Origin of the sequence: Cytobacillus sp. T106 (assembly GCF_040492155.1) — a bacterium.
In the GTDB taxonomy this organism is placed as follows: Bacteria; Bacillota; Bacilli; order Bacillales; family Cytobacillaceae; genus Bacillus_AB; species Bacillus_AB infantis.
In genome coordinates, this window is the sequence record NZ_JBEUMK010000007.1 from 55,973 (window position 1) to 111,213 (window position 55,241).

Consider the following 55,241-nt stretch of genomic DNA (forward strand, 5'->3'; position numbering starts at 1 on the left):
GGAAAACAGATCACATATTAATGAATAGAGGGAAGGGACTATATATGTCAGAAAGTATTCTAATACCCTGGAAGGATAAGCACTTGTGCGGATCGCTGGATTTTCCTGCAGGATTCAGCAAGAACCGCCGCTATCCCCTGGTCATCATCTGCCATGGGTTTACAGGAAGCCGTATTGGTGTCGACAGGCTATTTGTTAAAACTTCCAACCGTCTTACTGCAGAGGGGTATCTTGTCCTCCGCTTTGATTATGAGGGCTGCGGGGAGAGTCCGGGTGAGTACGGAGAAACAGGTCTTCCCGATTTGCTGGAGCAGACTTTATCTGCTATCGATTTTGCAGTGAAGCTTGATTATGCAAATCCTCATTCAATTTCTCTCATCGGCCATAGCCTCGGCGGAGCCGTTGCCGTGCTGGCTGCTGCAAAAGATGTCCGCATCCGGAAGCTTATCATATGGTCGGCTTCTGCAAGACCATATCAGGATATCGTCTGCATTGTCGGCAGTGAAAAGGTAAAGGCACTGGACAAGGGAGCTTCACTTGATTATTTGGGCTATCAGCTAACGGACAATTACTTTTCTTCGCTGAAGAGATATGAACCTTTGGAAGAGCTTGCGGCATACAGGGGCGATGTCCTGATTGTACATGGAACAGCAGACCAGGATATTCCGGTATCCCACTCAGGAAGATATGCGGAAGAATTCAGGAAGCGGAAGGAAGGATCATGTTCCTTGCATTATGTTACAGGAGCCTGCCATACCTATTCAGCCGGCCGCTGCTTTGCGGAGCTGATCGAATGCACATCAGAATGGCTCAAAGCTTTCAGGGAGCAGCAGTCATATGCATCTTCATGAACTGAATCAATGCTGAAAATGACCGGATTTTAAAAGATCCGGTCATCTGTGGTCATTTTAGGATTCTATCCAGGTAGCGGCGGAGAGTTTTTTCTATTCTGTCCGGTTTCAGACGTTCAGGCTCGAGCATACTGTGCAGGGCCAGCCCGTCAATGAAACTGTATAACATTTCAGTCTCAAGATCATGATCCTGGCCATCCTTCAGCTCTCCATGGGACTTTAGAAAATCCATCATCTGAACAATCCCCGTATATATTCCCTGCTTCAGGATTCGAAATTCTTCCTTTTGCCTGCTGTATGCAACAAACGCAAACCACACCTCCATTTCTGCCATTTTCTCATCAGTGGTTGGAACAATTTCAAGCAGGACTTGATAAACCTTTTCCCTTGGGGGCAAATCCTTCAATGCAATCTCCGAAACCCTGTTTATCACATTTTCATTTACCAGTTTCATTGCATAGACAAGCAGTTCATCTTGTGTGGAGAAATAGTGGCGCAGGGCGCCAAGAGAAACACCGGCTTCCGCTGCAATATTGCGGACAGACGCACCTTCCACCCCTTTATCCAAAATAACCTGCCAGGTGGCCTGGACGATTCTTTTTTTCCTTTGTTCATGATCAACTATTTTAGGCATAGTCTCAGTGTAGCAGACCGTAAAACAGGTTTCAATTTTTAATAATACACTTGTATCACTAAAAGTGTGGTGTTATGATGAGTTTAAACAACAATAGTACTGGAAGGGGAAAGTATGAACTGGATATTGTGGGTTATCATAGGGTGTGAAGTCGGCTTTTGGGTTTTAATCCTGGCCGGTCTTTGTATGCGTTATCTTTTCGGAAAAAAGAAAACCGGTCTCATCCTGCTCGCGATGACTCCTGTTGTAGATCTGATCCTGCTGGCAGCAGCGGGTGCGGACTTATACAGAGGCTCAGAAGCAACACAGGCACATGCATTGGCTGCCGTATATATCGGTGTGTCGATAGCCTTTGGAAAAAGTATGATCCAGTGGGCGGATGAAAGATTTTTATATTACATCGCCAAAAAGGGGAAACGGCCGGAAAAAAGATATGGTATGGATCATGCAAGGCATAATATAAAAGGCTTTGCGAGGCATGGGGCCGCATATCTTATCGGAGCTGCCTTGCTGATGGGAACCGTGCTAATCATAGATGATCCTGGGAGAACGGAAGCACTATCCGGTGTCGTGAAAATATGGTCGATTGTTCTAGCAGCAGATTTGATTTATTGCATTAGTTATTTTATCTGGCCAAAGGCCCCTAAAAAAAGCAAAGAGATGAATATATGAAAAGAATATCCCGCCTCAATCAGAGAGGAGGGATATTCTTTTATATGTTTTCTTTTTCCAGTTCTTCCTCAACAACCAGAATCGGTATTTCCCTTTTCTCCAGCTCTTCAATGAATTCCTTCCGTTGTTTAAGGGAATTCATACTAATATTAAAAGGTGGAAAACCGGTTCCTTGATTGATCTTCACCAATCTTTTCTTTCTCGCTGGAAGCCTTTCAATGTATTTTTCTTCATCCTTCACGATAACCCCAAGGAAAGCATTGCCTTGAACCTCATATGGAAAGATACCCTCAAAATCTTCCCAGACGATGAGCCCGGGGCCGCCTGGACCATTGACTTCCAGACCTTCTGTGCTGAAAGAAACCAAGGGGGCTTTGTCATAAATCATTCCTGCAAAAAGCAGGGCACATCCAAACAATAAAACAGCAAACAGTATATAGATAATCAGCATAAAAGTTTCCCTGTTTTCTTCATGTAAAACCATATCTGCAGCCAGCCAGGCAAAAAATACACCTGCAGCCAATACAACCAGCATAAACAGAAAGAATTTTCCTTTCGCGGCATAAAATTGTTTTTCCATCTTGTCCTCCTTATTGATTGTTTAGTAGATACCAAATGGAAAATTCCCCCTTATACCGAAATATAAACCAAAAAATTCCATGGTGAAGCAATAATCCGATATTCGAAACGTTTGAGTAGAATTTATACATAAAAAGAGAAATAATAGAAGCAATCATTATTGAAGGTGTGGTTTTTATGTCCCAGCAAGACTTTACACAAGGGAATATTCTGAAGCAGATGTTTATTTTTTCTACTCCCATCATGCTGACGAACTTGCTGCAGGTTTCTTACCAGTTTGTTGACAGCCTCTGGGTGGGGAATCTGCTTGGAGCCGCGTCACTCGGCAGCATTGCTGTTTCAAGCACCGTCATATTTACGGTGCTGTCATTTATTATCGGTATCAATAATGCAGCTTTGACAATCTTGTCGCAGCAAAAAGGAGGAGATGATGAGAAAGGTCTGAGGCAATATCTAAACAGTTTTGTGATTATCCTCACACTGCTTTCCCTTGCGCTGGGAGCGGCAGGCTATTTTGCTTCAAAGCCTATTCTCCAGTGGCTTGATACCCCAGAGGCGATGATTGCTGAAGCAGACTCGTATTTAAAGATTAATTTCCTCGGCATCCTTTTTTTGTTCGGCTACAATTTTATCGGGACGATTCTTCGTTCTCTGGGGGACAGCAGGACGCCGCTGATTTTTGTACTGGTCGCGGTGGTCCTAAACAGCATATTGGACCCTGTGTTCATTTCTATCCTGGGATGGGGGATCGATGGAGCTGCCTATGCCACTCTTGCCGCCCAGGGGATCGCATTCATATCTGGCATGTATATTGTTTTAAAAAGAAAACTCGCACCTTTTTCGATACCGTTCATGCCCGGTAAAGATGAAGTGTGGACGATACTAAAATTAGGCATACCATCAGGACTCCAGATGATGGTGATCTCAGCGGGTGTAATGGCCATTATGAGTGTGGTGAATTCCTTCGGGGCGGACACGGTTGCAGGCTTTGGGGCAGCCCAGAGGATTGACAGCCTGATCATGCTGCCGGCTTCGGCGCTCGGCACAGCCGTCAACAGCATGGCAGGACAGAATATTGGGGCAGGCCGGTGGAAAAGGGTCCATAAGATTGCGCTCTATGGTTCACTCTACAATTTAGGCATAATGCTCTTGTTTGCCGGAGCGGCTGTGCTATTAGCAAAAGCGGGAATATCCCTGTTCATTACCGAGCCTGGAGCCGTTGAGTTTGGTACAGGCTATCTTGTATCAATTGCTTTCTTTTATCCGTTCCTCGGGCTTAATTTTGTATTAAATGGCATAGTAAGGGCTGCAGGTGCCATGTTCCAGGTGCTTGTGCTCAATATCATCTCCTTTTGGGTGCTGAGATACCCTTTGACCTGGCTGTTCTCACAATGGATGGGGGAAGAGGGGATCGCATACGGAATGGGAACAAGCTTTATGATCAGCAGCGTGATTGCTTTTTCGTACTATAAATACGGCAGATGGGACAAGAAAAAGCTGTTTTCAACTGAAAAATGACACGCCAAAAGACACTCCCTGTGCGGAGTGTCTTTTGGCGTGCGGAAAAAAGGAAAGTCATATATCGATCAGGCTCCTGGAATACATGAGTGGGGAGAAAAAAAGGAGAGTCATGTATCCCATCAGGCTCCTGAGATACATGAGTAGGGAGAAAAAAAGAAAGTCATGTTTCCCATCAGGCTCCTGGGATACATGAGCATGGAGAAAAAAGGATGGTCATGTATCCCATCATGCTCCTGAGATACATGAGTAGTGAGAAAAAAAGAAAGTCATGTATCCCATCAGGTTCCCGGAATACATGAGTAGGGAGAAAAAAGGATGGTCATGTATCCCATCAGGTTCCCGGAATACATGAGTAGGGAGAAAAAAGGATGGTCATGTATCTCATCAGGTTCCCGGAATACATGAGTAGGGAGAAAAAAGGATGGTCATGTATCCCATCAGGCTCCTGGGATACATGAGCATGGAGAAAAAAGGATGGTCATGTATCTCATCAGGTTCCCGGAATACATGAGTAGGGAGAAAAAAAGATAGTCATGTATCCCATCAGGCTCCTGGGATACATGAGTGGGGAGAAAAAAGGATGGTCATGTATCCCATCAGGCACCTGGGATACATGAGTAGGGAGAAAAAAGGATGGTCATGTATCCCATCAGGTTCCCGGAATACATGAGTAGGGAGAAAAAAGGATGGTCATGTATCCCATCAGGCTCCTGGGATACATGAGTGGGGAGAAAAAAGGAGAGTCATATATCCCATCAGGTTCCCGGAATACATGAGTAGGGAGAAAAAAGGATGGTCATGTATCCCATCAGGTTCCTGGGATACATGAGTGGGGAGAAAAAAGGATGGTCATGTATCCCATCAGGTTCCCGGAATACATGAGTAGGGAGAAAAAAGGATGGTCATGTATCCCATCAGGCTCCTGGGATACATGAGTGGGGAGAAAAAAGGAGAGTCATGTATCCCATCAGGTTCCCGGAATACATGAGTAGGGAGAAAAAAGGAGAGTCATGTATCCCATCAGGTTCCCGGAATACATGAGTAGGGAGAAAAAAGGAGAGTCATGTATCCCATCAGGTTCCCGGAATACATGAGTAGGGAGAAAAAAGGATGGTCATGTATCCCATCAGGTTCCCGGAATACATGAGTAGGGAGAAAAAAAGAAAGTCATGTATCCCATCAGGCTTCTGGGATACATGAGTGGGGAGAAAAAAAAGGATGGTCATGTATCCCATCAGGCTCCTGGGATACATGAGCAGGGAGAAAAAAGGATGGTCATGTATCCCATCATGCTCCTGAGATACATGAGTAGGGAGAAAAAAAGATAGTCATGTATCCCATCAGGCTCCTGGGATACATGAGTGGGGAGAAAAAAAGGAAGTCATGTATCCCATCAGGTTCCCGGAATACATGAGTAGGGAGAAAAAAGGATGGTCATGTATCCCATCAGGCTCCTGGGATACATGAGTGGGGAGAAAAAAAGAAAGTCATGTATCCCATCAGGCTCCTGCGATACATGACTAGGAAGAATAAAAGAAATCATGTATCCATCGTGGGGATACATGACTTGGCTGCACGTTGATGTGTCATTAACTTTTTTCAAGCCTTACCGTTTTTAGAAAGTCCTCTTCACTTTTTCCCAGAACGAGTTTTCCCCTTAAATTCCCAGTTTTAATTTTGCCGCTCAGTTTGGCTTCATTTTTTTTAGATTCTGAGACACTCCACCAAAGAGTGTCTTTTTTCAGCTCTCCGGTCTCTTCTCTCTCTCCCGCAAACTATACAAATATCGCTCCAGCTTTTCTTTAATCTCTTCGTTCTTAAGCGCAAACTCGATTGAAGCCTGAAGAAAACCGAATTTATCCCCGGTATCATAGCGATTGCCTTCTATCAGACATGAATACATGGGCCCTTTTTTCAGAAGCTGCGAAAGAGCTTCAGTCAGCTGGATTTCTCCAGAAAAGTCAGGCTGAAGGGACTCCAGTACAGTAAATATCTCTGGTGTAAGAACATAGCGCCCGATGATAGCCTGATTGGTCGGAGCAGAGTCCTTCGAAGGCTTTTCGACCAGCTGCTCGATTTTACAAAGATTGCCTGCTTTGAAGGAATAGTCGATGATCCCGTATTTGGAAACGTCCTCCCAGGGAACTTCCTTTGCACCGATCATGCACGTTCCAGTTTCTTTAAATTGGCTGATCATCTGCAAGAGAGCAGGGGTACCGGAATCAACCAGGTCATCACCGAGGAGGACAGCAAAAGGCTCATTCCCGATAAATTGTTTTGCACAAAGAACTGCGTGCCCGAGTCCCAATGGTTCCTTTTGCCTTACATAATGGATTGAAGCAAGATTCGAAGCTGCTTCCACTTTTTCTAAGAGTTCGGTTTTGCCGGTTTTCTTCAGTATCAGTTCAAGTTCGATAGACTTATCGAAATGGTCTTCAATTGCACGTTTGTTTCTTCCCGTAATGATGATAATATCCTCAATGCCGGAAAGAATGGCTTCCTCCACGATGTATTGGATGGCAGGCTTGTCGGCAACCGGCAGCATTTCCTTTGGCTGGGCTTTGGTGGCGGGCAGAAAACGGGTGCCAAGACCGGCCGCCGGAATGACCGCTTTTCTGATCATGCTTGATACCTCCCAGCAGAATTTCAGCTGAATTAAGTGCACTCAACTGAACATATGAACAGGGACAAACGGGATATGCACCTTTTAATCAGGAAAAAAAGGAATAGTTCTCCTGATGCCCGCACAATTTAATACCAATGCAAGAGTTGGCGGGGTGTATGAATTGACCGGAAATCTATTCCTGAAAGACCGAAAAAATATCATCATGGCGCTTGCTGCCATTGCCTTGTATGTAAGTCCCTTATTCATTCTCGGGGAAGCTGCGCATATACGAGTCCATGACAACCTGGATTCTAACCTGGCATGGTATAAAGTCCTCAGAGAAAGCGGGCAGACTTATGGAACGGCAGAGGCTGTCATCCCGCAGGTCATCAACGGCCTGCCGCGCAATGCCTTTGGCACTGAACTCAGCGGCATCGTTTGGCTGTTTTCTATTTTTCCGACCATGACAGCCTATGCCCTTAATCAGCTCCTTACAAGATGTGCTGCATTCATGGGCATGTATCTTTTGCTGAAAACTCATTTTATCAGATCACCTGAATGGTCAGCCATCAGGGTGGGGGCAGCACTTGCATTCGCGCTGACTCCATTTTGGCCATCCGGAATGCTGAGCACTCTCGGTATGCCCCTCGCCTTATGGGCATTTTTGAATATACGGAAGGGGAAGTCAGACTGGAAAAGCTATCTGGCGCTCACCCTGCTTCCTTTTTACTCCAGCTTTGTTCTCGGATTTTTCTTCTTCCTTGCAGCAATGGGAGGATTATGGCTGGTTGACCTTTTCAGGGGAAAAGGCACAAATCTGCGATTTCTTGCGGCTATTGCAGGCATGACATTTTTATATCTGCTGGTTGAATACCGCCTTGTCCACTCATTTCTTTTTCTGGAAGAAGACAACAGCCGTGATGAATATTTTCATGCTCGGCTTACGTTCGCCCATTGCGTAAGGCTTGCCTTTAAAAACTTTGTTCTGGGCCATACCCATGTCATGACAGTTCACGGGCTCATTATCCTGCCTGTCACCCTTTATGCTTTATTCCTTGTCTGGAAGAATAAAAGCTGGAGGCAGGAGCGAATTTACGTATGTTTGTTTGCCTTTAATTTTCTTCTGTCCTTCTGGTACGCTTTCTGGTTTTATAAAGGATGGCTTCCATTGACAGAGCGGTTTCATTTTATGGACACCTTCAATTTTGCCAGGTTTCACTTTTTGCGGCCGCTTGTCATATATATAGGATTTGCGCTCGCTTTAAGGATCGTCTGGACATCGTCGAAAAGCAGAAAAAGCATCCTTGCCGTCATTATCGCTCAGATTCTTTTGCTTGGAGCTTTCAATGACGAAATTATTTACAGCAGAAAGCCCTCGGTGAAAGAATTCTACGCAGAAAGTTTATTCGAAGAAATAGGAAATTACATAGACAGGCCAAAGGAGGATTACCGGGTTGCAAGCATAGGCATCCATCCGGCAATTGCCCAGTATAACGGCTTTTATACGCTGGACACGTATAATAATTTCTACCCGCTCACCTATAAGCACCAGTTCAGGAAAATAATTGCGGAGGAATTGGCAAAAAATAAGACCATTCGCCGCTATTTTGATGAATGGGGAGGGAGATGCTATATCTTTACAGCAGAACTGGGGAAGCATTATATGTTCAAAAAAACTTCTGATAAAAAGCTCAAAAATCTCAAATTGGATACTGCTGTTTTCAAAGAAATGGGAGGTGAATATTTTTTTTCTGCCGTGCCGATTATGAACAGCATGGAAAACGGTCTGGAGCTGGAGAGAGAATTCACATCCGGGGATGCTGCCTGGAAGATTTATTTGTATAAGGCAATATAGACATCTAGGAGGAAGCAGAATGACTGAAACTATATTAACTATCGTTGTACCCTGCTATAACGAAGAAGAGATGCTGGCATATACGATGGCGGAACTTGGCAGGCTTCTGGAGGACCTTGAAACTGAAGGACTGATTTCCAGCTCGAGCAAGCTTCTGTTTGTTGATGACGGGAGCAGGGATAGGACATGGAATCTCATCCATAAAGAAAGCCTGAAATCTGAACGGGTGACAGGGCTTAAGCTGTCCAGGAACTCAGGGCACCAAAATGCCCTTTTAGCAGGAATTTTCACCAGCATGAAATCTTCGGACTGCATTGTCACGATCGATGCAGACCTTCAGGATGATCCCTGTGCCATCAGGGAATTTCTGGTTAAATATCATGAAGGCTGTGATATAGTCTACGGAGTTAGGAGTAAAAGGGAAAAGGATACTTTTTTCAAACGGGCGACTGCCCAGGGTTTTTATAAACTGATGGCAAAGCTTGGCGCCAGCCTGGTCTATAATCATGCTGATTTCCGCCTCTTAAGCAGGCGCGCTGCCGAGGAGCTGGCACATTTTGGGGAGGCAAATATGTTCCTGAGAGGCATTATACCCCTGATCGGCTTCCGCTCAGACCAGGTCATGTATGAGCGGAAAGAGCGGATGGCCGGGGAGACGAAGTATCCGCTGAAAAAAATGCTATCCTTTGCCCTTGATGGATTGACTTCCTTTTCGGTGACACCGATCCGGCTCGTTTTAATGGCAGGTCTTGTATCTTCTGTAATCAGCATCCTTTTTGGGACTTATTTTCTTTTTCTAAAGTTTACCGGCAGCACTGAAGCCGGCTGGACATCTCTCATTTCATCCATCTGGCTCATAGGCGGAGTGCAGCTTACCGCAATAGGAATGATCGGGGAATATATAGGGAAGATCTACAAAGAAACTAAAAGGCGGCCAAAATTCATAGTCGAAATTGATACCTACACACTGCCTGCGTCACTTCAGCTGAAAAACAGGGAGATGGAGCAGGATGAAGGATTCAGCATCAAGTATCGCCAGCTTCCTGAAACCAACTGATACACTTGTCCGGTTCCTCCTTGTCGGCCTAATCAATACACTGATCGGGCTAGGCAGCATTTATATTCTCCTGTTGGCAGGGACAGGGTACTGGTTCTCCACGCTCCTCGGAAATGCTGCTGGTGCTGTGACAAGCTATTTTCTTAATAAAGCTTATACATTTAAAAGCTCACAGCCTTTTATAAAAAGCGGTCTTCTCTTTGCGAGCCTTGCGGCAAGCTGCTATTTTATTTCCTACAGCCTATCAAAGAAGCTGGTATTGATTTTGGACAATCATCTGGCATTCTATCCAGAAACGGCGGCAGTCCTGTTGGGAACTGTATTATATACAGTGTTGAATTATTTGGGACAGAAATATATTGTATTTAAAAGGTAGGCAGCTTCCATTAATAAGCTGTCTATTTTTTTCCCTTATATAACTCCCTGAATGTTTTGATAATTATGGTAATATTAAGTGAGGGAAAGGAGGAATACATGAAACCATATTCGCTTATTATTTTTGACCTTGATGGGACCCTTTCAGATCCATATCCGGGAATAGCACGCTCGATCAGGTATGCTTTAGAAAAGATGGGGCGGCCTGTTCCGCCCGTGGAGATTCTCAAACTTTTCATCGGCCCGCCTCTTCACCATTCCTTTCAGGAACATTGCCTTTTCAGCAGAGAGGAAGCAGACGAAGCGGTGCAGTTTTACAGGGAGAGATACACAGAAAAAGGATTATATGAAAACGAATTATATCCCGGAATATCAGAATTGCTTTTATCATTAAAAGAAAAAGACTGCAAACTGTGCGTCGCCACCTCAAAGCCTATAGCGTTTGCTGAAAGAATTTTATCTCATTTTCAAATCTCACATATTTTTGATTACATAGAAGGTGCTTCGCTTGATGGCAGCTATTCGGATAAAAAGGATATCATATCATCCGTGCTTCTGCATTTCAGGGAATATGAAAAGAAAAATATTTTAATGATTGGTGACCGGAAATATGATGTGATCGGCGCAAATCACTCAGGCATTGATTCAGCTGCTGTCCTTTACGGATATGGTACCGAGGATGAATTCTTTCAATCTGCTGATGCATCGCCGACTTATTTGATTCGGACGGTTGAAGAACTATATAGCAGCTTCGGTGTTGAAAGAAAATTTAACATAAAGCAGAGGTGTGAAAGTGACGTTCATAGTAAATGTTGAAGGAGCAGTCCACAGAGGAGGTAAATGGCTGATCGGAAAAAGAAGCAGCCAGGAAAGCCATGCCGGGGGAATGCTGGCTCTGATCGGAGGCAAGGCGGAGAAGGAAGGTCATTCCACAGATGTTTTGGAAAGAACAGTAAAAAGAGAAATCCTGGAGGAAACAGGTGTACTGATTAAAGATGGAATGGAGTATGTATGCAGCAGTTCTTTCATTACGGATGACGGATATCATGTGATTGACATTGTTTTTCTGTGTGAATACAAAAGCGGTGAAGCCAGTCCAGTTTGTCCTGATGAAAACGAGGAAGTGATGTGGATGAGCATCAGAGAAATCCTTGAACAGCCGGATGCACCTGAATGGCTGACGCGGAGCCTTACGGCTGCAGAAGATTTATTGCGGAAAAAAGAAATGTCTAAAAGAGGCAGGCGGATTTAGCAGTGAAAGAGAGCTATTCTCATATCAAAGGAGGTGGACCTGATGGAATTTAAAGTAAATGGTGAGAGTATTTTTGAAAGCATCAGTGAGGCGGCAAGAATCGCAGGGGGAAGCCATAGTGCCGCTGGCAAACTCGTTATGATAGAAGCACACAGCGGAGGCCTTTCTGTCTCTTCCGGAAACGGGGACCGCTCTGTGATCTTTGAGCACCCATTAATAAACTGCAGGGATTCTGGCCTGGATATATTGGAATATGGAAAGCTGGCAGCTGATGGAAGAATGCTTTCTGAAGTCATCAGGAAAATACCTGGCCGTTTAAGCATCAAAGCTTCCACTTCACATAAAATCCTGATTAATTCAATGGACAAGCAGATTTCCGCAGCGATTGCGGGTTTCCCGTTAGACCAGTCTGCTGATAGAGCAGATGCAGAGTTTCCTTATATATATACTTTGAAAGCATCTGATCTTGCAGCAGGATTGAGGAATACAGCTGCATCTGCGGCCAAAACAAGCTCAAGGCCAATCCTGGAAGGCATCAATCTGGCATTTGATGAAAACGGGCTGACATTCACGGCGACAGATTCAAGCCGGCTTGCCATGTGGAAAGCTGACGGCTCTGCTGGGTTCAGCCAGTCATTTACTCTCCCGGCAAGAAATGCAGCAGAATTGCTCAAATTGATAGGCAAGTCACCAAGTGGAGAAGCAGCCATTTATATATCTGATTCACAGGCCGTATTCGCCACATCAACATTCCGTTTCTGCTCTTCGCTTTTGACCGGCAGATTTCCCTCTTCTGAGAAACTGAAGCCGGAAGGGTGCAAAACAGAGTTAGTCATCAATAGGAAGCACCTTCTTCAAGGTGTCAAGCGGACAATGATATTTGCTGGAGAAAAAAGAAGCTCTCTTGTTTCCATCCAAGCCAAGGATGAAAACTCCATCACTATATCTTCCCCAGTGTCTGAAATGGGCATGATCGAGGAGGTGCAGGAATTGCAGAGCATCAGAGGAGAAACAGAAGCTTCAGCAGTAATAAATGGGAGTTATCTGGCGGATGCGCTGATAGGAACAGAGTCAGAATATATTAAAATAAGGCTTTATGGGACAATGAAGCCAATCCTAATCTCTTCCCCTGGGGAGGCAAACTATTTTCACCTTATTTCTCCTGTCAGGACTGCATCAGGGATGTTCCTTGGCAAGGGACAGGTTCAGAATCAAGATTAAAACTGAAAGGTGAGAAAATCAAATCTGAAGGGGATCTGAATACTAGTAGAATATTATTAAAAGAGGGAAATCTGTTGCGCTGTATCAAGTAATCCAGCTGGAAAACGGCCAAAGCGGGGAGGGCTAAGCAGAGGTATTTCCTCCCATCCAGGCTTTTTAGCTGAAAGGAGGCATACCGCGGCCGATTTCCTTAATGATGCTGGTAATGGATTCAATATCCTGCGCTTCAAGTCCGAACGCATTTTTAATCTTTTTTTCTATATTGTCTGAAACATTGCGTTTCCCGATTTCAATCAAAGCAACCAGTGAAAAGCTGCAATTAATCATTTTGGCGAATTCACGCTGTGAAAGATTATAATTCTTTCTGATAAACTTAATGATTTCTTTATCCAAGGTTAAATCTCCTTTTTTCTTTTATTTTCATATTATAAAAGAAAGTGAAGAACATCACTAGTGAAATATAAAAATAAAAGAAGGAAGGAGAAGAAAAAAGCGGCTTTTGAGTTAAAGCGGCTGCTTGGCTGGCTGATCTGCGCGTGGTATCCGGCTATAAACAAACCACATGTTCAGAAACTCGACTTTAAGCTTCTCGCCGGGCTTCAATTTTTCAGTTTCATTGACCACAACAAGCTTCTGACCTTCCAATTCCACTGTTTTTTCATCCACTGCGTCAGCGATATAAACCTTGAAAATAACTTTATTGAACCAATATGGATTCAGCCTGCCTTTTATATCAAGGATATTCTTCATCTTAAAGCCTCCTTCCTGTATGCATGTAAAATCTGATTATTTGAAAATTTAAACAGTTACCAGAATACTTCATATATTAATTGAATACCCGATTAGATCATATAAAAACCAGTAAAACTGATGAATTGAATAGAACATACGTTCTGTAATATACTAAAGTATGGACGGGAAACAACTTTTCCTGCCTGGAGCTTAATCTGTACTTAGAGGAAGGATCATATGAAAAAATGCCTTTATTGCCAGGCAGCGGGGGACCTGATCCCCCTCAAGGAGTGGAACAGGGACCGGACGATTTATTATTGCAGCAAGCATTATGAACAGGTGCTTAAGTTCCAGGAGAGAGAACAAAGGGAATTTGTCGACTATTTCAGACAGCACCCTAAGCTGCTGGAGTATCTCAGCAGCAAAAGTCTTGAACTTTATGAAAAGCTCGAAAAAGAGAAAGGAGGACCGGCATGACAAAACGATTTTTCAGAATATGCTCTTTTCCTGCCTGATGGAATGAGATATAATGCATTATAGTATTAATTACATAACGTAACCACAAGGGGAGCTTAATGCTGAGAGTGAACTTTTGTTCTGACCCTTTGAACCTGTTAGATAATTCTAGCGCAGGGATGTGGATGGATGGGTGAAGGTATGCCCGCTTCCTGATCAGTTCTCCCTTGAGGTTTGCGTTAATTCGGACAAAAGGGGAGAATTTTTTATGAAAAAATTAGGGCTGGTTGCCTTGATTGAAGCATCTTTTTTTGCAGCATTCGCTGTTATTCTTGATCTGCTTCCTTCTATTAAACTAACGCCTGCAATATCCATTTCCATTGCAATGGTGCCCATCTTCATACTTTCATTGCGATGGGGCTGGAAAGCGGGCTTCATTTCCGGATTCTTATGGGGGATTCTCCAGATTGTCATGGGCGACGCCTGGATAGTGACGCCCCTGCAGACTTTCATTGAATACTTCGTTGCTTTCGCCTTTATTGGCTGTGCCGGCTTCTTAGCTCTTGCCCTCCAAAAAAGCCTTGCTGAAGGCAGGAAGGGTAAGGCTCTGGGATGGGCAGCTGCAGCCATTTTCCTTGGCAGTGCGGGCAGATATTTCTGGCACTTTCTTGCAGGTATGATTTTCTTTGGAAGCTATGCACCTGAAGGGATGTCTCCTTTTGTATATTCTCTCATGATTAATGGGATAACGATGCTCGGGTCAGCTGTCTTATGTACAGCCGTATTGTGGCTCCTCCTTTCTGCAGCGCCGCGCCTGGTACAGAGGAAACAGGTATATTCCGCTGCGGAAGAGCATAAATTGGCGAACTGATAACCATGTGCACAAAGCAGTCCCTTCTGGCGAATCGGCCAGAAGCGACTGCTTTTGTTTTTAAAAAAGGGAAATTGAAGAGAATTGCTGAAAAATGCTTTCATTCGACAAATTTTGGTATATAATAAGTTACGCTATTATACTAAAGTGATAAACTGGCCTACAAGGCTTAACTTCTAGAGGTACATCGACTATTAATATAGTAAAGGAGATTGAAATGACAGATAAGTTTATTATCCGCTTTGAAGATGTTACAAAACAATATGACAATGACAGTCCGGTTCTGGACGCCGTCAGCTTTGATATAGAAAGGGGAAAGTTCTACACGCTCCTTGGTCCTTCAGGCTGCGGAAAAACGACGATCCTGCGCCTGATTGCGGGTTTTATCGAACCGACAGAAGGATCCATTTTCTTCAATGGACAAAAAATCAATAAAGTGCCTGCCAACAGGAGGCAGGTCAATACCGTGTTCCAGGACTATGCACTTTTCCCGCATTTGAATGTATTTGAAAACGTGGCATTCGGATTGCGCATCAAAAAAATGAAAAACCAGGAAATCAATGAGCAGGTGAAAGAGGCGCTCAAGTTTGTCAACCTGGAAGGATATGAACAGAGGGAAATCAAAGAGATGTCAGGAGGGCAGAGGCAGCGTGTCGCGATTGCGAGGGCGATTGTCAATAAACCGGAAGTCATCCTGCTGGATGAGCCCCTTTCTGCACTGGACCTGAAGCTGCGTACAGAAATGCAGTACGAGCTGCGGGAGCTTCAGAGAAGGCTTGGCATTACGTTTATATTTGTCACCCATGACCAGGAAGAGGCGCTTGCTCTTTCTGATGAAATCTTTGTGCTGAACAAAGGCCGGATTGAGCAGAGCGGAACGCCAACTGATATTTATGATGAGCCTGTCAACCGGTTTGTGGCCGACTTCATCGGTGAGTCCAACATCGTCGAAGGGACCATGCTAACCGATTATCAGGTTGAATTTGCAGGCAGGAAATTTGAATGTGTAGACGCCGGCTTCGATTTGAATGAAAGGGTTGAAGTGGTCATCAGGCCGGAGGATATGGAAATTACTCCGAGCGAGCAGGGCAAACTTCAGGTACGTGTAGATTCACAGCTATTCAGGGGAGTTCATTATGAAATTTCCTGCTTTGATAAAGATGGGAATGAATGGCTTGTCCATTCTACACGAAAGGCAAAAGTAGGGGATGAAATAGGCCTTCATTTTGATCCGGAAGCCATCCATGTCATGAGGCCGGGAGAATCTGAGGAAGAATTTGACCGCAGGCTGGAGGCTTATCAAGAGGAAAGCCATGAGAACTAATCAGACACGCAACCTGTATCTGATCCCATATTTGCTGTGGATCGTTTTATTTGTCGTGACCCCTTTGTTTTTGGTGCTGTATTATTCATTTTTTGATATAGAAGGGCAGTTCACATTCGGGAACTACCAGAAATTTTTCACGCCCGTTTACCTGAAAATGACTTTGAGCTCTTTCTGGTATGCGTTCCTGATCACTGCCTTTTCTTTACTGATTGCCTATCCGACTGCCTACCTGCTTACGAAGACCAGGCATAAGCAGCTCTGGCTTCTGATGATCATCATTCCTTCCTGGATCAATCTGCTGCTCAAGGCTTATGCTTTTCTCGGCATTTTTGGAACTTACGGGGCAGCCAACAGCTTCCTTGAGGTGATTGGAATAGGTTCAAGGCAGATTCTGTTTACCGATTTCAGTTTTGTTTTTGTATCGGTATACATCTTCCTGCCTTTTATGATTTTGCCGATTTTCAATTCGCTTAACGAATTGAATTCATCGCTCATCGATGCATCCAATGATTTGGGGGCATCACCCTGGACTACTTTTACACGGGTTATTTTCCCGCTGACGCTGGATGGCGTCAAATCCGGCTGCCAGGTTGTATTCATCCCTGCACTTTCCCTCTTCATGCTTACCCGCCTGATTGCAGGGAACAGGGTCATCACCCTGGGCACGGCCATAGAACAGCATTTCCTTGTCACTCAGGATTGGGGGATGGGCTCCACCATTGCCGTATTCCTGATCCTTACGATGGTGATCATCATGCTGCTGACCGGAAATCGCAGGAGGGGGGCATAGCATGGGGAAATTATCTAAATGGTCATCACTTTATCTGATCCTTGTATTTTTTGTTCTTTATGCGCCAATATTTTATCTAATGTTTTATTCTTTTAACAGCGGCGGGACAATGTCACATTTCGAAGGGTTCACGCTGGACTGGTATAAAGAGCTTTTTGCTGATGCAAGGCTATTGATAATTGTGCTGAACACCATCATCATTGCCCTGTTGTCGGCTGCCATATCAACGATCATCGGAGTGGCCGGTGCACTTGCCATTTTTTATGTAAGAAAGCGGCAGGTCAAGAGCACACTCTTATCTTTGAACAATATTCTGATCGTCAGCCCCGATGTTATCATCGGTGCTTCCTTCCTGATTTTGTTTACGATGATCGGAATCAAGCTCGGATTTACATCGGTCCTGCTCTCTCACATTGCTTTCTGCGTTCCGATTGTAGTTATAATGGTGCTGCCTAAAATCCAGGAAATGAGCCCTACACTTGTGGACGCTGCGAGGGATCTAGGGGCAAGCCGCTTTGATGTTCTGTCCAAGGTCGTTCTGCCATATATCACACCAGGCATTTTTGCGGGCTTTTTTATGGCCCTAACCTATTCACTTGATGATTTTGCAGTTACTTTCTTTGTAACAGGGAATGGCTTCACCACTTTATCGGTTGAAATCTACTCTCTGGCCCGGCGCGGGGTTTCGCTGAACATCAATGCACTTTCCACGCTGCTGTTCCTGTTCACACTTATACTGGTGATCGGCTATTATTTTATCACCCAGAAAAATGCGAAGCCGACTGGAATGGGGGTCAAAAAATGAAACAGCTCGGTAAAGCCCTGCTGGTCATTGCTGTCATTTCTGCACTTCTGCTGTATGCAGTCTCCCGGCTTAATTCCTCACAAGGCTATTCCAGCGGAAATACGCTGACGGTCTTTAACTGGGGAGACTATATCGATGCAGAACTCGTGGACCGCTTTGAAAAAGAAACAGGCATCAAGGTGATTTATGAAACCTTTGACAGCAATGAAGCCATGATGACCAAGATTGAACAGGGCGGGACAGCCTACGATATAGCGGTTCCGTCTGAATATGCAATTGAAAAAATGAAAGAAGAAGATTTGCTTTTACCGGTAGACCATTCAAAAATTCCAAACTTGAAATATATCGACCCGAGGTTCATGGACTTGGCATTCGATCCAAAAAATGAATACTCTATCCCTTATTTCTGGGGGACGGTCGGCATAGCCTATAACACAGATCTGCTTGGGGACAAAGAAATTACAAGCTGGAATGACCTTTGGGATGAAGATCTGCGAAACCAGATTCTCCTAATTGATGGTGCAAGGGAAGTTATGGGAATGGGCTTGAATTCCCTCAATTATTCCCTTAATGATCAAAATAAGAAGCATCTGAGGGAAGCGAAGGAAAAGCTTGATACCCTTACTCCGAATATCAAAGCCATTGTCGGGGATGAAATCCGGATGCTGCTTGAAAACGATGAAGCAGCCATAGGTGTTGTCTGGTCAGGAACTGCTTCAGAGCTGATGTGGAAAAAGGACAATATTGAGTATGTTCTCCCTGAGGAAGGGACGAACCTGTGGTTTGATAATATGGTCATTCCAAAAACGGCAAAAAACGTGGATGCCGCCCACCAGTTCATGAACTTCATGCTTGATCCGGAAGTCGCTGCCCAGAATACCGAATATGTAGGCTATTCGACGCCGAATAAAGAGGCGCTGAATTACCTGCCGGAGGAAATTGTCAGTGACAAGCGCTTCTATCCGGACCCGGAAATGACCGAAAAGCTGGAAGTGTACGAGAACCTTGGGAAAAAAATGCTCGCACATTATAATGAACTGTTTTTGGAATTCAAAATGCATAGTAAATAATAGCAGCGGCTGGAGGAGTCTCCGGCCGCTTTTTTGCATTCTAGCATGATTTCCGTCCTGTCAGGGGATCCTAGTCTTAAAAACAGGAGGAGGCAGTCATGTATTATATCAGCGGAAACATCATTTCAGGGGAATATGATGATCAGGCAGAACATTTTTCCATCAGCATGATCAAACACTTTAAGACTCAGTCCATTTTGACCAAGGATCAGGCTATCCAGCTTCTTGACTACCTCTACAGGCATAGGGACGAAGAGGGAGGCCAGGTCATCACCTTGAATGACCAGATGCCGCTGCGCATCTCTTCCGAGGAGATCAATTCCCTGATACTTGATCTTGAAAAGATTGAATCCCATTTTTAATGTTCTCCGAAATCTATATCCGATAATGATAGAATATGATATGATTTCTTTAATTGAATAAATGCTTTATGGTGCTTTGCAGCATGCTGCAAACTTAAAAGGGAAGCCGGTTGAATTCCGGCGCGGTCCCGCCACTGTAATGCGGAGGCTCCTCCCTCGATGCCACTGTTCCTTAGCGGACGGGAAGGCGGAAGGAGTCTGTGATGCTGAGCCAGGAGACCTGCCATAAAGAAGTACACAACCGTCCTACGGGTGATAGGAGAGTGATGCGCTTTTAATATGGTAAAGTTTTGTTATTTGTTAAATTTTTTATGTGCAGGCATCCTCTATGAAGGATGCCTTTTATTTTTTTCATACAATAAGCCCGAGGAGTGAAACCTATGAAAAAAGCTTATCCAGCAGACCGTTCCCGCACCATTCAGACCAGGCTGGTGCTTCCGCCGGATACAAACCATCTTCAGACAATTTTCGGCGGCAAAGTGCTATCCTATATTGATGAAATTGCTGCCATTACTGCAATGAAGCATTCCGGCAGCATGGTAGTAACAGCTTCGATCGACTCTGTGGATTTCCTGTCTTCAGCTTCAGTCGGTGACGCCCTTACTCTTGAAGCCTTTGTTGCCTCAACAGGGAGAACCTCCATGGAAGTCTATGTGAAAGTGCATGCAGCCAATCTTTTAACAGGGATTCGAACGCTGACGACCGAATCCTTTTTAACCATGGTTGCCGTGGATGAAAACGGCAAGCCCATTCCAGTATCCGGGGTGCTGCCTCATTCTGAGGAAGAAATCAGGCTGTTTGCTTCAGCAGGGGCACGAAAGGAGCATAGAAAAAACAGAATGCTTATACGATAAAAGGTGGCTTTCAGCCACCTCTGTATTCATGAAATAAGGCACCTTCTTCAGCAGCTATTTCCTACGGGCTGCTTCCAGCCTATCCAGCTCCTCTGGGATCCTTCCTTCTTCTAAGCGGCTGAAAAGGGGGGCGATAGTGCCGAGCCTTTTCTCTGCAGCCCGAACCTCTTTCCATTCCAGCGTATGCGCATTCACCTGCAGCATGTTATTTATCTTCCTGCTGGAGAAAGGGAGGAAGGGGTTCAGAAGCCTTGCCAGATTTTTGATGATGTACACACAGGTCTGCAATGCATCTGCACATTTTTGCGGGTCGCTTTTAATCGTTTTCCAAGGCTGTTCACTGTCAAAATATTTATTGGCCGAGCGTACAAAGGCGAAAATATCCTCAAGCGCTTCTTTTAGCTTTGCGCCTTCGATCTTTTCTCCGGTTTTCTCATATAAATGCTTAATATCCTCCTGTACAGCTTCACTTAATTTTCCATCCGGTATCATGCTGTCATAATATTTTTCGATAAACTTAAAAGTTCTGTTGACCAGATTGCCATATGCCCCAAGCAGCTCACTGTTATGGCTGTAAACGAATTCCCGCCAGGAAAAGTCAGCATCCCTGTTCTCAGGAGCATTGACAGCAAGGAAATACCGGATTGAATCCGGTTCATATCTTTCAAGTATGTCAGGGACCCAGACTGCATAATTCCTGCTTGTTGAAAGCTTCTTTTTCTCTAGTGTAAGATATTCGCCGGAAACCATCCGCGCTGGTTCCCCAGGCAGCCCTATCCCCATTTGAATAGCTGGCCAGATGATGGTATGGAAAGGGATATTGTCTTTCCCATGCACATAATAGGATATAACATCACTACCCCAGAACCTGCTGCCATCCTTGCCGTGCTGGCGGGCCCATTCCCTGCTGGCAGAAAGATAGCCAATCACCGCTTCAATCCAAACATAAATTTTTTTCTTCTCCATTCCTTCAATAGGGACTGGCACCCCAACATCCAAATCCCTAGTTGCAGCCCGGTCCAGAAGCCCCTCAGTTAAATATCTTCTTGTCAGGCTGCTGCTGTTGTCCCTCCACAAATGGCGGGAGCGTGCCTCCTCGGACAGCTCTTCAAGCTGCTTCTGAAAATGGCTCAGCCTGAAATAATAATGATCAGTTTCTTTCATTTCCGGCGGTGTCCCGCATATTTTACAGGATTTATCCAGAAGGTCGGCCGGCTCAAGGATGGCTGAGCAGGCATCGCATTGATCCCCGCGTGCTTGGCTGCCGCAGGAAGGGCAGACTCCCTCTACATACCTGTCAGGCAGAAACTGGACACATGTCCGGCAATAAGTTTGTTCTATCGTTCTTGGAACAAGATGGCCATTTTCCAAGAGCGACAGAAATACTTCCTGTACAGTCTGATGATGATGCGGGGCATCTGTCCTTGTATATAAATCATAAGTAAAACCCAGCTGTTCAAAGCTTGCTGCGAAATCCCTGTGATAGCGGTCAGCAATTTCTTTCGCTGATTTGCCTTCATGTTTTGCCCTGATCGCTATGGGTGTTCCGTTGCAGTCGCTCCCGGAAACATACAGGACTTCTTCGCCCTTCATTCTGTAATATCTTGCAAGGATATCTCCGGGCAGCAGACTTGCAATGTGCCCAAGATGAAGGGAACCGTTTGCGTAGGGCCATGCCCCGCCAATAAAAATTGCCATGTTCAATCTCCTCCTCATTTTTCCATTGGCAGATCTTAGGATAAAATAAAAAAGCCCCGTCCTTTTCTATACATATAGAAAAGGACGGGGCTTGCCCGCGGTACCACCTTTATTCGCCTTTCGGCCTCTGCAAGTACGGGGCATATAGATGCCCTTATACTGTGGGTTTGATAACAAGTACCACTACTTGCCGCAGCCTACTGGCGAAGATCGCGTTCAGTACGGGGCTCGGAGACCATTGTTCAAACAGCCGCTTTTGCTTCTTTTCACCTGCCGAAGCTCTCTGGGAAAAACGGATCTGTTTTACTTTTTCTCTTCAATGCCTTTGTATAAGAGTTAATATCTGCCAATGATTTAAAGATTATTATATTCACGGGCAGCATAAATGTCCAGCAAAATTTAACAGGGGAAGGGAAAAAATCTGGCTGTATCAGCATGATGCCCATTGCAAATATTTGACTGTTTAAAAGCAAACCTTTATCATACAAAAGGCAGATAATGATAATATTCATATAGAATAGTCCAGATAAAGGGAAGGCTGATTATGCAGAAAAACCAAATGTTATTTGAATATCTCAGCAATAATTCTCAGAGAATTACTGACAAATGGCTGAGCACCAGGGCAAAAGATAAAGGATCGATTTATTCAGCAGAAGCGGATATAAAGATTGAAAGAATGCTCCGTGAGCAAAATGCCTTCACTAATAAGACCGTTTCGACCATTCTTTTGGATGACCGGTCTTTATTCGAAAAATTGGTCCAGGAATGGGCGAGCACAGTTGCTGAAAGCAGGGCAGATACCGATACTCCGATCTATGAGGTAATATCAGCTTTAGGCAAGGTGAGAGATACATACTGGGAATTTGTGGAGGAATTTGCGAAAAAGAACGATGAGATTGTCAAGGAGGATATCCTCCAGTGGAGTCTGGTCATTCATTCAGCTTTTGACATTCTCACACAGAAATTTGCTGAACAGTATTACAAAATTACCAGAAACAGGCTGAGAGCACAGCAGGATCTCATTCATCAGCTTGGTGCACCCATTATCCCGATCATCGGATCCATTGGCGTTCTTCCTTTGATAGGCGATATTGATACAGAAAGAGCCAAAGCAATATTAGAGAGCGTGCCCCTTCAGTGCACAGAAGCTAAGCTTTCCTATTTGTTTATCGATCTGTCCGGTGTACCGATCGTTGATACAATGGTAGCGCAGCAAATCTATCATATCGTCCAGACGCTGGACTTGCTAGGCATCAAGACCACCATCTCAGGCATCCGCCCGGAAGTTGCCATGACATCTATCCAGCTTGGAATCGACTTCAGCAAAATCAACACACATAGCACATTGAAAAATGCCCTGGCGAAAATGGGGCTGAGCATGAAACCTGAATTATAATTAGAAAATGCACCCTGCTTTTAAGCGTGAGGTGCATTTTTTTATGCAGCAAGAGGCAAGCCGTTAGGCGCGCCCGATGCTCTGAACTCTTCTAGGCTGGCGGAATGATTCCTGCAATAAGAAGGACGAAGAAGATCAAGCCGATGACAGCAAGGACGAGAGATGCAAAAAAGACCGGGCCTTTTCTGAAGAAGAAGGGTTCATCTTTCTGGATGATCCCCGTTTGGGCGCCCACCATGCTGTTGATGTGCCTCTGGGGCGAACCGCCGCTTGTTGAAAAAATAAAAGTGACTGCAGCAAATGCGGCACCAATAAAGAAGAGCACTTCAATAAACCTTACAGAAAAATATGCTGCCACTCCCCATGCGGCCAAAGCTTCAGCTGCTAAAGCAGCTATAAAGACAATCGTATTCCTGCTCATAACTATCACCTCGTCATCTATACGATGAAAGAGCTGAAAATGTTTCATTAAATATTAAAATATTCAAAATGTTATAATGAATATTCCATCATTATGATATGATATACAAAAATCTACTCTAAAAGGAGATCATAATGATTTTACAAGGAGCAGGGAAGCTGTCCATAAATGGGGTTGGGTCTTCGGACGGCGGGAGCTATGATAAGGTAAGCATCAACGGAAAAGGCACTGTCAATGGCAATATTGAATGCCGCATATTTGATTGCAATGGTTCAGGACAATTCAACGGACACGCTATCTTTTGAAAAAGCTAAAATCAATGGAAATGCGTCGATTGCCGGAAGCTTCTCAGGGGCAGCGCTGTCTATCGACGGGAGCGCAGGCTTTTCCGGAGATGTGCTGTTGCGGACGAAATTAAGGTAAATGGAAAAGGAAGAATCGGCGGAAGGCTCGCATCCAGAAAAATTATTGTTAATGGCAGGCTTACTGCAGGCGGCGGTGTGGAAACAGAGGAATTTAAATCAAAAGGCAAATTTATAATCGGCAGCCATTTGGCGGCAGAGAGCATAGAGTCTTTTATCATGGGCGAGTGCAAAGTGCAAGAGATGAGAGGAAAAAGCATTCTAATCAGGCAAAAGAAAGACAATCCGCTCAGAGGGCTGCTCCAATCTTTTTTTCCTTCCCGGCTTGAAGCAGCTTTGATAGAAGGTGAAGATATACATCTCGAAAATACGAATGTGAAGATGGTAAGGGGAAATCATATTGTGATAGGTGAAAATGCCATTGCTGATATTGTGAAGTATACAGGATCCCTCAAATATGAGGGGAACGGTACGGCTTTGGAGAGCAGGCAAATATAATCTATTACCTGGAATATACAGCTGACTAGGCGCCTGGAATAGGGCGTCTTTTTATGAGTTCATTTAGTCCTGGTTTTTGAAACAGAAGATAAAACGGTTTAAATGCGGAAAAAAGCAGGGAAAATAAATGATAGCTCCAGAAAATATTTGAACATCCTTCATACTTATAGCATAATATATGTACATATACTCATATAAGGAGGGAATGAAATGGGACACCATCATAATCATGGACACGGACATTCTCACGGACATTCAAGCAACAAACGGGCGCTCTTTCTTTCATTTATCATCATCGCTTCTTTTATGGTCGTTGAAGTTATAGGGGGCATCCTGACAAACAGCCTAGCTCTTTTATCAGATGCCGGCCATATGCTCAGCGACGCTGTCGCCCTGGGACTGAGCTTTTTTGCTATAAAGCTTGGAGAAAAGCAGGCAACTGCAGCAAAATCTTATGGCTATAAGAGATTTGAAATCATTGCAGCTGCATTGAATGGCCTGACGCTGATCGCGATTTCCATTTACATCTTTTATGAGGCCGTCCAAAGGATTATGGACCCGCCGGCCGTCCAAAGCATGGGGATGCTTGCTATCTCGGTTCTCGGCCTTATTGTCAACATCATTGCGGCCTGGATACTGATGAAGGGCGACAAAGATGAGAACCTGAATGTAAGAAGCGCCTTTCTCCATGTACTTGGCGATATGCTGGGCTCTGTAGGTGCCATCACCGCAGCTTTGCTGATTTATTTCTTTAATTGGGGCATTGCAGATCCGATTGCAAGCGTCATCGTTGCCATCCTGATCATTATCAGCGGATGGAGAGTTACAAAGGATTCCTTCCATATATTGATGGAAGGAGCACCTGAACAGATTGACGCCTCCAGCATCCGCAGCTCTCTGGAAGGCATCGCATCTGTAAAAGAAATTCACGATCTCCATATCTGGTCGATCACATCAGGAGTGCCGATGCTCAGCTGCCATATCGCTATTACAGAGGAAGGCCGTCACGATGAAGTCCTTAGGGAAGCACAGACTGCCCTTCATAACCAGTACGGAATCGACCACAGCACCATCCAGGTGGAAAGATATGAAAAAGGCTGCCCAAGTGCGCATGGCACATGCAATTAATGGTGGCTGGCATGCTCGATGGTTTGCAGGAGGATCCCCATCACATGTTCGTCATCATGGGAATAATATAAGGTAGTGCCCTCACGCCTGAATTTAACCAGCCTGAGATTTTTTAAAAACCGCAGCTGATGGGAAACCGTCGATTGAAGCAGAGTAAGTTTTTCAGCAATTTCGTTCACTGAGTGCTCCCCTTGAAAAAGCAGGTTCAGGATTCTGAGCCTGGTCGGATCGGATAATGCTTTAAATGTCTGCGATACAATGAATAAGGTTTCTTCATCCAGATCCTTCATAATGTGCGGCTGTGTCTTTTCTTCTTCTGCCATTGATTCAGCCTCCTTTTTATATCATTATAAAGAAAAAATGCACGAAGAAAAATCCCGGAGAACTTTTCCCGGATTTTTTCTTCGTGCTTCTTGCTTTTCGGGCCATATAGGTATAAATTAATGCTTATCAGCATTTTTTCTCCTATCTATCTTGGCGTCTCCTGATAGGTAATTGCTCGGATTTTTTCTGTTTTTTCATCAAAAGTTATACGGACAAAGACACCGAATTCCCGATTGTCCCTGGCAAGCCAAAGTTTGAAGGTTTCTGTACAGTTGGATCCCTGTGTTGTTCTGCCTACATGAAGATAATCAAGGATTCTTGCTCCGGGATACTTTATTTTTGTATTGGTCATCGCTAGCTTTCCCCATTTGGCATATGCTGGCGTCTGCTGTGCAGCTGAGATATGCCGGATATTTGCAGCAGAAGGGGAAAGCAGAGCAGGGAAACTTAACAATAATATAATCAGTATCGACTTTTTCAAACCGCTCACTTCCTTTATAATTAGTTAGCCTGTCATCATTGTGTATTAGTATTGAAAAAAAGAGTGCAGTCTATGCCCTTATTCGTTATTTACTTAATTACCGTTCCACCAGACATCTTGTAAAAGGCGGGAGATTGATTGAAACAACCGGAATACGTTAATGTTATGGAAGAAATTGTCGCAACACTCGTAAAAGTCCTTATGCTGAGCCCGGATTATCAAACCTTCTGCCAATGTATGAAGTGCCGCGCCGATATTATCGCCATCAGCCTCAATAATCTGCCAAACCATTATGTAACTACAGAAGAAGGCAGGAAAATGGTATTTGAACAGCTGAACACAGAGGAAAACCGGAAATGGATCAATAAAAGAATCATCAATGCGATTCATGTGGTGAGTAAATATCCGAAGCACTAGCAGTCAGTGAAGCGGAGGTATCGAGTTTCTTTTTTAATAAATTGTGGTTGATTCCTGCACATCTTACTGGAGTCACTATTTTCATTTTTCTTCAGGAAAGTGGTCCCAGTTCCTCCGGCTGGAGCCACTATTTCCATTTTTCTTCAGGATAGTGGTCCCAGCTCCTGTGGCTGGAGCCACTATTTTCGTTTTTCTTCAGGATAGTGGTCCCAGCTCCTGTGGCTGGAGCCACTATTTTCATTTTTCTTCAAAATAGTGGTCTCAGCGCTACCGGCTGAAGCCACTATTTTCGATTTTCTTCACGGTAGTGGTTTTACCTCCACCGGCTTTGACCACTATTTTTTATTTCATTTCACTATAGTGGCACCAAGCACATCCTGCCCCCAATTTTAATTCACAATAATTGCACACTAACCCCATCTGATTAATAATAGTAGTAACGAGATTTGAATGGAAAAGTTAAGGAGGAGTAATGTGCGCGATTTTATCAAAGCTGCGGGTGAAGCAGATAGATACGAACTGATGAAAGAGCTGTCCGCCATCTTCAAGGAGCGGAGCCGATCAAAGGAAAATAGAGGGAGCTTCCCACATAGAAATATTTTAGACCTGAAAGCATCCGGCTACACATCCCTTACTGTTCCGGCAGACCGGGGCGGAAAGGGTATCTCATTGCTAGAAATGATCAGGCTGCAGGAAAAGCTCACAGAAGGAGATGGTTCTACTGCACTTGCAATCGGGTGGCATATGGGGATAACGAAAAATCTGGGAGAGAAAAGGAAGTGGGATGACGAACTTTTTTCCTTTCTTTGCCGTGAAATCCTGGAAGGGAAGCTGATAAACAGTGCCGCAACGGAAAGGCAGACAGGCAGCCCGACACGGGGCGGACGGCCCCAGACTACAGCAGTCCTCAAGGGTGGAAGCTGGGTGATCAGCGGCAGAAAGACCTTTACAACGATGGCTCCGGCTCTGGATTATTTTATTGTCAGCGCCTTTATTCCAAGTGAAGACAAGACAGGAAATTTCCTTGTTCCTAGAGAGGCTGAAGGTTTGTCGATCGAGGAGACATGGGACAGTGTCAGTATGAGAGGCACCGGCAGTCATGATCTTGTGGTTGATGAGGTTTCCATTGATAAGACATTCCTGGCTGAAATATTGGGGCAGGACAAAAAGGCGAATGGCTGGCTTCTTCATATTCCAGCGGTATATCTTGGCATTGCACAAGCAGCCCAGGATTATGCGGCTGGCTTTGCTAAAAGTTATTCTCCCAATAGCATCCAGGGAACCATCAGCGATATCCCTTCTGTCCAGCAGAAAATAGGGGAGATCGAGCTTGAACTGATGCGGGCAAGAGAGTTTCTTTATGCAGCGGCAGACAGATGGGACAGGGCCGCAGAAAATGAAAGGGAGTCCATGTAGCCTCTTCTCGGTGCTGTAAAGCTGGCTGTTACAAATGCAGCATTAACAGTTGCTGACCTTGCAATTCGGGTCGTTGGCGCAAGAAGCCTTTCTGAACAGAATCCTCTGCAGCAATATTATCTGGATATCAGGGCAGGCCTTCATAATCCTCCAATGGATGATATGACCATATCGCTGCTTGCCCGCAAAGCCTTATCAAGGCTTGACTGAAAAAAGAATGGGAATTCCCATTCTTTTTTTTTGTTAAGGAAAAAGTACACGAGTAAATTACCGGCAAAACTGCATAATAAAAACATCCAGCACTGAAAGAAAGAGCATAACCGGGGTGTAAGCAATGGCTTTTAAAAAGAAAAACACTACTGAAAAAAAGTATCAATGGAAGCCTGAAGAAATGCCTGAAGAGCTGGTATCCGCTGATCATGTCAGGAAGAAGATGGAAGGCTCTGATGACTTCAAGGAAAGGATCATTGAAGCAGAGGGAAGGACTCTTTATCTCTTTTTTCTTTCCAGCATGGTTGATGATGCCAGGCTTGAGGAAAGAATCATCAAGCCGCTTTCACTATCAGCAGGAAATCTCATAGAGAAACAGGCGCAAACACAGGAGGTTCAACGCACTTCTATCCTGAGTGATGCACTGAAAGGGATTCTGACAGGATATTGCTTTGCCATGGAGCATGATTCTTCCGAGGGTGTGCTTCTTTCTGCAGCTTCCAGCCTTTCCAGAGAAATTTCTGACCCGGCCAATGAACATATTATCCAGGGCTCTCACGAAGGATTCATTGAGAACATCGGCAAGAACCTCCTTTTGATCAGGAAGCGCATCGAGAATCCCAATTTAAAAGTAAAATATATAACGATCGGCAAAGCGACCAATACCGCTTCTGCACTTATTTACATAGAAAACCTCACCTCCGGAAAACTGATAACCGAGATTACAAAAAGGCTTGCCAGCATTTCCATGGACAGCATTCAGAGTCCAGGATTTATCCAGGATTGCATCGAGGACCATCCTTTTTCTCCGTTTCCACAGATATTGAATACAGAAAGGCCGGACAGAGCTGCTGCACATTTGATGGAAGGAAGGGCTGTGCTCATTACGGATGGCAGCCCTTCTGTGATGATCATGCCAGTGACATTTTTTGCTTTCTTTCAATCTCCGGAAGATTATAACAACCGCTGGTACCTGGGCTCCTTTTTCCGGTTTCTGCGGCTTATCTCATTTATCTTGTCGCTAATATTGCCTGCTTTCTATGTGGCGGTTGTTTCCTATCATCATGAAATCGTGCCAATTGAACTTGTTTACACACTTCAGGCGTCATTGAATTTTGTGCCGGTGCCTCCAGTCATAGAAGCAATGTTCATGCAACTGGCCCTTGAACTGCTGAGGGAAGCGGCAGTACGGCTGCCGCAGCCGATTGCACAAACCATTGGCATAGTCGGAGGGCTTGTTATTGGGACTGCAGTGGTGGAAGCCGGCCTCGTCTCCAATGTCATGATCATAGTAGTGGCCTTGACCGCAATTGCATCCTTTGTCATTCCATCTATTGAAATGAGCAATACCCTCCGGTTTATCGGGTTCCCGCTTATGCTTCTGGCAAGCATATTCGGCTTCATCGGCATTGTGTTCGGCCTGCTTCTGCTGGTGATCCATCTAGCTCAGCTTAAATCATTTGGTGTTCCGTATTTCAGTCCTTTTGCACCACTCAGGCTGAAGGAGCTGAAAGACACATTCATAAGGGTCCCTGTATGGCTTATGAAGAATAGGCCGAAGGATTCAATGGCAGCTTCTTTAACTAAACAGGGGAGCTCGAGGGGGTGGAAAAGAAATGAAAGTGAAGACACGTATTGACCAGCAGGATTTATTTTTCCTCCTGCTGCAGACCCAAATAGGGGCAGGTATTCTGTCCATGCCATATTCACTTTATATGGCCGCAAAAAATGACGGATGGATATCTTTATTGCTGGCAGCCGCTGCTATTTTCTCCTTGATTTATTTCTATTGGCTGCTTTGCAGGCGCTTCCCCCATCAGACACTGTTTGATTTCTCAGGGAAGGTGTTTGGAAAATGGGGCGGGGCTCTGATCAATCTCGGCTATATAAGCTATTTTGTATCTACAGCTCTGCTGGTTTATCTGAACTTTGCCGATATCATCGGCCGGTGGGTTTTGCTTGATACACCTCGCTGGCTTCTTATTCTTCTTTTGATGTTCATAGCCGTTTCTGCCTGCAGCGGCTCCTTTAGCAGCATCGTCTCTCTGTTTTCATTCACTTCGGTATTCATTGTCTTTCTTTTCATCCTTTCTCTATTCATTTTTAAGGAGCCTGAAATTGATTATCGATATATGTTCCCTGTTGCCTCACAAGGAGTTCTCCCGATTTTAAGGGGGGCAAAAGAAGCAGTATATGGTTTTCTCGGCGCAGAAACGGCACTGTTTTTCCTGGCATTCGTCAGGGAGCCGGAAAAAAAGGGGGCAGTAAAGGGAGCCTTTTTGGCCCAGATAGTGATCAGTGTATTTTATTTATATCTGTTTATGGCAAGCATTATCATGTTCAGCCCGAAGGAGATCGTTCTCATCCCGGAACCTGTCTTGTACATGCTTAAAGCCATCACCTTCAAGATCATAGAAAGGATTGATCTCGTCTTTATAACCGTTTGGATGACGGCAGCTGCAACAACGATTATCAGCTATACATACCTGGCAGGAATGGGCCTCTCCAAGCTGCTTAAAATCAAGCACAGAAGAGCCGTACTTGCTGCTACAGGCATCATTTTCATCCTAACCTTTATTCCGCAAGGGGAAATGGAGATAACCAGCATTGGCAGGGCGGTGTCCTTTGCCGGGCTTATTTTCAGTTCTGCCCTTCCTTTAGTCATGTATATCGCAGCAGCATTTTTAAAGAAAGGGGGTGCGGGCCTTTGAGGACCATTAAGCTGGCATGGCTGCTTATCATAGTGCTGATTCTAGGCGGCTGCTGGGATGAAAGGCTATTGAAAAATTCCCGCCTTGTTTATATTTCCGCCTTTGATCTGACTGAGGACGGTAAATACGAAACTACTTCAATCATCCGCAATACAACCAAGGTTCCTAATCCCCAGCAGGAGGCCACCAATGAAATTGCAAAGGGAGAGGGCTTGAATATACGGGATACAAGGCTTACAATCAACCGGTCACTTGCGGGGGAATTTGACCCTTCCAAAAGCAAAGTGCTGATCCTTGGAGAAGAGCTGGCTAAAAGGGATATCTATACAGTCCTTGATATCGTCTACCGTATTCCGCGGACGCCCATCATTGCTAAAGTAGCAGTAGCTGACGGAAGTGCAGGCGCTCTGCTGGCGGAGAATCATAAAAATGAACCCTTGCTTGGGGAGTTTTTGTATGAATTGCTTCTTAACAGTGAAAAAAGCACCGAAATCCAGGAGCTGACAGTGCAGAATATCTGTACCATCCTCTTCGACGAGGGCAAAGACTTTATGGTTCCTTTTATTAAAAATAATGATGAGAATAAAAAGATTGAAGTCAGCGGGAGCGCACTGTTTCATGACAGGATATTTACCGGAAAGGTCATAACCCCTGAGCAAAGCAGTCTTTTGATGCTGTTCATGGACAAGATGAACAAAGAATGCAGGTTCGCTTATAAACTGTCAAAAGGCGAAACAGTCACTTTTGCTGTCAACAAAGTTAAAAGAGACCTTCATTATACCTATAGCTACGGCAGGGCAGTATTCAAGGCAGTTTTATCGATTGACATTAATATTGAGGAATTTCCCCTCGATCATCTGCACGAAAAAAAGATTGCCAAGGAGCTTGCCAGGGAAATTTCGCAAAAAATGTCTGATGATGCAAAGGGGGTTTTCAGTATTCTTAAAGAGGAAAAAGCTGACTTACTGGGAGTTGGAAGGGAACTGATCGCTTTTCACCCGGATATATGGGAAAACATAAAGGGGAGTGATTATTATGCAAAGGTGGATGTAAAACCGGAGGTCCGCATCCTTATTTCGGGTAACGGCATCATCAATTAATGATTGCCACCCTTTTATTTGAGAGGTTTGGTTTTCGCTCTATCATGGTAAATAAATATTAAAACAAAGACTACAGAGATAGAGGGTGATGTCACTGCTTGCGTTTTTAAAAAGAGGGAATAAGTCTTCAGGGATTGCAGCTGTAGGGAATACGGCTTTAGCCATCGCCAAAGGAGTCGCAGCAGCAATAAGCGGCAGCGGTGCCATGTTTGCTACGACCCTTCATTCGGTTGCGGATGCATTGAACCAGGGATTCGTCTTCTTCGGAAGCGCCATATCCGAGAAAGAAGCAACAAAAAGATTTCCAAGCGGATTTGGCCGTGTGGTCAATTTATTCGTTTTGATCGCGGTTATTGTGATTTCCATTATGGCATACGAAACCATTCATAAAGGATGGGACCTTATTGTCCATCCCCATGAGTCTTCTGATTTGTGGCTGAACATCATTATCATGATTCTTGCCATCTTGACAGATGGGGGGGTCCTTGTGAAGGCAATGAAAGAGATTGCCCATGAAACAAAAAGCGGGGCAAAGGGATTCAGCGTATTTACGACTTCATTTAAGAATGTCCGCCTTGCTGCACCGCCTACAAGACTTGTCTTTTATGAAGATATCATCGCGACCTTCGGGGCTCTGCTGGCACTTATTTCAATCATCCTTGCCCATTTGACAGGCTTCTATTTCCTGGATGGGGTAGGGACAATCCTGATTGGATTCCTGCTGGTGGGAATTGCCATCAAAATTGGATATGAAAATACTCTTGGACTGATTGGTGTTGCGGCACCAAAGGAAATTGAAGACCGGGTGGCAGATACCATCCTATCAGATCCGGACGTGGTTGATATTAAAGATATGCGCATCCTCCAGGAAGGAAGGAAGTATCATATTGAAAGCTATATTGAGCTGAAAGCCGGCCTTTCCCTGGCCATAGCAGATGATATCATCTACAGGGTCCGGGATAAGCTCTTCAAAGATCCGGATGTCGGGGATGTCAGGATGGGAATCCTTGAAACTGACAACATCACCACATGGAAAAGGGATTAGATAATAATGAGGCACACTTCCAAAAGAAGTGTGCCTTTTCTATGCAGCAGAAAGCTGTAAATGCAGGATCTAAAATAGTCAGCTATTATTGCTGTAAAAGGGACTGACGATATTTTGCTGCGAGCTGCTGCTTTGTCATGACGAGATACGCAGGAGCTGCATCCTTTAAGTCCTTCCATTTAGCTTTAGGCTGGGACAAAAAATAAATCGGTGCCTGCATCAGCTGCTTAAGGAGAATATACCCCCTGTGTGTCAAAGGATGACGTTCAAAGCCAAGAATCTGGTAGCCTTTGTTAATCATGGTGATGCCTATGACACCCTTGATTAAGTCGCTGTCAGGATGCTTTTCAAGATGCAGAGCCAGACAGGGCATGGATTCGCCGACAATTCTGATTAAAGCTCTGCCTCTGGATACCGGGCTTTTAATGTGGACAAGCTGCTTGAGAAGCCTCGAATTATGAAGATGGATTTTGATGACAATATCATTTTTTTTGAGGGAGGAGCCGTCTGAGAGGATGATATCGGGACCTCGATATTTCGTCTTTCTGACCCGGAATACGCTGTACTTTTCCTCCAGCTTTAAATGAAACAACCTTGTACAGCAATAATAGACAGGATCAAGGAAATCCCATAAGTAAATCAGCCAGATACGAATGATCATTCCAGTCTCCTTTGATGTTGATTTTTTGTTAGCTTTTTATAAAAGATGCTTTTGTATACTCCCTGTATTCAAACTTAAGGCTGTGTCCGATGTGAATGTTTACCATCATGATTAGCAGCATTCATGAGCACGCTAAGAGAAAACTGACAACCCGAGGTGCACTTTAATGAAAAGAATAATCACAGCCCTCATCAGTGCTGCAGCGTTGTTTGCGGCTGTTATGATGTTATTCCAGCTGCCGGGCAACAACCAGGAAAGGAAAGATGAAGGGGAGCTCTCCGGTCGTACACAATCTTTAGAACAAAGCTCAAGCCGCCTGCTGAGAATCAATGCAATAGAACAGGGCGAAAGAATTAAAACAATCCTGAACGGGGATGACGATGTGAAGATCATCCATCATAACCTGAAGGAGAAAAGCCACTATAAAGAGCATGAAGCTACTGTTAAATTTTCCGCTCCTCCTGATGATGATGAGCTTGACAGTCTGGCAGCCGGACTTGATGCAGAATTCTTCCGGCACATGGATTCCATATTTGTTTTTCAGTCTGACAGTATGACAACCGCAGACCTTCTGCAGTTTTTCAGGGAACGGACTGATGTCGCCTATGCAGAGCCTAACTTCATCCTGATGCAAAATGAAACTCAGCTTCCGAATGACCTGCTTTATAGAGAAAAGTACCAATGGAACCTGCCTGCCATCGATATTGAGAAAGCCTGGGATATCTCAAAGGGTGACGAAGATATCATTATTGCCGTTGTCGATACAGGGGTGGATATAGACCATCCTGATCTCAGGAGACGATTGATGAAGGGCTATAATGTTATGCAGAACAGCAGCGATTTTGACGACGACAATGGCCATGGAACTCACGTTGCAGGCATTATAGCTTCTGAAACAAACAATGGGGAAGGTATTGCAGGCATAACCTGGAATAATCGGATCATGCCGGTTAAGGCAATGGGCAGCAAGGGCTACGGTTATACATTCGATATCGCCAAGGGCATTATCTGGGCAGCGGATCACGGAGCAGATGTGATCAATCTGAGCCTTGGCAACTACCAGCCGTCTGCTTTCCTGGAGGAAGCGATCCGGTATGCTTATGACAAAGGAGCGGTCCTCATTTCAGCTGCAGGGAATGACAACTCTGAACAGCCATCATTTCCGGCTGCCTTTCCGGAAGTGCTCAGTGTATCGGCTGTAAGCTATACGGGTGAAAAAGCTGATTTTTCTAATTATGGTTATTATATTGATGTGACCGCACCAGGTGTGTATATTCCAAGCACCTATTTTAAAAATCAGTATGCAGCCCTTTCAGGCACATCCATGGCAAGCCCGCATGTCGCAGGACTTGCAGGGCTCATTCTTTCAGTCAATCCTGATTTGTCCAATAGAGAGGTCATGAATATTATAAAAGGTACAGCGAGGGATATTGGGGAAGAAGGCAGGGATGCTTACTTCGGCAATGGCCTGATTGATATCAATGCTGCACTTGCAGCTGCTGAATAATAACAAAAGGACCGGCCGCGGTAATGAGCGGGCAGGTCCTTTTCCATGTTGGATAACATTAATTGGATATACTTTTTCTCCAGAGGTAAAGCCGTTGCTTGAAATAAAAATGCTTTTAGTCTTTGCAGCTCCTATAGAGCCTCATCAAAAACCTAAAAAATTATTAAACCCCTGCTGATTGGAGTGAAAGGCACGCAGAGTCCTTCGGTAAAGCAGCGCCTCCCCGCAGAAAGCGAAGTGCACGGAAATCAACGGCACCACTCCAGCTGAAAGCTAAGGGATAGGAAAAATGAAAATTAACTAATTAAGCTTTTAATAAGCCTACAATCCATATATAAGCTTAGTTTATGGAGCCTTGGCTGCGCTCAGCTCTTCACTCCATACAAAATGCAGCCGACACCGGCAAATACCCAGAGCATCTTGGTAAATGAAACCTTATCGGCAAGGCCAATGAGCCCTATAGTGGTTGTTGCAATCAGGATGAGCGGGCCAACGAGGGCGAGAGAGCTGTTCAATACGAGTGCTTTTTCAATATCATTGTATTTAATGATCAGAAATGCAGCCAAAATTTCAAGGCTTCCCGAAAAAATCCTCAGTGAAGCCATCATGATTATGGTTTTTTCCAAAAGCTGAAACATAAGTACCTCCCAAAAGCAGTTTGCTATAGTATATGCAGCCGGACTGCCGGGAAGGACAAACAATTCCAGCACCTGCTGAAAGTAAAAAGATTCTGCCCATCATGACAGAATCTTTATGGCATCATGCTGACTGTTTCAGTTTATTCAAACGGCTGCCAGAAAGCGCATTCCGATTCAGTCTTAGTGCAAGAAGGCCGGCCAGTACGGAAAGTATGATATCCTTAGGCAGCGGAACCAGCATCCAGATCCATGCCATCGCATAAGTGAAGCCTTCCGGTGCTGCAAACCATAGTTTATAGGCTAGATACATATAGTTTGTCCCTAATATATAATTGATGGCCAGTCCCGTAAGCGCAGCTGTGATATAAGATGCTTTGCTTGAATTCTTTTCAATTATCTTCCCTGTTGCATAAGCTGCAAGAATATATGTAAGGATGAAGCCGAATGTCGGGCTGATGACAGTCGCAAAGCCGGAGCCGAATTTTGCAAACACAGGGACACCAGCGATGCCAACCAAGGCATATACAGTCATGGCGATGGCTGACAGCCTGCTGCCAAGGATGGCGCCAGAGAGGATCGCGATGAATGTTTGCAGGGTAATAGGGACCCCTCCGATAACCATGAATGGGACGAATGATGTGATATTTGCTCCAATTGCCATCAGGGCAGTAAACATACCGGCCAATGAAAGATGTAGCGGCGTCAATTTCTTTTTCATGAATTATGCCTCCCAGAATTGTTTTATACTAAAATAAGAATAAGATGGAAAACGACTATATGTCAACTGAAATTATATTTAGTTTACTAAAGGAGTTCGAATGATGGTGGACAGGCCAAGAGCAAATACATTGGGCATTATTTATAAGGACGGCCGCATCCTGGCGGAAAAGCTCAGCGGGAAGCATTCAAAGGGTGAGGGAGTCTTTTACCGCCCGCTCGGAGGAACAATAGAACTTGGGGAAACCTCGATAGATGCTTTGAAAAGAGAGTTCATGGAAGAGATAGGAGCAGAGATCAATATAGTGAATTATATTGCCTGCATAGAAAACATTTACTCTATTAATGGAATCACGAGACATGAATTGACACAGCTTTATGAGGCCGAGCTTGTGAATGAGTCACTATACGAAAAAGAGTCCATTCCAGTGAACGAAAATGGGAGAAAGTCGGAAGCAAAATGGATACCGGTTATTTCTTTTATTGATGAGAGGGAAGTACTTTTTCCAGCCGGGCTTGAAAATTATCTAATCCGTTTCTTGTAATCCAAATGTGTACTTTTCTGCCTGCACGGGTATAGAACTAATAAAAGAAAGGGTGATAATCATGCAGACATATGGCGAGTGGTATACCCGCAGGCGTCCAGAATACAAAGGGTGGGAGAACCAGGATACTAATGAGATCTTATTCAAAAATGCTCTTTACTACGGCCTCCCATCTGTTGTCATGGTTGCGCTTTTAATATTAGCCTGAATAGTGAAGCACCTGCCTTTCCGGCAGGTGCTTTTTTATGTTCTCTTTTTCTGGATAATAGTAAAGCTTCAGAAATTATAGTAAAATAGGGGCAATTAACTGGTAGGAAGAAGGTGTCCGTATGTTCGAGCTGCTGCTGACAATGCTCGAGAGGCTTGGCCTGATTGTTACCATTGCCTTCATTTTGACCAGATTCCGTTTTTTCCGCGAAATGATATACCAGGAATCATTGACGGCAAAACAGCGGTGGGTCGCTGTTCTTTTTTTTGGATTCTTCGGTATATTCGGCACCTATACCGGTGTCAGTTTTGACACGGATACCCTGCAGTTCAGCCGCTGGGCGTCAGAGCTATCTTCAGATGAAGCCATTGCAAACTCCAGGGTGATCGGCGTGGTTCTTGCCGGACTATTCGGAGGGTACAGGGTAGGGATTGGCTCCGGATTGGTGGCAGGAGTCCACCGTTTTACATTGGGCGGCTTTACAGCTTTTTCCTGCGGCTTGGCTTCAATCTTTGCTGGGATCATTGCAAGCATCCTGCATAAGAGAAACAGGCATGTGAAGCTGTCGACAGCGTTTTTTATCGGAGCCCTGGCCGAAAGTGTGCAGATGCTTATCATCCTTCTTCTCTCAAGGCCTTATAGCAAAGCTTCAGCTTTGGTCGAAACCATCGGTCTGCCCATGATTCTCGCCAATGGAGTCGGCTGTGCCATTTTCCTGCTGATCATCAAAAGCGTGGTCAATGAAGAGGAAAAAGCTGCAGCCATCCAGGCGCAGAAATCCCTGCGCCTGGCACGCCAGACTTTGAAGCATCTGCGAAAAGGGATGACCAGCGATGCGGCAGAAGAGGTATGCCGCATCCTTTACCACGAAGTCAATGCAAGCGCCGTGTCGATTACAGATGATGAACGCATCCTGTCTCATATTGGTGTGGCTGATGACCATCACAAATCAGGACATCTGATTCAAACAGATATAACCAGAAAGGTTCTTGGCCAAGGAGCCTTGATCATTGCCGGCAGGAATGATATCAGCTGCAGCAGTCCGTCATGCCCGCTTGGTGCTGCCGCCATTGCTCCGCTGAAGGAAAGGGGACAGACCATCGGCACCTTGAAATTCTATTTTAAGTCAGAAAAAGAAATTACCAATGTAGTCATTGAATTAATTTCCGGTCTGAGCATGCTCCTTAGCAATCAGCTCGATGCTGCAAGGGGAGAGAAAGCATACCAGCTTGCGAAGGATGCAGAAATCAAGGCACTGCAGGCACAAATCAGCCCGCACTTTTTGTTTAATACTTTGAATGTAATTGTTTCCCTGATTCGCATTGATCCAAAGAAAGCCCGCAAGCTGCTCTTGTCGCTTTCCCATTTCCTGAGGCAGAATCTTACGGGTACAACTTTGGAACGTACAACATTGAAGGAAGAATTAAAGCATGTACAAGCCTACTTGGAAATAGAGGAAGCAAGATTTTCTGACAGGCTTAAAACTGAATTCCGGATAGAAGAGGAAGCACTTTCTGCTCAAATTCCGCCGCTGACACTCCAGCCGCTAGTAGAGAATGCAGTCAAGCATGGCATCAAGGATAAGGAAGCTGACTGCAGGATCATTATTTCTGCTGCTGTTAAAAAAGAAGGGACAAAAGTTTCCGTTTCTGACAATGGAGCAGGTATCGAAACAGAACGCCTTCACCAGCTGGCAAGGGGCATCGTACCTTCCCTGACTGGGACAGGACTTGGAATTTATAATGTAAACAGGAGGCTGGCGATGCTCTTTGGGGAAAGAGCCGGACTTAATTTTGACAGCAGGCTGAATGAAGGGACGACAGTCTCATTCGTGCTGCCGGACAAAGGAGAAGAATAGCATGGAAAGAAAAATCAGCATACTGATTGCGGACGATGAGCCATACAGCAGGCAGGAGCTTGTTCACCTGCTGAACGAATATGGAGACCTTCAGGTAATAGGGGAAGCAGAATCTGGTGAACAGGCAGTCATCCAGTGTCTGCAGCTGCAGCCGGATGCTGTATTTTTGGATATTGAAATGCCAAAAATGAATGGCATGGAAGCCGCCCGATCGTTGAATGATTTAAAAAAAGTGCCAAAAATAATCTTTGCGACAGCTTACCCGCAGTTTGCGGCAGAAGCTTTCCGCTATGAAGCGGTTGATTATCTGCTGAAGCCCTTTGACGAAGAGCTGGTTAAAGAAACTGTATCAAGACTCAGAAAGATTTTTGCAGAAGAAGGCGACAGCACAGCCGCAGCCGTGAGCCCGGGGAAACTGGCAGTGGAGGAAGATGGCAATATCTCTTATATAGACCCATTGTCCATCCTATATATTTCTCGTGATGATAAAGTTTCAAGGATTGTTGCGAAAAACGGAAGCTATTCTGTTAAAACTCCTTTAAAGGAGCTTGAAAGCAGGCTGCAGCAATTTCCTTTTTTCCGCATACATAAAAGCACAATCGTCCATCTGCACTATGTATCAAGGTTGACTCCATGGTTTAACGGCGCTTACCAGCTTGAAGTGGAGGGGTCTGAAGAAATATTATCTGTCAGCCGGAATTATGCCAAAGGATTAAGGAGCATGCTGGAAATTTAGTGATGCAGGCAGGAGTATTGTGCCTGCATTTCACCTCTCTATTTCAGCATCTTAAGACAGATTATTGACATGTTGGCCACAATTCCGCCACATTTTCCTCCAGGTGCCTTATACTTTATGTAAGCGATTACAAAAGGAGGCATTTCAATTGTATTCTTTTATAGCAGGCATCATTTTACTTATAGCAGGGTATTTCACTTATGGAAAATTTGTAGAAAAAGTATTCGGCGTTAAAAAGGAGAGGCAGACTCCAGCTTATACGCACAAAGACGGCGTTGATTATCTGCCGATGAATACGAAAAAAAACTCTCTCATCCAGCTGCTGAATATAGCAGGTGTTGGTCCGATCTTTGGACCTATCATGGGTGCATTATATGGACCAGTTGCTTTCCTGTGGATTGTGCTCGGCTGCATTTTCGCCGGTGCTGTCCATGATTATCTGACAGGTATGATTTCCATCCGCAACAGGGGTGCACACTTGCCGGAACTGGCCGGAAAATTTCTCGGCAGCTTTATGAAGCATGTTGTGAATGCATTTGCCATTCTGCTGCTGCTTCTTGTGGGAACTGTATTTGTTACTTCCCCGGCAGGGCTTCTTCACAATTTGATGAACGGGTGGATGAGCATGGGCCTGATTCTTGGTGCCATCTTTATCTACTATATACTGGCGACACTATTGCCGATTGACAAAATCATTGGACGCTTTTATCCCATCTTTGGAGCATTGCTTTTGATCAGTGCGCTTGGAGTAGGGGCTTCGCTCATCATCAGCGGTGCGCCTATCCCTGAAATCAATCTGACAAACATGCATCCTGATAATGCACCGATCTTCCCGCTTCTGTTCCTGACAATTTCCTGCGGGGCTTTATCCGGATTCCATGCGACCCAGACCCCAATCATTTCGAGGACAACAGAAAATGAGGACCAAGGCAGAAAGATTTTCTATGGCATGATGATTGCAGAAGGCGTTATTGCCATGATTTGGGCTGCAGCTGCAATGAGCCTTTTCAATGGCTCTGCAGGCTTGAATGAACTGCTTGCAGCAGGCGGGCCTGCCGCAGTAGTAAGTGAAGCTTCAAAACTGACTCTTGGTGCTGTCGGCGGAACACTGGCTGTGCTCGGAGTGATAGTCCTGCCGATCACATCAGGCGACACTGCTTTCCGGAGTGCAAGGATGATCATTGCCGACTATATCCGCTTCGGCCAGCAGAAGCTGGGCAACCGCCTGGTTATCGCCCTGCCGCTGTTTGTAATATCATTTGCACTGACAAAGATTGACTTTGAGATTCTTTGGAGATACTTCTCCTGGGCAAACCAGTCTACTGCTGTCATCGCCCTTTGGGTAGCAAGCATGTACCTTTTCATTGCCAGAAAAAATTATTGGATTGCCATGATACCGGGCATCTTCATGACAATGGCCACCGTCACTTATATCCTGAACGCAAAAATCGGATTTGGCCTTTCAATGAATATATCGTATTTAGGGGCTGCGATTGCTACGGTTATTATCACTGTTCTTTTCTATAACGCTGCAGGAAGGGCAAGAAAGAACAATATCGCACTCGAAGAAGATATCACAGGAAGAGTTGCTTAAGATCAATTATGCGTAAGAGCCTGGATGAGCATTTCCGGGCTCTTCTGCTTAGATGCTGTGCTAAAATTAAAAATAATGCTGGAAATAAACGGAATGATGCAGGATTTAGTTTTGCAGCCGTTTTCTGAGAAAGGAAGGTAAGAATATGCGTATATTGATTGCAGGGGCAGGAGCAGTAGGAGGGTATTTCGGAGGCAGGCTCCTTGAAAAAGGAGAAGATGTTACCTTTCTAGTAAGGGAAAAGAAATACGATCAGCTTCAGCAGAACGGCCTGGTCATCAACAGCGTACATGGAGATGCGATGTTGAAACCAAAGCTTCTGAGAACAGGGCTTCCTTCAGAAGAAAACTTTGATTTGATCTTGCTTTCTGTGAAAGCCTATCACCTTGAGGAAGCCATCGGAAATATTAAGCCTTTTGCTGGAGAAGGTACATGCATCCTTCCGCTGCTGAATGGCATTGCACATATGGACACGCTTGAAAGGGCCTTTGGAAAGGAGAGGCTCCTTGGAGGTCTTTGCTTCATAGAATCAACATTGGATGAAAAAGGAGAAATTGTTCAGAAAAGCGATATACAGGAGGTTGTTTTTGGCGAAATTGACGGGAGGGAGACCGGGCGGATTTCCCGAATACGTGAAGCACTTGCCGGAACAAAGGCTTCTTTCCGGTACAGCAGTGAGATCGTGAGTGAAATGTGGAGCAAGTATCTTTTTATCAGCATGATGTCCGGGCTTACAACGCTGACACGTTCGCCAGTCGGTCCTATAAGGGATACAGCAGAGGGGAGAAGCATCATAGAGGGGCTTGCTCTGGAAATCCTTCCTGTCATGAAAAGCTTGGGAGCGAATCTTCCGGATGATGCAAAAGAAAATATCATTAAGAAAATAAATGCAGTCGGATATCATATGAAATCTTCCATGCAGCGAGACATGGAAAAAGGCTTGCAGACCGAGTCAGCCCACTTCTTTAAATATCTCCTGGATGCAGCGGCTGAACACCGTTTACCAGTGCCAGTTCTGAATACCATCTATATGAATCTGCAGGTATATGAAAAGAGGAGGGAAGAACAAAAAGAGAGGGGGTAAACTCAAAACAGTCCGGAGACAAGTAATCAGAGGGTGTTAGTCAGAGCGACTAACACCCTCTGGCTGCAGAAAAGCGATTCAGAGGTCTTAGTCAGAGCGACTAATACCCTCTAGCCGCAGAAAAGCGAATCAGACGGTCTTAGTTAGAGCGACTAACACCATCTAGCCACAGAAAAGTAAATCAGACGGTCTTAGTCAGAGCGACTAAAACCGTCTGTCCACAGAAAAGCGAATCAGACGGTCTTAGTCAGTGCGACTAACACCATCTAGCCACAGAAAAGTAAATCAGAGGGTCTTAGTCAGGGCCGCCAAAGCCCACTTGCTCATAGAAAACAGAAGCAGAGGGTTTCCCCCAATCACAACTTCTGTTTGCCTGAAGGGGATTTCTAATTTCATTAGTTGTCTTAAAGTCTAATGCAGATCTTTAACCTTATACTATTGGAGAGCAAACCCCAGCAGTTTTATATCCTGGAGGATTTTCTGCTGGATATCAGGCTCTTTGCATTTTTCAAAGTCAGTGATCAATCTGCCAATTTCCCTAATAAAAAGCAAATATTCGCTGTCTTTCAGCATAAATAGTCACCCCTACTATCGAAATAGGTCTAATTTCATACATTTTAGTATAAAATAGCAGAGATTGGAAGTAAAGTAAAATTACCTGCAGTTCACTCATTTATGCTTTTTCGTTTTAGTATGAACCTCCTCTGCGAGCTGTTCTGCTCTCTGATCGTTTTCAATGCCGCCTGAAAGGCCCGGTGTATCAGGCAGAAAGACGGGGCGGACTACGGAATCTGCTGATACAACTTTCCACTTTCCTTCATCAAGAGCCAGGCTGAAATCTATAATCCCTAAATGGCTTCCCCAGGAACCTGCCTGTACAGCCGGAATTCCATTGATTGTCCCTGCTTCCGAATCGATCAGACCGCTGCTGTCCCTAAGTTTAGGAGACGGAAAGACCTGGTGGGTATGGCCGAACATAATGGCATCAATTCCAGGCACCTTGCTCAGCCCGAGCACTGAATTCCTGCTTTTATCCTTAACCTGTTCATCAGCTTCGAGACCAGCATGTGCCAGTGCTATTATGACATCTGCGCCTTTTTCCCTCATAATCGGAATATAATGCTCAGCTGACTCGACCATAGATTTATTGCTGAGCTTTCCTTTTAAATGTTCTTCATCCCATTTCAGGACAACAGGTGTAATGAAACCAATCACACCAATTTTGACAGGATATTTTCTGCCATCATCTGCCGTAAAGTTCCGATGAAGAATCACATAAGGGGAGAAATAGGGAAGCTCTTCCTGGAATGATTCTGTACCCTGGATAAAGAGATTGCTGTTAACATAAGGAAAGGCTGCCTCTTTCAGCTTTTTATTAAGATAGCCCAGCCCGTAATTGAATTCGTGATTGCCGGGTGCCGCGGCATCATACTGCAGCTCGTTCATAATGCTGATAATAGGGTGAGGCAGGCCGGGATGCTCATGAATATAATCTCCCAGAGCACTTCCCTGGATTAGATCGCCATTGTCAAAAAGAAGGGTATTATGTCTCTCCAGGCGCGCTTTTTTGATTAAGCTAACGGTTTTTACAAATCCGAAGCTCTTCACTTTTTTTCCGCTTTTATATTCGTAATTCAATATGTAAGAGTGAAGGTCCGTCGTCTCCATGATCCTGAGCTGCATGTTGGGATGGTGTTCGCTGAATACAGCTGAGCCTGAAGGAACACAGAGGAGCATGGTTAATAAAACAAACACGGTAATAAAAATGGATTCTTTTTTCAACATGGCTCACCGCCTTCCCGTGATTCTGTTATTGTGCCTTAAACACAAAGAATCATGCCAGAAAGTTAAGCGGAGGATAACTGTTCAGATTATAGAAGGAGGGCCGCAAATACCGCTTTCAGCAGCAGAGCCTTTTATTTCCCATTCAGGAACACAGTAAAAAATCTGAAGGGCTAAGTCCAGCTGTCCCTTCAGATTTCGTTTATTTTGAATAAGTTTTTTCTGTACCATCCGTAAAAGTTACTTCAACTTCAATATTTTCATAGTCTTCGTTAAGATCAAGGCCTTGTATTACCTGTACCAGTACCTCATCCTCAGAAGACTCTTCATCAAAAGTAAATTGCTTGAATGCTTCCAGCAGCTTGTCCAGCGCTTCATCTCCGTTTAATTCTTCATCATTTAAACCATCTTTGATCTCAGCTTCCATCGTATTATTTCGATCATATTCGTAATCAACTTCATACGATTTCATATCCGGATACTCAGCATCAAGCTCAAAATCTGTAAAATTGATGCGGGAGAAATCCTCAACCGGCTGTTTATTATCTGTATTCAAATCATCTTCCTGGCTAGGTGCGCTAGGGGGCGGATCCTGGACTTCATTCTCATCATTCCCGCAGGCAGCAAGCGGCAGCATCAGAAGGGCGGCTGCTATTGGTTTCAATAACTTCGATTTTTTCATGACAGACCTCCTATTTCGTTTTTATAATATGTATATTTCCTATTTCGCTATATTAAAAACGCATATGTGAGGTTTTCTGTTCTGAACTACTCTGCTGCAGGCAGCAGCCGGTCCTCTGAAAAGCATATTTCATGGAAAAAACTTTTCAGCAGCAGCCATCTGGCTGGATAGGCAGCAGCGAAGTCAGAAGCAGATTGTTCATTATAACATACGAGGCAGTCCAGCATCGTTCTGCCTTCCTTTAAGTCATAATAAAGGGCATGCAGGTTTTCATAATGCTCATTAATCTGCCAGCGGTTCAGCTTGACAGGAGATATCCCGTTTAATTTCATATAATTTTGCGCTGCCTTCTTTTGGATTTCCTGTACAATTTCAGGCGCATAATCTCCGGCTGCCAGTTTTTCATTGATAAAATAAATGCCTTTCTTCATCTATGAACCCCGTTCCTGTGTTTTCTACCACTATTGACAGAAAAAACTGAGTTCATACAGGAAAGAACAGAAGATTATAGAATTCTTATAATAGAGTGAATATTAATGTGGAGGCTTATAATGAGTGTATTATTTGAAAATGGCAGCCTGAAAGTAAGAGAACTGGAAGAAAGGGATAAATTACACCTTGTACGCTGGCTGCAGGATCCGTCAGTACTGGAATATTACGAAGGCAGAGACAATCCTCATTCACTGCAAATGGTAGATGATCATTTCTATAATCGGGACCGGCATGTGGCAGCCTGTATTTTTGAATGGGAAGAAACAGAACTGGGATATATTCAGTTTTATCCGCTGGAAGAAGAAGAAAGGGAGAAATACGGATACCTTCCGGGTATTTCTGTCTATGGTACAGACCAGTTCATCGGGGAATCAAAATGTTGGGGAAAAGGAATCGGGAAGCTGCTCGTTCAGTCAATGATCAGCTATTTAATAAAAGAAAAGGGAGCAGACTTGGTAGTCATGGATCCCCAGACATGGAATGAAAGGGCCATTGCCTGTTATGAGAGCTGCGGATTGCAAAAAAGAAAGCTTCTCCCGAAAAACGAATACCATGAAGGTGAATGGAGAGATGCCTGGCTGATGGAATATGACAAAAAAAGCGATATACTTGTAAAAAAGGAAAATAGCTAAGAACACCATAAAAAGGAAGCAAACTCAACTGAGTTTGCTTCCTTTTTTATAGGGCAGTATCTGAGCCCGAGACAACACTTTCTCTTTTTGCCCGAAGGAACCGGACAAAGTTCATGACAATTGTTTTTACAACCGCATACGTCGGAATTGCAAGGATCATGCCCAGAATTCCTGCAAGGTTTCCTGCCACAAGCAGCAGAATGATAATGGTAGCAGGATGTGTATCAAGTCTTTTGCCGAGTATCAGAGGAGATAGGATATTCCCTTCAACCTGCTGGGCAACGGCAATGACGATAATCGCCAGGATGGCCTTGGCCGGGGAATCGAACAGTGCGATCAATACAGCAGGCGCCCCGCCGAGAAATGGACCGACGTAAGGAATGATATTCGTAACAGCGACAATCAGCGCCAGAACGAGGGCATATGGCAGGTCAATGATCATATAGCCGATGAAGGCCAGAGTCCCAACGAATAAAGCCACGGTCACCTGTCCCTGTATGTATGCTGCCAGGGTTTCACCTGTCTCCTTCAGTGTCTTTAAACCTTCACTCCGATAAGAAAGAGGGAGGAATTTGGATATGGCAGCCGGAAATCTTCCGCCATCCTTGAACATATAAAAGAGCAGGAAGGGAACCGTTACAATCGTGACTGTAATATTGGCGACAAGGCTGAATACATTGGAAATTCCATTTGTCACCCTGTCAGGGATTGTGTTGGCAAACTCCATCAATGACCTTTCCAGATTTTCAATCGGGACATAGTCCTGGTTCATAACCCATTTGAACTGCTGCGAGCTTGAAAGATTTTCTATGTAGATTCTTGTTCTTTGTGCATATGTCGGCAGATCATTGAATAATGCTGTAACCTGCTTTGAAATGATAGGAACAAGGCTGCCGATCACCAGGACGATAAGCCCGATGATAATCAGGTAGATGATTATGATGGCAAGGGTCCTCGGCAGTTTTCTTGCCTGGAGGAAATTGACGACCGGGTTAAGCAGAAAATAAAGGAAGCCTGAGATGATAATCGGGAAAAACAAGGTTGACACAAAGATTCCGATTGGTTCAAATAAAAAGGAGATTTTGGATGATACGTAAATGATGGCCACAATCAGAAGGATCTGAAGGGACCAGAATTGGATATTTTTTTTTGTCACAGAATTCACCTTTCGCTTTCGCTTTCTTCCTGTAAAAAGTATAACAGAAGTTAGGATAATTTTCCTGATAATTGCCAGGCTATGTATTTTAGGCGGACATCACCATTCGAAGTGCAAAATAAAAAGACCCAGATTGGCCCTTATGTTTGGATTTGTATAAAAGATCTTTCTTTGTTTTTGTCCTTCTCTCAGACATATCAATCAATGCATAAGGGCTTCTTTTGCTTTCCGGATTTCTTTTTCCTTCACGCACCATTTTAGCGCGCAGCTTCTTCGCTTTGGATTTAGCCATTTAATCTACACTCCTGTCTTTATGGAATGTATTTATTTTATAATATCCAGGTCACTCAAACAATGGGTTCCTGGTCCGCGGAGCTAATTTTTTTCTGAAAACTTCTGCTTTGCCTGTTTCAGTCCGGCGGCCAATGATTTCTCGAATTTACCTGGTCCATTCATATAGCGGCAAATTCCAAATATGGATCCCTCTTCAATGATCATAAGCAATAATAGTATAGGGATGATTGCAGGTAAAAGATTTATCACAGATTATGCCTCCCAACCAGTCATATATAAATCTTATGAAAGGAAGGGAGGCTTGATGATCATTTTTATCCTCTGATTCCGGGACTTTCTCTCAACACAGGAAGGGTGCAGCAGCGGAAGGCTCCCCCGGACTTAATGATTTCCGTTATATCCACTTCGATCACCTCGAAGCCTCTTTCTTTCAGCTGGCTGTTGACATTTTCATTTACCGTCAGACTGAAGATCTTTTTGTCCCCGATGCATAATACATTCGTGCCCAGGGAAAATTGTTCTTCTTTGGTTACTTCTATCAGGTGATACCTGGATTTGATGTATTCCAGTGCTTTCGGCTCAATTTCTCCTGGGAAAATCAAGGCTTCGTCTTCAGATATGACATTGAAGACACAATCCAGATGAAGGAATTTATCTGTAAAAGGGACCGTAATTACCTCATGATCAGGCAGAAGTGATTTCAAATGGGCAGCGGCTTTCTCATTTGTCCTGTCACTCAAGCCAACATAAACAGTGTCGCGGTCTATGACGATATCTCCGCCTTCAATTTTTTCTCCTATCAGGTTGAAATAGGAAATTCTCTCCTTCTCCAGCCATTCCTTGAACACATCCTCTTCTCCCTGCCTGATCCTGCTTGCCATTTCGGCCACAAACACCGTTTGGCCAAGCGTAAAACCGATATCCCTCGTGAATACCTGTTCAGGATATTTGCCCCTGGCCGGTAGGAGGGAAACTTCCACACCGTATTGCTCTAGTGTTTTGACAAAATTGCGGTGCTGCTCCAATGCCTTGTCAATATCAATGCCTTCTTTCAGAAAATGGCGCTGGGTCTCGTTGATCACATCTTTGATTGTCATATGCTCCGGTTCACATAGAACCACTTTTTTCAGCCGGTCATATTCGCTTCCAACATATGCCGGCATATCTGGCGTTTGCTTTACCATAATATCCTCCTAAGATTAGGTTACTTTCCTTACTATTCACCTAAACCAGGACAGTTATGAAAAAAGCTCATACTATCCCGGGGACTGGCTTCATATACTAGAGGACATGCATCAGCCAGGAGTGTTCAATCATGATTTTAAAAAAAACGGCTATCGTCCTTACTGGATGCCTACTTCTATCTTTGGGAATAAACGGTTTTCTAATCCCTAACAAGGTTCTCGACGGCGGTGTCATCGGGCTGGGTTTGATCTGCAACTACTTATGGGGATTTGAAGCAGGATTGTCCATCCTGCTGATGAGCATTCCGATATTTGCTCTTGCCTGGTTCAAGGATAGAGGTTATTTTTTCAACAGCCTGCACGGTTTGCTGTTGTCTTCCATTTTAATCGATATCATGAACCCGGTCAGCCGGTCACTTCCATATATCGACCCTGCAATCGGCTCTATAGCCGGCGGGGCGCTGGTCGGCCTCGGCATAGGCTTAATGCTCCGCTATGGCACCAGCACCGGGGGAACAGACCTGCTGGCGCAATTTATCGCAGACCTTTCAGGAATAAATGTGGGAATAGTGATTTTATTGATTGATTGCCTTGTCATATCAATCGGAGGCCTGCTGGTTTCAGGCGATACTTTCATGCTGTCCCTTATCACGGTCCTGACAGTAGGGCTGGTCACAAGCTTATGCACCTATCGGGCAGCAAAAGAGTAAGGAGGGCAGTGTTGGAGTCAAAAAAAAAGCCCTTACTCAGGGCTTTCTTCTTCAGCCAGTTTCCTGACCTCTATAAAAACAATATGATGGCCTTCCAGTTCTTTGACTGTAAAGGAATAGTTTTCCTCGATGATTTCTTCCCCCTGAACGACATCATACCGCTGGGAAAGGAACCAGCCGCCAAATGTGTCAACATCCTCTTCAGGCAGGTTTGTGCCAAGGAGATCATTGACATCTTCAATAAGAACCTTTCCGCTGATGATATAATGCCCCTCAGCCAATTTGCGGATGTCGGAGATTTCATCTGCATCAAATTCATCACGGATTTCACCGACAATTTCTTCTATGATATCTTCTACTGTCACAAGCCCCGCTGTCCCTCCATATTCATCCAGCAGCAGGGCCATATGGGTGCGCTCCTTTTGCATTTTAAGGAGAAGATCATGAATCGGTATTGTCTCAATGACCCTGATGGCAGGCTTCATGAAAGCTGTGATGGGTGAACCTGTCAGCGTTTCCCTTTTTACAGTGGCAGTCAGGATGTCCTTGATGTTGACGATTCCTTCAATATTGTCTTTATCTCCATTTATGACCGGATAGCGTGTGTACTTTTCCTCGCGGATGGTACCGAGGATATCCTCCACGCTGTCATCGATTGAAAGGCTGACGATTTCAGTCCGCGGCACCATGATTTCCTTGGCAAGCCTGTTATCAAATTCAAAGATGTTATTTACATAGGTCAGCTCTGATTTATTGATTTCTCCGCTCTCATAGCTTTCGGAAAGAATGATCCGGAGCTCTTCTTCTGAATGGGCCAGTTCATTTTCTGATGCAGGCTTAAGCCCGAACAGGCCGGTAAGGATCCTGGCTGAACCATTGAGCGCCCAAATGAAAGGGAACATCAGCTTATAAAACAAAATCAGCGGCTTTGCAAACAACAGGGTAATTCTTTCTGATAGCTGAATGGCCATGGTCTTTGGAGCTAATTCGCCGACCACTACATGCAGAAAAGTAATGGAAGCAAAGGCAATTCCGAAAGATAAAAGATGGGTTAGCGATGGATTAAGCTCCAAACTTTCAAAAAGGGGATGAAGCAGCTTCTCGACAGTGGGCTCTCCAAGCCAGCCAAGACCCAGCGCTGTGATGGTGATACCCAGCTGGCAGGCAGAAAGATATTCATCCATATGGGTAATCACATGCCTGGCCGCCTGGGCCCCAGGTTTATTTTCTTCAATCAGCTGGTCAATCCTCGAACTTCTGACTTTGACAATTGCAAATTCTGCTGACACAAAAAAAGCGGTTAAAGCAATTAAAAGTGCAACTAATACCAAATTGATAAATATGTCCAACGAATCGCCTTACAGAGTAAGGCTTACACCTCCTGGATGAGTAAAAAAGTCTACTGTAAGTTCCGGCAGGAGGGCTACATCAATAACAGGAGAATGGTCTGCATGAGGGATATGCTTTCAGCAGAAAGGTGCTTTTTAAGAGCTTCCTTCTTCAGTCCTTTATCCTCCAGATTTTGGAGCAGCTCGGAAAGCTCCTTATCCAAACCGGATATCTTTACTTTAAGTGTTTCATAATCGATAAGATCTGATTCTTTTTCCTTTAGCCTGTTCTTTATTTCTTCCAGTGAAAAGCTGTTCCTTTTGCACTGTTCGATATATTTAAGGGTGTCAAGAGCTTCTGCATCATAGTAGCGGTAGTTGGAAGCAGACCGTCTTGCTTTAATAAGGCCGATTTGTGTGTAATAATCTACCGTCCGCTTCGTTACATTCGCCCTTTTTGCAATCTCTCCGATTTTCAGTTTCTCTGCCCCAAACTCATCGCCTCCCCAGCAGAACGTTTTAGTTATAGTGAAAATGATAATCCTATTTATTTAAAATCACAATCATAAAGTTTTGGCGGTAATGGAATTTTCTTATCAGGATAGGGTAAAACCTATAAAAAGGACAGGGAGGAATTATTTTATGGACTCTACACATCCGTTTTGGCAGACTGTGCTTTCATTCTTGCCGCTGATTATTATTGCGGCAATTGTGGTCGCCTTTCTCGTCTACCGAAAAAGCAAGAGCAGGCGTTAGCAGGGCAAGGCCCGGCATTGAGCCGGGCCGCATTTTAGTTGAAATAGCGGGGCAGCTTCATTTACCATGATACATAACCGGGTTCCAGGCAATCCTGTCTCTATATTAATAAAGGAGGGAAACTGACCGATTTGGCACACCGCTGTTCGCATCCTTATCGAATATACAGCAGAAAAGTGGAGTGGAATGTACAAAAAGTGATTGAAACGGAATATCACCTCCACCTTTATGATGACCGGGTCGTTGCAGAAGACCGCGAGTTCCGGCTGGCTGATATCTATGATGTCTCCTACCGGGAACAGTCTTCTTTCGGGTTTTTATACTTGCATACAAACCATGGCCTTTATCCCTATAAAGTTTATATCAGCCCTGAGGACTTCATCAGGCAATACCGCATTGCTGCGGGCAAGGCCTATTAATCAGGCTGGCTGAGCATCCTGGCAGGGTGCTTTTTTTTTCGCCTGAAACAGTGCGTATGAGCGACTAATTCGGCTTCAGAAGGGTAAAGATAGGCAGACTAGCAGAGGAGCTGATTTCATGAAAGAAAGTTCATCATCCAACCGTTTTCTCCCGGTTGCTTCTGCAACAAGCGGAGATATGAAAAATATCACCCCTGATGTCCATTGCCTGCCGATTCAAATTGTTAATGTCTTTTATGCTGAGCTAAGCGATGGCTCAGGTGACTGGGTGCTGATAGATGCAGGCATGCCAAAATCAGCTGAAAAAATTATTGAAGCAGCAGAAGATCTCTATGGCGTAGGAGCCGCACCGAAAGCAATCGTCCTGACCCATGGGCATTTTGATCATATTGGAGGGATAATCGGACTGCTTAAAACCTGGAAAGTGCCAGTTTATGCACATGAGCTTGAACTTCCATATCTGACAGGGGAGAAAGATTATCCTAAGCCTGATGCCAGTGTCGAGGGCGGGATGATTGCCAAGATGTCACCGCTCTTTCCGCATGAAGGGATTGATATTAGTGAATATATCCATCCGCTTCCTTCTAATGGTTTTGTTCCTCCATTGCCGGGCTGGAAATGGATCCATACACCAGGACATTCTCCTGGCCATGTATCCCTGTTCAGAGAAGATGACAGCCTGCTCATTGCAGGGGATGCTTTTGTGACGGTGAGGCAGGATTCCCTTTATAAAGTTCTTGTCCAGGAAGAAGAAGTGAACGGGCCGCCCCGTTACCTGACTACCGACTGGAAAGCCGCAGAAGCATCTGTCATCAAGCTGGCTGCTTTGAACCCTTCGGCCGCTGGAACAGGGCATGGCCGTCCGATGTCAGGCCCGGAATTGGCTGAGGGTCTGCAGAAGCTTGCCGATCATTTTGGCGATCTGGCTGTACCGGACCATGGCAAATATGTCGACGGGAATGCATAAAATGTCCTGTCCGGCCCAAACTAGAGATTAAAAAGGGGCTGGACTGCATGATTTTCTATGCATGCGTGAAGTATGAAGAACATGATCCTAATTCTTATAAAGGGATTGAAGTCACCACACTGGGATCCAATGATAAAGTGGCCGAATTCGAATCTTATGATCCGCTTGAAGATTACCGTAATTTTTCCAGCTGGGCTGAGAGTGTAGGCGAAAATAATGTAGGATTCTGCGACACATTCAAGGCTTTTGCCCATGATTACCGGCAGGTATCAGAAGAGGATTCAGAAAAGATGATCTCAATGCTGTATGGGGACCATGGCAGCTGCGGCTATGAATATTACTGACAGGCTTTTGAAGCTGTAAAAGCAGAAAAGCCCTGGTTATCCAGGGCTTTTCTTACTGCTGCTCTTCATCAAAATAACTCTCAAAGGCAATCCGGTCTGTCAGTTTTTCATTTTTGTAATATGGATTTTCTATTGTTGAGTTCTCAGGATCCAGATTGGTCTTGATGACGAGGAAAGGCACCGAAGAATGCTCTGCAATGAGCCTGTCATCCAGCTCCCTGAAATCTGGCATTTTTTCACTTCCCGGCTTAATGGGGTCCATGCTTCCACCTCCTGATCTTAGGTTGCTGCCGGCAGGAATGCGCTATCCAGGAAAGCGGTGGAAAATAGAAAAACAGATTGCTTCAGACCTGATGCAGGTGCTGCCTACATTGTTTTTCGGGAGAAAAGGGGGCTAACCCGTCTTGCCCGGCATGATCTGCAAAATGAATTGCTTGGCCTGTTCATCAATGAAGAGGCAGTATTCCTCCTGATCCTTTAGGTCGAGCAGATTTCTCAGCTCCATTGGTATATGGATGGAACCATTATCAGAAACAAGCCTTTTATTTTCAGTACTCTTCGGATCTGCTTTTCTGATTAAGATCTTCTTGTCTTCATCTTCAAACTCCAGGTCGGCAAGCCGGCCTGGAAGAAGGTCGAATTTTTTTCTCCAGGGACTTGGAAGAAGGACTTTTCCGGTCTTAGTAAAATTTTTGCATTTATAGACGCTTTGCATCTTAACACTTCCCCGATTTTTTTTTACTGGCTCTCTGCTGGATAACGTTTTCGAGCTTACTTACTACATAGCACATGACGGAGCGAAGAAAACCTCTTATTGCATAGGAGGGGGAAAAAGGGACATTTTTAATAACGGAGCTTCGTTATCTGGAAGAATAAGAAGAGGATGAGAGTTTCAGCTTAAGTTTAATTAGGGAAAAATAAGGAGAAAGTACAAAAGGGCTGCGCCCTGTCATATGCCTATCGAAAAGGAGGAAGAAAGATGAAGGATGAAAAGAAGCTGATGAGCGAGGAAGAGCTTGATGCCCTCCATCATGTAATGGAAGAACAGATTGCATATATTCTTGTTGATGAAGAAGAAGAAAGATCCAGGGAAGAGCACAATGCTGAAGGGTGAAAAAAGGGGGGAGACCCCCTTTTTATGTGAATGAAGCAACCTCAACGCCTCTGTCCTTTAAGGCGGCATGAAGCGTCGCGGCAAACTCGAGCGCTTGGAGACCATCGCCGTGGAGGCATATGGTGTCTGCTTTAATCATGATCTCTTTTCCGTTCCGGCTGACAGTTTTGTTTTCAAGAACCATTCTCAGTACCTGGCCGACTGCTTCTTCCGCAGTAGTGATCAGGGCATCACTGCTTGATCTCGAAACAAGCGTACCGTCATCTTCATATCTTCTGTCCGCAAACACCTCCTGCGCAGCTCTGATTCCAATCCTTTCCGCTGCCGAGGTGCTTTCACTGTTATGGAGCCCAAAGAGCACGAGTTCCTCATCCGCACTCTGGACAGCCCTTGCTACCGCCTCTGCAAGCCGTTTATCTCCCGCACACATATTATAGAGCGCCCCATGTGGCTTTACATGGCTGAGCCTTCCGCCTTCTGCTTTCACAAAAGCTGAGAGTGCGCCAATTTGATACAGGACAAGGTCGAAGGCTTCTTCCGGACTAATTTCCATTTTTCTGCGGCCAAACCCCTGGAGGTCAGGCAAACCCGGGTGTGCACCAATGGCAGTCCCATGCTGAAGGGCAAGCTTCACTGTTCTGCGCATTGTCCCTGGATCTCCGGCATGGAACCCGCAGGCAATATTCGCGGATGTGATATAAGCCATGATTTCCTCATCAGATCCGATCTTGAAGCTT

The 55,241-nt window shown here is 44.7% G+C and carries 64 protein-coding genes, 1 pseudogene, 2 riboswitches and 1 other annotated feature (2 of these 68 running past the window's edge); of the genes and pseudogenes, 40 read left to right on the top strand and 25 right to left on the bottom strand.

Annotation, left to right across the window (positions count from 1 at the left end; genetic code table 11):
• Positions 1-28 carry the final stretch of a Fur-regulated basic protein FbpA gene (locus ABU165_RS14070; protein WP_084520832.1) on the top strand. 140 nt of this gene lie to the left of the window's left edge, so 28 of the gene's 168 nt are visible here — the last part of the coding sequence; the start codon falls outside the window, past its left edge; its stop codon occupies positions 26-28.
• A 16-nt stretch (positions 29-44) separates the two neighbouring features.
• Positions 45-851 (top strand): alpha/beta hydrolase, encoded by an 807-nt coding sequence (locus ABU165_RS14075; RefSeq protein ID WP_257964156.1) that lies wholly within the window; start codon positions 45-47, stop codon positions 849-851.
• Between the two features lie 52 nt (positions 852-903).
• Here the strand turns inward: ABU165_RS14075 and ABU165_RS14080 are convergent, their stop codons facing one another.
• Positions 904-1,485: a TetR/AcrR family transcriptional regulator gene (locus tag ABU165_RS14080; RefSeq protein WP_009793694.1), complete on the bottom strand. Its 582-nt coding sequence runs from the start codon at positions 1,483-1,485 to the stop codon at positions 904-906.
• Positions 1,486-1,599: 114 nt separating this feature from the next.
• Here ABU165_RS14080 and ABU165_RS14085 point away from each other — a divergent pair, with 114 nt between their 5' ends.
• Positions 1,600-2,157 carry a hypothetical protein gene (locus ABU165_RS14085; protein WP_009793695.1) on the top strand — a complete coding sequence of 186 codons (558 nt, stop codon included), beginning with the start codon at positions 1,600-1,602 and terminating at the stop codon, positions 2,155-2,157.
• A gap of 40 nt (positions 2,158-2,197) precedes the next feature.
• On the opposite strand, the gene ABU165_RS14090 is transcribed toward ABU165_RS14085, so the two are convergent.
• Complete coding sequence (locus ABU165_RS14090; protein ID WP_318060685.1) at positions 2,198-2,737, bottom strand: STM3941 family protein; 540 nt, start codon at positions 2,735-2,737, stop codon at positions 2,198-2,200.
• 176 nt (positions 2,738-2,913) lie between these two features.
• On the opposite strand from ABU165_RS14090, the gene ABU165_RS14095 reads away from it, so the two are divergent.
• Complete coding sequence (locus ABU165_RS14095) at positions 2,914-4,254, top strand: MATE family efflux transporter (RefSeq protein ID WP_318060686.1); 1,341 nt, start codon at positions 2,914-2,916, stop codon at positions 4,252-4,254.
• 1,744 nt (positions 4,255-5,998) lie between these two features.
• Here the strand turns inward: ABU165_RS14095 and galU are convergent.
• Positions 5,999-6,880 (bottom strand): UTP--glucose-1-phosphate uridylyltransferase GalU, encoded by an 882-nt coding sequence (gene galU / locus ABU165_RS14100; RefSeq protein ID WP_101547800.1) that lies wholly within the window; start codon positions 6,878-6,880, stop codon positions 5,999-6,001.
• Between the two features lie 205 nt (positions 6,881-7,085).
• Here galU and ABU165_RS14105 point away from each other — a divergent pair, with 205 nt between their 5' ends.
• The 6 genes from ABU165_RS14105 (at position 7,086) to dnaN (ending at position 12,622) form a co-directional block, all read left to right on the top strand.
• Positions 7,086-8,717 (top strand): DUF6044 family protein, encoded by a 1,632-nt coding sequence (locus tag ABU165_RS14105; RefSeq protein WP_396349990.1) that lies wholly within the window; start codon positions 7,086-7,088, stop codon positions 8,715-8,717.
• A 19-nt stretch (positions 8,718-8,736) separates the two neighbouring features.
• The gene (locus ABU165_RS14110; RefSeq protein ID WP_022543885.1) at positions 8,737-9,774 is read left to right on the top strand and encodes a glycosyltransferase family 2 protein; all 1,038 of its coding nucleotides are present in this window, start codon (positions 8,737-8,739) and stop codon (positions 9,772-9,774) included.
• Positions 9,728-10,150 carry a GtrA family protein gene (locus ABU165_RS14115; RefSeq protein ID WP_009793701.1) on the top strand — a complete coding sequence of 141 codons (423 nt, stop codon included), beginning with the start codon at positions 9,728-9,730 and terminating at the stop codon, positions 10,148-10,150. The genes ABU165_RS14110 and ABU165_RS14115 overlap by 47 nt, the downstream gene beginning before the upstream one ends.
• 98 nt (positions 10,151-10,248) lie before the next feature.
• Positions 10,249-10,965, top strand: a complete 717-nt coding sequence (locus tag ABU165_RS14120) for an HAD hydrolase-like protein (protein WP_148949429.1) — start codon at positions 10,249-10,251, stop codon at positions 10,963-10,965.
• On the top strand, positions 10,943-11,401 hold the full coding sequence (locus ABU165_RS14125) for an NUDIX hydrolase (RefSeq protein WP_318060688.1): 459 nt from the start codon (positions 10,943-10,945) through the stop codon (positions 11,399-11,401). Before ABU165_RS14120 ends, ABU165_RS14125 begins: the two co-directional genes overlap by 23 nt.
• 42 nt (positions 11,402-11,443) lie before the next feature.
• Positions 11,444-12,622, top strand: a complete 1,179-nt coding sequence (gene dnaN / locus ABU165_RS14130; RefSeq protein ID WP_318060689.1) for a DNA polymerase III subunit beta — start codon at positions 11,444-11,446, stop codon at positions 12,620-12,622.
• A 156-nt stretch (positions 12,623-12,778) separates the two neighbouring features.
• Here dnaN and ABU165_RS14135 read toward each other — a convergent pair whose 3' ends face one another.
• A complete protein-coding gene (locus tag ABU165_RS14135) occupies positions 12,779-13,015 on the bottom strand; it encodes a helix-turn-helix transcriptional regulator (protein ID WP_009793705.1) in 237 nt (78 codons plus the stop codon).
• 111 nt (positions 13,016-13,126) lie between these two features.
• Entirely contained in the window at positions 13,127-13,372 is a 246-nt protein-coding gene (locus tag ABU165_RS14140) for a hypothetical protein (protein WP_009793706.1), read from the bottom strand.
• 219 nt (positions 13,373-13,591) lie between these two features.
• Here ABU165_RS14140 and ABU165_RS14145 point away from each other — a divergent pair, with 219 nt between their 5' ends.
• The 8 genes from ABU165_RS14145 (at position 13,592) to ABU165_RS14180 (ending at position 19,889) form a co-directional block, all read left to right on the top strand.
• Positions 13,592-13,831, top strand: a complete 240-nt coding sequence (locus ABU165_RS14145; RefSeq protein ID WP_009793707.1) for a hypothetical protein — start codon at positions 13,592-13,594, stop codon at positions 13,829-13,831.
• Between the two features lie 77 nt (positions 13,832-13,908).
• Positions 13,909-14,007, top strand: a riboswitch (TPP riboswitch).
• Positions 14,008-14,078: 71 nt separating this feature from the next.
• Positions 14,079-14,681 (top strand): energy-coupled thiamine transporter ThiT, encoded by a 603-nt coding sequence (gene thiT / locus ABU165_RS14150; RefSeq protein WP_318060690.1) that lies wholly within the window; start codon positions 14,079-14,081, stop codon positions 14,679-14,681.
• 217 nt (positions 14,682-14,898) lie between these two features.
• Positions 14,899-16,005: an ABC transporter ATP-binding protein gene (locus ABU165_RS14155; protein WP_009793709.1), complete on the top strand. Its 1,107-nt coding sequence runs from the start codon at positions 14,899-14,901 to the stop codon at positions 16,003-16,005.
• Positions 15,995-16,798 (top strand): ABC transporter permease, encoded by an 804-nt coding sequence (locus ABU165_RS14160; protein ID WP_009793710.1) that lies wholly within the window; start codon positions 15,995-15,997, stop codon positions 16,796-16,798. Before ABU165_RS14155 ends, ABU165_RS14160 begins: the two co-directional genes overlap by 11 nt.
• Before the next feature lies 1 nt (position 16,799).
• Positions 16,800-17,603: an ABC transporter permease gene (locus ABU165_RS14165; RefSeq protein ID WP_009793711.1), complete on the top strand. Its 804-nt coding sequence runs from the start codon at positions 16,800-16,802 to the stop codon at positions 17,601-17,603.
• The gene (locus tag ABU165_RS14170; protein WP_009793712.1) at positions 17,600-18,673 is read left to right on the top strand and encodes an ABC transporter substrate-binding protein; all 1,074 of its coding nucleotides are present in this window, start codon (positions 17,600-17,602) and stop codon (positions 18,671-18,673) included. The genes ABU165_RS14165 and ABU165_RS14170 overlap by 4 nt, the downstream gene beginning before the upstream one ends.
• Before the next feature lie 98 nt (positions 18,674-18,771).
• Positions 18,772-19,035: a hypothetical protein gene (locus ABU165_RS14175; RefSeq protein ID WP_148949432.1), complete on the top strand. Its 264-nt coding sequence runs from the start codon at positions 18,772-18,774 to the stop codon at positions 19,033-19,035.
• A 52-nt stretch (positions 19,036-19,087) separates the two neighbouring features.
• Positions 19,088-19,277, top strand: a riboswitch (cobalamin riboswitch).
• 138 nt (positions 19,278-19,415) lie between these two features.
• The gene (locus ABU165_RS14180; protein WP_009793715.1) at positions 19,416-19,889 is read left to right on the top strand and encodes an acyl-CoA thioesterase; all 474 of its coding nucleotides are present in this window, start codon (positions 19,416-19,418) and stop codon (positions 19,887-19,889) included.
• A gap of 54 nt (positions 19,890-19,943) precedes the next feature.
• Here ABU165_RS14180 and metG read toward each other — a convergent pair whose 3' ends face one another.
• On the bottom strand, positions 19,944-21,587 hold the full coding sequence (metG, locus tag ABU165_RS14185) for a methionine--tRNA ligase (protein WP_009793716.1): 1,644 nt from the start codon (positions 21,585-21,587) through the stop codon (positions 19,944-19,946).
• A 77-nt stretch (positions 21,588-21,664) separates the two neighbouring features.
• Positions 21,665-21,916: a binding site (T-box leader), on the bottom strand.
• 215 nt (positions 21,917-22,131) lie between these two features.
• Here metG and ABU165_RS14190 point away from each other — a divergent pair.
• On the top strand, positions 22,132-22,983 hold the full coding sequence (locus tag ABU165_RS14190; RefSeq protein ID WP_009793718.1) for an STAS domain-containing protein: 852 nt from the start codon (positions 22,132-22,134) through the stop codon (positions 22,981-22,983).
• A gap of 91 nt (positions 22,984-23,074) precedes the next feature.
• On the opposite strand, the gene ABU165_RS14195 is transcribed toward ABU165_RS14190, so the two are convergent.
• Positions 23,075-23,404: a hypothetical protein gene (locus ABU165_RS14195; protein ID WP_009793719.1), complete on the bottom strand. Its 330-nt coding sequence runs from the start codon at positions 23,402-23,404 to the stop codon at positions 23,075-23,077.
• A 134-nt stretch (positions 23,405-23,538) separates the two neighbouring features.
• Here ABU165_RS14195 and ABU165_RS14200 point away from each other — a divergent pair, with 134 nt between their 5' ends.
• The 3 genes from ABU165_RS14200 to ABU165_RS14210 all read left to right on the top strand — a co-directional run bounded on the left by ABU165_RS14200 (position 23,539) and on the right by ABU165_RS14210 (position 25,392).
• Positions 23,539-23,709, top strand: a complete 171-nt coding sequence (locus ABU165_RS14200) for a hypothetical protein (protein ID WP_318060691.1) — start codon at positions 23,539-23,541, stop codon at positions 23,707-23,709.
• A gap of 195 nt (positions 23,710-23,904) precedes the next feature.
• Complete coding sequence (locus tag ABU165_RS14205) at positions 23,905-24,264, top strand: hypothetical protein (RefSeq protein WP_318060692.1); 360 nt, start codon at positions 23,905-23,907, stop codon at positions 24,262-24,264.
• 210 nt (positions 24,265-24,474) lie between these two features.
• Positions 24,475-25,392 (top strand): cation diffusion facilitator family transporter, encoded by a 918-nt coding sequence (locus ABU165_RS14210; protein ID WP_009793721.1) that lies wholly within the window; start codon positions 24,475-24,477, stop codon positions 25,390-25,392.
• Here the strand turns inward: ABU165_RS14210 and ABU165_RS14215 are convergent.
• On the bottom strand, positions 25,389-25,715 hold the full coding sequence (locus ABU165_RS14215) for an ArsR/SmtB family transcription factor (RefSeq protein ID WP_009793722.1): 327 nt from the start codon (positions 25,713-25,715) through the stop codon (positions 25,389-25,391). The genes ABU165_RS14210 and ABU165_RS14215 overlap by 4 nt on opposite strands.
• Before the next feature lie 146 nt (positions 25,716-25,861).
• Positions 25,862-26,197 carry a YqzG/YhdC family protein gene (locus tag ABU165_RS14220; RefSeq protein WP_022543881.1) on the bottom strand — a complete coding sequence of 112 codons (336 nt, stop codon included), beginning with the start codon at positions 26,195-26,197 and terminating at the stop codon, positions 25,862-25,864.
• A 138-nt stretch (positions 26,198-26,335) separates the two neighbouring features.
• Between ABU165_RS14220 and ABU165_RS14225 the strand changes: the two genes are divergently transcribed.
• The 6 genes and pseudogenes from ABU165_RS14225 (at position 26,336) to ABU165_RS14250 (ending at position 33,096) form a co-directional block, all read left to right on the top strand.
• On the top strand, positions 26,336-26,614 hold the full coding sequence (locus ABU165_RS14225) for a late competence development ComFB family protein (RefSeq protein WP_232217719.1): 279 nt from the start codon (positions 26,336-26,338) through the stop codon (positions 26,612-26,614).
• A gap of 450 nt (positions 26,615-27,064) precedes the next feature.
• Positions 27,065-28,240 (top strand): annotated as a pseudogene (locus tag ABU165_RS14230) (acyl-CoA dehydrogenase family protein).
• 124 nt (positions 28,241-28,364) lie between these two features.
• The gene (locus ABU165_RS14235) at positions 28,365-29,879 is read left to right on the top strand and encodes a spore germination protein (protein ID WP_318060693.1); all 1,515 of its coding nucleotides are present in this window, start codon (positions 28,365-28,367) and stop codon (positions 29,877-29,879) included.
• Positions 29,857-30,951 carry a GerAB/ArcD/ProY family transporter gene (locus ABU165_RS14240; RefSeq protein WP_318060694.1) on the top strand — a complete coding sequence of 365 codons (1,095 nt, stop codon included), beginning with the start codon at positions 29,857-29,859 and terminating at the stop codon, positions 30,949-30,951. Before ABU165_RS14235 ends, ABU165_RS14240 begins: the two co-directional genes overlap by 23 nt.
• Positions 30,948-32,051: a Ger(x)C family spore germination protein gene (locus ABU165_RS14245; RefSeq protein ID WP_318060695.1), complete on the top strand. Its 1,104-nt coding sequence runs from the start codon at positions 30,948-30,950 to the stop codon at positions 32,049-32,051. Before ABU165_RS14240 ends, ABU165_RS14245 begins: the two co-directional genes overlap by 4 nt.
• Before the next feature lie 88 nt (positions 32,052-32,139).
• Positions 32,140-33,096 (top strand): cation diffusion facilitator family transporter, encoded by a 957-nt coding sequence (locus ABU165_RS14250; protein ID WP_009793732.1) that lies wholly within the window; start codon positions 32,140-32,142, stop codon positions 33,094-33,096.
• A gap of 85 nt (positions 33,097-33,181) precedes the next feature.
• On the opposite strand, the gene ABU165_RS14255 is transcribed toward ABU165_RS14250, so the two are convergent.
• The gene (locus ABU165_RS14255) at positions 33,182-33,757 is read right to left on the bottom strand and encodes a YkoP family protein (RefSeq protein WP_101547788.1); all 576 of its coding nucleotides are present in this window, start codon (positions 33,755-33,757) and stop codon (positions 33,182-33,184) included.
• 166 nt (positions 33,758-33,923) lie between these two features.
• On the opposite strand from ABU165_RS14255, the gene ABU165_RS14260 reads away from it, so the two are divergent.
• Positions 33,924-35,264, top strand: coding sequence for a S8 family peptidase (locus ABU165_RS14260; RefSeq protein WP_129612170.1), 1,341 nt, complete (start codon positions 33,924-33,926; stop codon positions 35,262-35,264).
• 365 nt (positions 35,265-35,629) lie between these two features.
• Here ABU165_RS14260 and ABU165_RS14265 read toward each other — a convergent pair whose 3' ends face one another.
• Both ABU165_RS14265 and ABU165_RS14270 read right to left on the bottom strand, forming a co-directional pair.
• Positions 35,630-35,902 carry a YqhV family protein gene (locus ABU165_RS14265; protein ID WP_022543878.1) on the bottom strand — a complete coding sequence of 91 codons (273 nt, stop codon included), beginning with the start codon at positions 35,900-35,902 and terminating at the stop codon, positions 35,630-35,632.
• 121 nt (positions 35,903-36,023) lie between these two features.
• Positions 36,024-36,620, bottom strand: coding sequence for a biotin transporter BioY (locus tag ABU165_RS14270; protein WP_094768977.1), 597 nt, complete (start codon positions 36,618-36,620; stop codon positions 36,024-36,026).
• Between the two features lie 100 nt (positions 36,621-36,720).
• Here ABU165_RS14270 and ABU165_RS14275 point away from each other — a divergent pair, with 100 nt between their 5' ends.
• From ABU165_RS14275 to ABU165_RS14295, 5 genes are all read left to right on the top strand, one after another.
• The gene (locus tag ABU165_RS14275; RefSeq protein ID WP_101547786.1) at positions 36,721-37,164 is read left to right on the top strand and encodes an NUDIX hydrolase; all 444 of its coding nucleotides are present in this window, start codon (positions 36,721-36,723) and stop codon (positions 37,162-37,164) included.
• Between the two features lie 329 nt (positions 37,165-37,493).
• Positions 37,494-39,230: a LytS/YhcK type 5TM receptor domain-containing protein gene (locus ABU165_RS14280; protein ID WP_318060696.1), complete on the top strand. Its 1,737-nt coding sequence runs from the start codon at positions 37,494-37,496 to the stop codon at positions 39,228-39,230.
• 1 nt (position 39,231) lies between these two features.
• The gene (locus ABU165_RS14285; RefSeq protein ID WP_318060697.1) at positions 39,232-39,966 is read left to right on the top strand and encodes a LytR/AlgR family response regulator transcription factor; all 735 of its coding nucleotides are present in this window, start codon (positions 39,232-39,234) and stop codon (positions 39,964-39,966) included.
• A gap of 148 nt (positions 39,967-40,114) precedes the next feature.
• Positions 40,115-41,560, top strand: coding sequence for a carbon starvation CstA family protein (locus ABU165_RS14290; RefSeq protein ID WP_009793742.1), 1,446 nt, complete (start codon positions 40,115-40,117; stop codon positions 41,558-41,560).
• 145 nt (positions 41,561-41,705) lie between these two features.
• Positions 41,706-42,644, top strand: coding sequence for a ketopantoate reductase family protein (locus ABU165_RS14295; RefSeq protein ID WP_009793744.1), 939 nt, complete (start codon positions 41,706-41,708; stop codon positions 42,642-42,644).
• 435 nt (positions 42,645-43,079) lie between these two features.
• Here ABU165_RS14295 and ABU165_RS14300 read toward each other — a convergent pair whose 3' ends face one another.
• The 4 genes from ABU165_RS14300 to ABU165_RS14315 all read right to left on the bottom strand — a co-directional run bounded on the left by ABU165_RS14300 (position 43,080) and on the right by ABU165_RS14315 (position 45,539).
• Positions 43,080-43,217: a hypothetical protein gene (locus ABU165_RS14300; RefSeq protein WP_009793745.1), complete on the bottom strand. Its 138-nt coding sequence runs from the start codon at positions 43,215-43,217 to the stop codon at positions 43,080-43,082.
• 96 nt (positions 43,218-43,313) lie between these two features.
• Complete coding sequence (locus tag ABU165_RS14305; RefSeq protein WP_101547783.1) at positions 43,314-44,429, bottom strand: metallophosphoesterase; 1,116 nt, start codon at positions 44,427-44,429, stop codon at positions 43,314-43,316.
• A gap of 199 nt (positions 44,430-44,628) precedes the next feature.
• Positions 44,629-45,108 (bottom strand): YusW family protein, encoded by a 480-nt coding sequence (locus ABU165_RS14310; RefSeq protein ID WP_009793748.1) that lies wholly within the window; start codon positions 45,106-45,108, stop codon positions 44,629-44,631.
• Positions 45,109-45,194: 86 nt separating this feature from the next.
• Positions 45,195-45,539: a hypothetical protein gene (locus ABU165_RS14315; RefSeq protein ID WP_009793749.1), complete on the bottom strand. Its 345-nt coding sequence runs from the start codon at positions 45,537-45,539 to the stop codon at positions 45,195-45,197.
• Positions 45,540-45,659: 120 nt separating this feature from the next.
• Between ABU165_RS14315 and ABU165_RS14320 the strand changes: the two genes are divergently transcribed.
• Positions 45,660-46,232, top strand: coding sequence for a GNAT family N-acetyltransferase (locus ABU165_RS14320; RefSeq protein WP_129612173.1), 573 nt, complete (start codon positions 45,660-45,662; stop codon positions 46,230-46,232).
• A 46-nt stretch (positions 46,233-46,278) separates the two neighbouring features.
• On the opposite strand, the gene ABU165_RS14325 is transcribed toward ABU165_RS14320, so the two are convergent.
• From ABU165_RS14325 to ABU165_RS14340, 4 genes are all read right to left on the bottom strand, one after another.
• A complete protein-coding gene (locus tag ABU165_RS14325; protein WP_094768986.1) occupies positions 46,279-47,388 on the bottom strand; it encodes an AI-2E family transporter in 1,110 nt (369 codons plus the stop codon).
• 88 nt (positions 47,389-47,476) lie between these two features.
• Entirely contained in the window at positions 47,477-47,680 is a 204-nt protein-coding gene (locus ABU165_RS14330) for a hypothetical protein (RefSeq protein ID WP_009793752.1), read from the bottom strand.
• A gap of 83 nt (positions 47,681-47,763) precedes the next feature.
• A complete protein-coding gene (locus ABU165_RS14335) occupies positions 47,764-47,931 on the bottom strand; it encodes a hypothetical protein (RefSeq protein WP_022543874.1) in 168 nt (55 codons plus the stop codon).
• A gap of 65 nt (positions 47,932-47,996) precedes the next feature.
• Positions 47,997-48,866: a dimethylarginine dimethylaminohydrolase family protein gene (locus tag ABU165_RS14340; RefSeq protein ID WP_009793755.1), complete on the bottom strand. Its 870-nt coding sequence runs from the start codon at positions 48,864-48,866 to the stop codon at positions 47,997-47,999.
• Positions 48,867-48,997: 131 nt separating this feature from the next.
• Between ABU165_RS14340 and ABU165_RS14345 the strand changes: the two genes are divergently transcribed.
• Positions 48,998-49,576 carry a YitT family protein gene (locus ABU165_RS14345; RefSeq protein WP_022543873.1) on the top strand — a complete coding sequence of 193 codons (579 nt, stop codon included), beginning with the start codon at positions 48,998-49,000 and terminating at the stop codon, positions 49,574-49,576.
• A gap of 32 nt (positions 49,577-49,608) precedes the next feature.
• Here the strand turns inward: ABU165_RS14345 and ABU165_RS14350 are convergent, their stop codons facing one another.
• Together ABU165_RS14350 and ABU165_RS14355 are read right to left on the bottom strand one after the other, a co-directional pair.
• Positions 49,609-50,925, bottom strand: coding sequence for a hemolysin family protein (locus ABU165_RS14350; protein WP_009793757.1), 1,317 nt, complete (start codon positions 50,923-50,925; stop codon positions 49,609-49,611).
• A 74-nt stretch (positions 50,926-50,999) separates the two neighbouring features.
• Complete coding sequence (locus ABU165_RS14355; RefSeq protein ID WP_083783103.1) at positions 51,000-51,455, bottom strand: MerR family transcriptional regulator; 456 nt, start codon at positions 51,453-51,455, stop codon at positions 51,000-51,002.
• A gap of 336 nt (positions 51,456-51,791) precedes the next feature.
• On the opposite strand from ABU165_RS14355, the gene ABU165_RS14360 reads away from it, so the two are divergent.
• From ABU165_RS14360 to ABU165_RS14370, 3 genes are all read left to right on the top strand, one after another.
• Positions 51,792-52,079 carry a hypothetical protein gene (locus tag ABU165_RS14360; protein WP_022543871.1) on the top strand — a complete coding sequence of 96 codons (288 nt, stop codon included), beginning with the start codon at positions 51,792-51,794 and terminating at the stop codon, positions 52,077-52,079.
• A gap of 118 nt (positions 52,080-52,197) precedes the next feature.
• Positions 52,198-53,046, top strand: coding sequence for an MBL fold metallo-hydrolase (locus ABU165_RS14365; protein ID WP_009793761.1), 849 nt, complete (start codon positions 52,198-52,200; stop codon positions 53,044-53,046).
• Positions 53,047-53,093: 47 nt separating this feature from the next.
• Positions 53,094-53,390: a hypothetical protein gene (locus ABU165_RS14370; protein WP_009793762.1), complete on the top strand. Its 297-nt coding sequence runs from the start codon at positions 53,094-53,096 to the stop codon at positions 53,388-53,390.
• 52 nt (positions 53,391-53,442) lie between these two features.
• Here ABU165_RS14370 and ABU165_RS14375 read toward each other — a convergent pair whose 3' ends face one another.
• Together ABU165_RS14375 and ABU165_RS14380 are read right to left on the bottom strand one after the other, a co-directional pair.
• Positions 53,443-53,652 carry a hypothetical protein gene (locus ABU165_RS14375; protein WP_009793763.1) on the bottom strand — a complete coding sequence of 70 codons (210 nt, stop codon included), beginning with the start codon at positions 53,650-53,652 and terminating at the stop codon, positions 53,443-53,445.
• Between the two features lie 132 nt (positions 53,653-53,784).
• A complete protein-coding gene (locus ABU165_RS14380; protein WP_009793765.1) occupies positions 53,785-54,105 on the bottom strand; it encodes an AbrB/MazE/SpoVT family DNA-binding domain-containing protein in 321 nt (106 codons plus the stop codon).
• Between the two features lie 264 nt (positions 54,106-54,369).
• On the opposite strand from ABU165_RS14380, the gene ABU165_RS14385 reads away from it, so the two are divergent.
• Positions 54,370-54,504, top strand: a complete 135-nt coding sequence (locus ABU165_RS14385) for a hypothetical protein (protein WP_009793766.1) — start codon at positions 54,370-54,372, stop codon at positions 54,502-54,504.
• Between the two features lie 22 nt (positions 54,505-54,526).
• Here ABU165_RS14385 and ABU165_RS14390 read toward each other — a convergent pair whose 3' ends face one another.
• Positions 54,527-55,241, bottom strand: the 3' portion of a protein-coding gene (locus ABU165_RS14390; protein ID WP_009793767.1) for a LamB/YcsF family protein. Its footprint extends 44 nt past the window's final position; 715 of the gene's 759 nt are visible here — the last part of the coding sequence; its start codon lies off the right edge, out of view; its stop codon occupies positions 54,527-54,529.

What these genes read in the sequence shown, in the direction of transcription:
- ABU165_RS14075 (WP_257964156.1), top strand. Translation starts at nt 45, where the DNA reads ATGTCAGAAAGTATTCTAATACCCTGGAAGGATAAGCACTTGTGCGGA.
- ABU165_RS14080 (WP_009793694.1), bottom strand. Translation starts at nt 1,485, where the DNA reads ATGCCTAAAATAGTTGATCATGAACAAAGGAAAAAAAGAATCGTCCAG.
- ABU165_RS14085 (WP_009793695.1), top strand. Translation starts at nt 1,600, where the DNA reads ATGAACTGGATATTGTGGGTTATCATAGGGTGTGAAGTCGGCTTTTGG.
- ABU165_RS14090 (WP_318060685.1), bottom strand. Translation starts at nt 2,737, where the DNA reads ATGGAAAAACAATTTTATGCCGCGAAAGGAAAATTCTTTCTGTTTATG.
- ABU165_RS14095 (WP_318060686.1), top strand. Translation starts at nt 2,914, where the DNA reads ATGTCCCAGCAAGACTTTACACAAGGGAATATTCTGAAGCAGATGTTT.
- galU (WP_101547800.1), bottom strand. Translation starts at nt 6,880, where the DNA reads ATGATCAGAAAAGCGGTCATTCCGGCGGCCGGTCTTGGCACCCGTTTT.
- ABU165_RS14105 (WP_396349990.1), top strand. Translation starts at nt 7,086, where the DNA reads ATGGCGCTTGCTGCCATTGCCTTGTATGTAAGTCCCTTATTCATTCTC.
- ABU165_RS14110 (WP_022543885.1), top strand. Translation starts at nt 8,737, where the DNA reads ATGACTGAAACTATATTAACTATCGTTGTACCCTGCTATAACGAAGAA.
- ABU165_RS14115 (WP_009793701.1), top strand. Translation starts at nt 9,728, where the DNA reads ATGAAGGATTCAGCATCAAGTATCGCCAGCTTCCTGAAACCAACTGAT.
- ABU165_RS14120 (WP_148949429.1), top strand. Translation starts at nt 10,249, where the DNA reads ATGAAACCATATTCGCTTATTATTTTTGACCTTGATGGGACCCTTTCA.
- dnaN (WP_318060689.1), top strand. Translation starts at nt 11,444, where the DNA reads ATGGAATTTAAAGTAAATGGTGAGAGTATTTTTGAAAGCATCAGTGAG.
- ABU165_RS14140 (WP_009793706.1), bottom strand. Translation starts at nt 13,372, where the DNA reads ATGAAGAATATCCTTGATATAAAAGGCAGGCTGAATCCATATTGGTTC.
- ABU165_RS14145 (WP_009793707.1), top strand. Translation starts at nt 13,592, where the DNA reads ATGAAAAAATGCCTTTATTGCCAGGCAGCGGGGGACCTGATCCCCCTC.
- thiT (WP_318060690.1), top strand. Translation starts at nt 14,079, where the DNA reads ATGAAAAAATTAGGGCTGGTTGCCTTGATTGAAGCATCTTTTTTTGCA.
- ABU165_RS14155 (WP_009793709.1), top strand. Translation starts at nt 14,899, where the DNA reads ATGACAGATAAGTTTATTATCCGCTTTGAAGATGTTACAAAACAATAT.
- ABU165_RS14160 (WP_009793710.1), top strand. Translation starts at nt 15,995, where the DNA reads ATGAGAACTAATCAGACACGCAACCTGTATCTGATCCCATATTTGCTG.
- ABU165_RS14165 (WP_009793711.1), top strand. Translation starts at nt 16,800, where the DNA reads ATGGGGAAATTATCTAAATGGTCATCACTTTATCTGATCCTTGTATTT.
- ABU165_RS14170 (WP_009793712.1), top strand. Translation starts at nt 17,600, where the DNA reads ATGAAACAGCTCGGTAAAGCCCTGCTGGTCATTGCTGTCATTTCTGCA.
- ABU165_RS14175 (WP_148949432.1), top strand. Translation starts at nt 18,772, where the DNA reads ATGTATTATATCAGCGGAAACATCATTTCAGGGGAATATGATGATCAG.
- ABU165_RS14180 (WP_009793715.1), top strand. Translation starts at nt 19,416, where the DNA reads ATGAAAAAAGCTTATCCAGCAGACCGTTCCCGCACCATTCAGACCAGG.
- metG (WP_009793716.1), bottom strand. Translation starts at nt 21,587, where the DNA reads ATGGCAATTTTTATTGGCGGGGCATGGCCCTACGCAAACGGTTCCCTT.
- ABU165_RS14190 (WP_009793718.1), top strand. Translation starts at nt 22,132, where the DNA reads ATGCAGAAAAACCAAATGTTATTTGAATATCTCAGCAATAATTCTCAG.
- ABU165_RS14195 (WP_009793719.1), bottom strand. Translation starts at nt 23,404, where the DNA reads ATGAGCAGGAATACGATTGTCTTTATAGCTGCTTTAGCAGCTGAAGCT.
- ABU165_RS14200 (WP_318060691.1), top strand. Translation starts at nt 23,539, where the DNA reads ATGATTTTACAAGGAGCAGGGAAGCTGTCCATAAATGGGGTTGGGTCT.
- ABU165_RS14210 (WP_009793721.1), top strand. Translation starts at nt 24,475, where the DNA reads ATGGGACACCATCATAATCATGGACACGGACATTCTCACGGACATTCA.
- ABU165_RS14215 (WP_009793722.1), bottom strand. Translation starts at nt 25,715, where the DNA reads ATGGCAGAAGAAGAAAAGACACAGCCGCACATTATGAAGGATCTGGAT.
- ABU165_RS14235 (WP_318060693.1), top strand. Translation starts at nt 28,365, where the DNA reads ATGGCTTTTAAAAAGAAAAACACTACTGAAAAAAAGTATCAATGGAAG.
- ABU165_RS14240 (WP_318060694.1), top strand. Translation starts at nt 29,857, where the DNA reads ATGAAAGTGAAGACACGTATTGACCAGCAGGATTTATTTTTCCTCCTG.
- ABU165_RS14250 (WP_009793732.1), top strand. Translation starts at nt 32,140, where the DNA reads ATGTCACTGCTTGCGTTTTTAAAAAGAGGGAATAAGTCTTCAGGGATT.
- ABU165_RS14255 (WP_101547788.1), bottom strand. Translation starts at nt 33,757, where the DNA reads ATGATCATTCGTATCTGGCTGATTTACTTATGGGATTTCCTTGATCCT.
- ABU165_RS14260 (WP_129612170.1), top strand. Translation starts at nt 33,924, where the DNA reads ATGAAAAGAATAATCACAGCCCTCATCAGTGCTGCAGCGTTGTTTGCG.
- ABU165_RS14265 (WP_022543878.1), bottom strand. Translation starts at nt 35,902, where the DNA reads ATGTTTCAGCTTTTGGAAAAAACCATAATCATGATGGCTTCACTGAGG.
- ABU165_RS14270 (WP_094768977.1), bottom strand. Translation starts at nt 36,620, where the DNA reads ATGAAAAAGAAATTGACGCCGCTACATCTTTCATTGGCCGGTATGTTT.
- ABU165_RS14275 (WP_101547786.1), top strand. Translation starts at nt 36,721, where the DNA reads ATGATGGTGGACAGGCCAAGAGCAAATACATTGGGCATTATTTATAAG.
- ABU165_RS14280 (WP_318060696.1), top strand. Translation starts at nt 37,494, where the DNA reads ATGTTCGAGCTGCTGCTGACAATGCTCGAGAGGCTTGGCCTGATTGTT.
- ABU165_RS14285 (WP_318060697.1), top strand. Translation starts at nt 39,232, where the DNA reads ATGGAAAGAAAAATCAGCATACTGATTGCGGACGATGAGCCATACAGC.
- ABU165_RS14295 (WP_009793744.1), top strand. Translation starts at nt 41,706, where the DNA reads ATGCGTATATTGATTGCAGGGGCAGGAGCAGTAGGAGGGTATTTCGGA.
- ABU165_RS14300 (WP_009793745.1), bottom strand. Translation starts at nt 43,217, where the DNA reads ATGCTGAAAGACAGCGAATATTTGCTTTTTATTAGGGAAATTGGCAGA.
- ABU165_RS14305 (WP_101547783.1), bottom strand. Translation starts at nt 44,429, where the DNA reads ATGTTGAAAAAAGAATCCATTTTTATTACCGTGTTTGTTTTATTAACC.
- ABU165_RS14310 (WP_009793748.1), bottom strand. Translation starts at nt 45,108, where the DNA reads ATGAAAAAATCGAAGTTATTGAAACCAATAGCAGCCGCCCTTCTGATG.
- ABU165_RS14315 (WP_009793749.1), bottom strand. Translation starts at nt 45,539, where the DNA reads ATGAAGAAAGGCATTTATTTTATCAATGAAAAACTGGCAGCCGGAGAT.
- ABU165_RS14320 (WP_129612173.1), top strand. Translation starts at nt 45,660, where the DNA reads ATGAGTGTATTATTTGAAAATGGCAGCCTGAAAGTAAGAGAACTGGAA.
- ABU165_RS14330 (WP_009793752.1), bottom strand. Translation starts at nt 47,680, where the DNA reads ATGGCTAAATCCAAAGCGAAGAAGCTGCGCGCTAAAATGGTGCGTGAA.
- ABU165_RS14340 (WP_009793755.1), bottom strand. Translation starts at nt 48,866, where the DNA reads ATGGTAAAGCAAACGCCAGATATGCCGGCATATGTTGGAAGCGAATAT.
- ABU165_RS14345 (WP_022543873.1), top strand. Translation starts at nt 48,998, where the DNA reads ATGATTTTAAAAAAAACGGCTATCGTCCTTACTGGATGCCTACTTCTA.
- ABU165_RS14365 (WP_009793761.1), top strand. Translation starts at nt 52,198, where the DNA reads ATGAAAGAAAGTTCATCATCCAACCGTTTTCTCCCGGTTGCTTCTGCA.
- ABU165_RS14370 (WP_009793762.1), top strand. Translation starts at nt 53,094, where the DNA reads ATGATTTTCTATGCATGCGTGAAGTATGAAGAACATGATCCTAATTCT.
- ABU165_RS14375 (WP_009793763.1), bottom strand. Translation starts at nt 53,652, where the DNA reads ATGGACCCCATTAAGCCGGGAAGTGAAAAAATGCCAGATTTCAGGGAG.
- ABU165_RS14380 (WP_009793765.1), bottom strand. Translation starts at nt 54,105, where the DNA reads ATGCAAAGCGTCTATAAATGCAAAAATTTTACTAAGACCGGAAAAGTC.
- ABU165_RS14385 (WP_009793766.1), top strand. Translation starts at nt 54,370, where the DNA reads ATGAAGGATGAAAAGAAGCTGATGAGCGAGGAAGAGCTTGATGCCCTC.